The sequence below is a fragment of the Delftia sp. SD018 genome (genome assembly GCF_017355445.1).
In the GTDB taxonomy this organism is placed as follows: Bacteria; Pseudomonadota; Gammaproteobacteria; order Burkholderiales; family Burkholderiaceae_C; genus Comamonas; species Comamonas acidovorans.
The window spans coordinates 1-54,611 of the sequence record NZ_JADDRN010000007.1 but is presented as its reverse complement, the minus strand read 5'-3'; the positions used below and the strand labels follow the sequence as shown (position 1 = coordinate 54,611).

The 54,611-nt window shown below is 62.2% G+C and carries 61 protein-coding genes (1 of these 61 running past the window's edge); 46 read left to right on the top strand and 15 right to left on the bottom strand.

The features are described 5' to 3' along the window. Window positions 1–124, bottom strand: partial view of a hypothetical protein gene (locus INR38_RS09365; protein WP_207475902.1) — the beginning only. The gene continues 227 nt to the left of window position 1, outside the view; 124 of the gene's 351 nt are visible here — the first part of the coding sequence; the start codon lies at window positions 122–124; its stop codon lies beyond the left edge, outside the window. Window positions 125–1,154: 1,030 nt separating this feature from the next. Between INR38_RS09365 and INR38_RS28690 the strand changes: the two genes are divergently transcribed. Then, entirely contained in the window at window positions 1,155–1,400 is a 246-nt protein-coding gene (locus tag INR38_RS28690; protein ID WP_242699018.1) for a hypothetical protein, read from the top strand. Here INR38_RS28690 and INR38_RS09355 read toward each other — a convergent pair. Beyond that, window positions 1,397–1,927 (bottom strand): helix-turn-helix transcriptional regulator, encoded by a 531-nt coding sequence (locus INR38_RS09355; protein WP_207475900.1) that lies wholly within the window; start codon window positions 1,925–1,927, stop codon window positions 1,397–1,399. The two genes, INR38_RS28690 and INR38_RS09355, sit on opposite strands and share 4 nt — an antisense overlap. An 82-nt stretch (window positions 1,928–2,009) precedes the next feature. On the opposite strand from INR38_RS09355, the gene INR38_RS09350 reads away from it, so the two are divergent. Then, on the top strand, window positions 2,010–2,258 hold the full coding sequence (locus INR38_RS09350) for a helix-turn-helix transcriptional regulator (RefSeq protein WP_207475898.1): 249 nt from the start codon (window positions 2,010–2,012) through the stop codon (window positions 2,256–2,258). A gap of 130 nt (window positions 2,259–2,388) precedes the next feature. Here INR38_RS09350 and INR38_RS09345 read toward each other — a convergent pair whose 3' ends face one another. Together INR38_RS09345 and INR38_RS09340 are read right to left on the bottom strand one after the other, a co-directional pair. Further along, window positions 2,389–2,601, bottom strand: a complete 213-nt coding sequence (locus tag INR38_RS09345; protein WP_207475896.1) for a hypothetical protein — start codon at window positions 2,599–2,601, stop codon at window positions 2,389–2,391. Between the two features lie 183 nt (window positions 2,602–2,784). Continuing rightward, window positions 2,785–2,979: a hypothetical protein gene (locus INR38_RS09340; RefSeq protein ID WP_207475894.1), complete on the bottom strand. Its 195-nt coding sequence runs from the start codon at window positions 2,977–2,979 to the stop codon at window positions 2,785–2,787. Between the two features lie 88 nt (window positions 2,980–3,067). On the opposite strand from INR38_RS09340, the gene INR38_RS09335 reads away from it, so the two are divergent. From INR38_RS09335 to INR38_RS09230, 22 genes are all read left to right on the top strand, one after another. Continuing rightward, window positions 3,068–3,496: a hypothetical protein gene (locus tag INR38_RS09335; protein ID WP_207475892.1), complete on the top strand. Its 429-nt coding sequence runs from the start codon at window positions 3,068–3,070 to the stop codon at window positions 3,494–3,496. A 35-nt stretch (window positions 3,497–3,531) separates the two neighbouring features. After that, window positions 3,532–4,197: a phage antirepressor KilAC domain-containing protein gene (locus tag INR38_RS09330; protein ID WP_242699017.1), complete on the top strand. Its 666-nt coding sequence runs from the start codon at window positions 3,532–3,534 to the stop codon at window positions 4,195–4,197. Beyond that, window positions 4,194–5,150, top strand: a complete 957-nt coding sequence (locus INR38_RS09325; protein WP_207475888.1) for a helix-turn-helix domain-containing protein — start codon at window positions 4,194–4,196, stop codon at window positions 5,148–5,150. The genes INR38_RS09330 and INR38_RS09325 overlap by 4 nt, the downstream gene beginning before the upstream one ends. Next, window positions 5,143–5,925, top strand: coding sequence for a hypothetical protein (locus INR38_RS09320; RefSeq protein ID WP_207475885.1), 783 nt, complete (start codon window positions 5,143–5,145; stop codon window positions 5,923–5,925). The genes INR38_RS09325 and INR38_RS09320 overlap by 8 nt, the downstream gene beginning before the upstream one ends. Continuing rightward, a complete protein-coding gene (locus INR38_RS09315; protein ID WP_207475883.1) occupies window positions 5,922–6,428 on the top strand; it encodes a hypothetical protein in 507 nt (168 codons plus the stop codon). The genes INR38_RS09320 and INR38_RS09315 overlap by 4 nt, the downstream gene beginning before the upstream one ends. Window positions 6,429–6,471: 43 nt before the next feature. Next, entirely contained in the window at window positions 6,472–6,636 is a 165-nt protein-coding gene (locus tag INR38_RS09310) for a hypothetical protein (protein ID WP_242699016.1), read from the top strand. Beyond that, window positions 6,612–7,100: a hypothetical protein gene (locus INR38_RS09305; RefSeq protein ID WP_207475879.1), complete on the top strand. Its 489-nt coding sequence runs from the start codon at window positions 6,612–6,614 to the stop codon at window positions 7,098–7,100. Before INR38_RS09310 ends, INR38_RS09305 begins: the two co-directional genes overlap by 25 nt. Next, window positions 7,097–7,417, top strand: a complete 321-nt coding sequence (locus INR38_RS09300; RefSeq protein ID WP_207475876.1) for a DUF4406 domain-containing protein — start codon at window positions 7,097–7,099, stop codon at window positions 7,415–7,417. Before INR38_RS09305 ends, INR38_RS09300 begins: the two co-directional genes overlap by 4 nt. After that, entirely contained in the window at window positions 7,410–7,667 is a 258-nt protein-coding gene (locus INR38_RS09295) for a hypothetical protein (protein ID WP_047472973.1), read from the top strand. Before INR38_RS09300 ends, INR38_RS09295 begins: the two co-directional genes overlap by 8 nt. Window positions 7,668–7,771: 104 nt before the next feature. Continuing rightward, window positions 7,772–8,188: a hypothetical protein gene (locus tag INR38_RS09290; protein WP_242699015.1), complete on the top strand. Its 417-nt coding sequence runs from the start codon at window positions 7,772–7,774 to the stop codon at window positions 8,186–8,188. Next, a complete protein-coding gene (locus INR38_RS09285) occupies window positions 8,185–8,733 on the top strand; it encodes a hypothetical protein (protein ID WP_207475871.1) in 549 nt (182 codons plus the stop codon). Before INR38_RS09290 ends, INR38_RS09285 begins: the two co-directional genes overlap by 4 nt. Before the next feature lie 260 nt (window positions 8,734–8,993). After that, on the top strand, window positions 8,994–9,560 hold the full coding sequence (locus INR38_RS09280; protein WP_347566755.1) for a ComF family protein: 567 nt from the start codon (window positions 8,994–8,996) through the stop codon (window positions 9,558–9,560). 5 nt (window positions 9,561–9,565) lie between these two features. Then, window positions 9,566–10,132, top strand: a complete 567-nt coding sequence (locus tag INR38_RS09275; protein ID WP_207475867.1) for a hypothetical protein — start codon at window positions 9,566–9,568, stop codon at window positions 10,130–10,132. A 161-nt stretch (window positions 10,133–10,293) separates the two neighbouring features. Then, window positions 10,294–11,004 (top strand): hypothetical protein, encoded by a 711-nt coding sequence (locus tag INR38_RS09270; RefSeq protein WP_242699014.1) that lies wholly within the window; start codon window positions 10,294–10,296, stop codon window positions 11,002–11,004. Further along, window positions 11,001–12,548, top strand: a complete 1,548-nt coding sequence (locus tag INR38_RS09265) for a terminase family protein (RefSeq protein WP_207475865.1) — start codon at window positions 11,001–11,003, stop codon at window positions 12,546–12,548. Before INR38_RS09270 ends, INR38_RS09265 begins: the two co-directional genes overlap by 4 nt. After that, window positions 12,533–14,878 (top strand): hypothetical protein, encoded by a 2,346-nt coding sequence (locus INR38_RS09260; protein WP_347566754.1) that lies wholly within the window; start codon window positions 12,533–12,535, stop codon window positions 14,876–14,878. The genes INR38_RS09265 and INR38_RS09260 overlap by 16 nt, the downstream gene beginning before the upstream one ends. A gap of 232 nt (window positions 14,879–15,110) precedes the next feature. Beyond that, window positions 15,111–16,175 carry a hypothetical protein gene (locus tag INR38_RS09255; RefSeq protein ID WP_207475862.1) on the top strand — a complete coding sequence of 355 codons (1,065 nt, stop codon included), beginning with the start codon at window positions 15,111–15,113 and terminating at the stop codon, window positions 16,173–16,175. Between the two features lie 17 nt (window positions 16,176–16,192). Then, entirely contained in the window at window positions 16,193–17,479 is a 1,287-nt protein-coding gene (locus tag INR38_RS09250; RefSeq protein WP_207475860.1) for a DUF4043 family protein, read from the top strand. A 60-nt stretch (window positions 17,480–17,539) separates the two neighbouring features. Next, entirely contained in the window at window positions 17,540–18,019 is a 480-nt protein-coding gene (locus INR38_RS09245; protein WP_207475857.1) for a hypothetical protein, read from the top strand. 67 nt (window positions 18,020–18,086) lie between these two features. Next, a complete protein-coding gene (locus INR38_RS09240) occupies window positions 18,087–18,536 on the top strand; it encodes a hypothetical protein (protein WP_207475855.1) in 450 nt (149 codons plus the stop codon). Next, the gene (locus INR38_RS09235; RefSeq protein WP_207475853.1) at window positions 18,533–19,204 is read left to right on the top strand and encodes a DUF6682 family protein; all 672 of its coding nucleotides are present in this window, start codon (window positions 18,533–18,535) and stop codon (window positions 19,202–19,204) included. The genes INR38_RS09240 and INR38_RS09235 overlap by 4 nt, the downstream gene beginning before the upstream one ends. An 18-nt stretch (window positions 19,205–19,222) precedes the next feature. Next, window positions 19,223–20,923 carry a hypothetical protein gene (locus tag INR38_RS09230; RefSeq protein WP_207475850.1) on the top strand — a complete coding sequence of 567 codons (1,701 nt, stop codon included), beginning with the start codon at window positions 19,223–19,225 and terminating at the stop codon, window positions 20,921–20,923. A 2-nt stretch (window positions 20,924–20,925) separates the two neighbouring features. Here INR38_RS09230 and INR38_RS28685 read toward each other — a convergent pair whose 3' ends face one another. Further along, window positions 20,926–21,414, bottom strand: coding sequence for a DUF805 domain-containing protein (locus INR38_RS28685; protein WP_242699013.1), 489 nt, complete (start codon window positions 21,412–21,414; stop codon window positions 20,926–20,928). A gap of 288 nt (window positions 21,415–21,702) precedes the next feature. Between INR38_RS28685 and INR38_RS09220 the strand changes: the two genes are divergently transcribed. The 7 genes from INR38_RS09220 to INR38_RS09190 all read left to right on the top strand — a co-directional run bounded on the left by INR38_RS09220 (window position 21,703) and on the right by INR38_RS09190 (window position 34,567). After that, window positions 21,703–22,821 (top strand): nucleoid-associated protein, encoded by a 1,119-nt coding sequence (locus INR38_RS09220; protein WP_207475848.1) that lies wholly within the window; start codon window positions 21,703–21,705, stop codon window positions 22,819–22,821. Then, window positions 22,814–24,106, top strand: coding sequence for a hypothetical protein (locus INR38_RS09215; protein ID WP_207475846.1), 1,293 nt, complete (start codon window positions 22,814–22,816; stop codon window positions 24,104–24,106). Before INR38_RS09220 ends, INR38_RS09215 begins: the two co-directional genes overlap by 8 nt. Window positions 24,107–24,347: 241 nt before the next feature. Further along, window positions 24,348–24,764: a hypothetical protein gene (locus tag INR38_RS28680; RefSeq protein ID WP_242699012.1), complete on the top strand. Its 417-nt coding sequence runs from the start codon at window positions 24,348–24,350 to the stop codon at window positions 24,762–24,764. 303 nt (window positions 24,765–25,067) lie between these two features. Further along, on the top strand, window positions 25,068–25,283 hold the full coding sequence (locus INR38_RS09205; RefSeq protein ID WP_207475842.1) for a hypothetical protein: 216 nt from the start codon (window positions 25,068–25,070) through the stop codon (window positions 25,281–25,283). A gap of 603 nt (window positions 25,284–25,886) precedes the next feature. Further along, window positions 25,887–26,183 carry a hypothetical protein gene (locus INR38_RS09200; protein ID WP_063325477.1) on the top strand — a complete coding sequence of 99 codons (297 nt, stop codon included), beginning with the start codon at window positions 25,887–25,889 and terminating at the stop codon, window positions 26,181–26,183. A 42-nt stretch (window positions 26,184–26,225) separates the two neighbouring features. After that, entirely contained in the window at window positions 26,226–26,426 is a 201-nt protein-coding gene (locus INR38_RS09195) for a hypothetical protein (RefSeq protein ID WP_207475840.1), read from the top strand. 101 nt (window positions 26,427–26,527) lie between these two features. Next, window positions 26,528–34,567 carry a phosphoribosyltransferase gene (locus INR38_RS09190; protein WP_207475838.1) on the top strand — a complete coding sequence of 2,680 codons (8,040 nt, stop codon included), beginning with the start codon at window positions 26,528–26,530 and terminating at the stop codon, window positions 34,565–34,567. 136 nt (window positions 34,568–34,703) lie between these two features. On the opposite strand, the gene INR38_RS09185 is transcribed toward INR38_RS09190, so the two are convergent. After that, on the bottom strand, window positions 34,704–35,444 hold the full coding sequence (locus INR38_RS09185; protein ID WP_207475836.1) for a discoidin domain-containing protein: 741 nt from the start codon (window positions 35,442–35,444) through the stop codon (window positions 34,704–34,706). A 278-nt stretch (window positions 35,445–35,722) separates the two neighbouring features. Here INR38_RS09185 and INR38_RS09180 point away from each other — a divergent pair, with 278 nt between their 5' ends. The 7 genes from INR38_RS09180 to INR38_RS09150 are packed head-to-tail and all read left to right on the top strand — an operon-like array spanning window position 35,723 to window position 44,161. Then, window positions 35,723–36,127 (top strand): hypothetical protein, encoded by a 405-nt coding sequence (locus INR38_RS09180; RefSeq protein WP_207475834.1) that lies wholly within the window; start codon window positions 35,723–35,725, stop codon window positions 36,125–36,127. Between the two features lie 7 nt (window positions 36,128–36,134). Continuing rightward, window positions 36,135–37,028, top strand: coding sequence for a LamG domain-containing protein (locus INR38_RS09175; protein WP_207475832.1), 894 nt, complete (start codon window positions 36,135–36,137; stop codon window positions 37,026–37,028). An 8-nt stretch (window positions 37,029–37,036) separates the two neighbouring features. Continuing rightward, complete coding sequence (locus INR38_RS09170; RefSeq protein WP_207475830.1) at window positions 37,037–38,143, top strand: hypothetical protein; 1,107 nt, start codon at window positions 37,037–37,039, stop codon at window positions 38,141–38,143. After that, window positions 38,137–39,312 carry a hypothetical protein gene (locus INR38_RS09165; protein WP_207475828.1) on the top strand — a complete coding sequence of 392 codons (1,176 nt, stop codon included), beginning with the start codon at window positions 38,137–38,139 and terminating at the stop codon, window positions 39,310–39,312. Before INR38_RS09170 ends, INR38_RS09165 begins: the two co-directional genes overlap by 7 nt. 9 nt (window positions 39,313–39,321) lie before the next feature. Then, complete coding sequence (locus tag INR38_RS09160; RefSeq protein ID WP_207475826.1) at window positions 39,322–41,862, top strand: hypothetical protein; 2,541 nt, start codon at window positions 39,322–39,324, stop codon at window positions 41,860–41,862. Next, entirely contained in the window at window positions 41,862–42,320 is a 459-nt protein-coding gene (locus INR38_RS09155) for a hypothetical protein (RefSeq protein ID WP_207475824.1), read from the top strand. Before INR38_RS09160 ends, INR38_RS09155 begins: the two co-directional genes overlap by 1 nt. After that, window positions 42,320–44,161, top strand: a complete 1,842-nt coding sequence (locus tag INR38_RS09150) for a hypothetical protein (RefSeq protein ID WP_207475822.1) — start codon at window positions 42,320–42,322, stop codon at window positions 44,159–44,161. The genes INR38_RS09155 and INR38_RS09150 overlap by 1 nt, the downstream gene beginning before the upstream one ends. A gap of 31 nt (window positions 44,162–44,192) precedes the next feature. On the opposite strand, the gene INR38_RS09145 is transcribed toward INR38_RS09150, so the two are convergent. Beyond that, window positions 44,193–44,906 carry a class I SAM-dependent methyltransferase gene (locus INR38_RS09145; RefSeq protein ID WP_207475820.1) on the bottom strand — a complete coding sequence of 238 codons (714 nt, stop codon included), beginning with the start codon at window positions 44,904–44,906 and terminating at the stop codon, window positions 44,193–44,195. Between the two features lie 107 nt (window positions 44,907–45,013). Between INR38_RS09145 and INR38_RS09140 the strand changes: the two genes are divergently transcribed. Genes INR38_RS09140 through INR38_RS09125 form a run of 4 tightly spaced genes read left to right on the top strand, consistent with a single transcriptional unit; the run spans window position 45,014 to window position 46,654 of the window. After that, complete coding sequence (locus tag INR38_RS09140; protein WP_016453337.1) at window positions 45,014–45,325, top strand: holin; 312 nt, start codon at window positions 45,014–45,016, stop codon at window positions 45,323–45,325. Then, window positions 45,322–45,903 (top strand): lysozyme, encoded by a 582-nt coding sequence (locus INR38_RS09135; RefSeq protein ID WP_207475818.1) that lies wholly within the window; start codon window positions 45,322–45,324, stop codon window positions 45,901–45,903. Before INR38_RS09140 ends, INR38_RS09135 begins: the two co-directional genes overlap by 4 nt. Then, window positions 45,900–46,148, top strand: a complete 249-nt coding sequence (locus INR38_RS09130; protein ID WP_207475816.1) for a hypothetical protein — start codon at window positions 45,900–45,902, stop codon at window positions 46,146–46,148. The genes INR38_RS09135 and INR38_RS09130 overlap by 4 nt, the downstream gene beginning before the upstream one ends. Then, window positions 46,145–46,654 carry a hypothetical protein gene (locus INR38_RS09125; protein WP_207475814.1) on the top strand — a complete coding sequence of 170 codons (510 nt, stop codon included), beginning with the start codon at window positions 46,145–46,147 and terminating at the stop codon, window positions 46,652–46,654. Before INR38_RS09130 ends, INR38_RS09125 begins: the two co-directional genes overlap by 4 nt. An 815-nt stretch (window positions 46,655–47,469) precedes the next feature. On the opposite strand, the gene INR38_RS09120 is transcribed toward INR38_RS09125, so the two are convergent. From INR38_RS09120 to INR38_RS09095, 6 genes are read right to left on the bottom strand one after another with little or no spacing between them, the layout of a single operon-like run. Continuing rightward, a complete protein-coding gene (locus tag INR38_RS09120; protein ID WP_207475812.1) occupies window positions 47,470–47,910 on the bottom strand; it encodes a hypothetical protein in 441 nt (146 codons plus the stop codon). A 53-nt stretch (window positions 47,911–47,963) separates the two neighbouring features. Beyond that, window positions 47,964–48,173 (bottom strand): hypothetical protein, encoded by a 210-nt coding sequence (locus INR38_RS09115; RefSeq protein ID WP_207475810.1) that lies wholly within the window; start codon window positions 48,171–48,173, stop codon window positions 47,964–47,966. 5 nt (window positions 48,174–48,178) lie between these two features. Further along, complete coding sequence (locus tag INR38_RS09110; RefSeq protein WP_207475808.1) at window positions 48,179–48,427, bottom strand: hypothetical protein; 249 nt, start codon at window positions 48,425–48,427, stop codon at window positions 48,179–48,181. 8 nt (window positions 48,428–48,435) lie between these two features. Further along, window positions 48,436–48,642 (bottom strand): hypothetical protein, encoded by a 207-nt coding sequence (locus INR38_RS09105; protein ID WP_225970989.1) that lies wholly within the window; start codon window positions 48,640–48,642, stop codon window positions 48,436–48,438. Between the two features lie 11 nt (window positions 48,643–48,653). After that, window positions 48,654–48,932, bottom strand: coding sequence for a hypothetical protein (locus INR38_RS09100; protein ID WP_063325459.1), 279 nt, complete (start codon window positions 48,930–48,932; stop codon window positions 48,654–48,656). A 47-nt stretch (window positions 48,933–48,979) separates the two neighbouring features. Then, entirely contained in the window at window positions 48,980–49,471 is a 492-nt protein-coding gene (locus tag INR38_RS09095) for an HNH endonuclease signature motif containing protein (RefSeq protein ID WP_207475806.1), read from the bottom strand. 118 nt (window positions 49,472–49,589) lie between these two features. On the opposite strand from INR38_RS09095, the gene INR38_RS09090 reads away from it, so the two are divergent. Beyond that, the gene (locus INR38_RS09090; protein ID WP_242699011.1) at window positions 49,590–50,243 is read left to right on the top strand and encodes an SOS response-associated peptidase family protein; all 654 of its coding nucleotides are present in this window, start codon (window positions 49,590–49,592) and stop codon (window positions 50,241–50,243) included. Window positions 50,244–51,563: 1,320 nt separating this feature from the next. Here INR38_RS09090 and INR38_RS09085 read toward each other — a convergent pair. Continuing rightward, the gene (locus INR38_RS09085) at window positions 51,564–51,806 is read right to left on the bottom strand and encodes a DUF333 domain-containing protein (RefSeq protein ID WP_034394419.1); all 243 of its coding nucleotides are present in this window, start codon (window positions 51,804–51,806) and stop codon (window positions 51,564–51,566) included. A 134-nt stretch (window positions 51,807–51,940) separates the two neighbouring features. Here INR38_RS09085 and INR38_RS09080 point away from each other — a divergent pair, with 134 nt between their 5' ends. The 3 genes from INR38_RS09080 (at window position 51,941) to INR38_RS09070 (ending at window position 54,042) form a co-directional block, all read left to right on the top strand. Continuing rightward, window positions 51,941–52,228, top strand: a complete 288-nt coding sequence (locus INR38_RS09080) for an H-NS histone family protein (protein WP_012205896.1) — start codon at window positions 51,941–51,943, stop codon at window positions 52,226–52,228. Window positions 52,229–52,405: 177 nt separating this feature from the next. Further along, the gene (locus tag INR38_RS09075) at window positions 52,406–52,543 is read left to right on the top strand and encodes a hypothetical protein (RefSeq protein ID WP_172642938.1); all 138 of its coding nucleotides are present in this window, start codon (window positions 52,406–52,408) and stop codon (window positions 52,541–52,543) included. 710 nt (window positions 52,544–53,253) lie between these two features. Next, window positions 53,254–54,042, top strand: coding sequence for a class I SAM-dependent methyltransferase (locus INR38_RS09070; RefSeq protein WP_013802150.1), 789 nt, complete (start codon window positions 53,254–53,256; stop codon window positions 54,040–54,042). Between the two features lie 60 nt (window positions 54,043–54,102). Here the strand turns inward: INR38_RS09070 and INR38_RS09065 are convergent, their stop codons facing one another. Beyond that, window positions 54,103–54,384 (bottom strand): hypothetical protein, encoded by a 282-nt coding sequence (locus INR38_RS09065; protein ID WP_207475804.1) that lies wholly within the window; start codon window positions 54,382–54,384, stop codon window positions 54,103–54,105. Window positions 54,385–54,611: the final 227 nt, after the last annotated feature.

Here is a 54,611-nt window from a genome sequence, read left to right as displayed (position 1 = left end):
TCGCGGAATCGACCTGACTGATGGTTTGGGCCTGGGCGGCATCGTATTGCGCCGAGATGCTGTCCGAGGCCTGAGCTGCTTGGCCGTGGCGAATGCCGCTGTTGAAATGGTCACGTTGATTCACGGTGGTCTCTCCTGTGGTGGTGGCGGAAACAAAAGAGGCCTCCCGGATCGAGAAGCCTCTTTTGTTTCGCCCCGATGCGCTCGGGGAGGGCGTGCTGCATCTGGTAGCAGCTGCGCGGCATCAACATGCCGCACCGTTTATTTGCTCCGTGGTGTCATCTCACTGCGTTCGTCACCGGAATGCCAGGGCGGTGTTCCATCGTCGGCTCCAGATGCGCTGGCGCGCACCCTTCACTGCCTCCCGCCTACTCTCTACAGGGCATCCCGCCCGCAGTTCCTTCCCTATGCCGTGAACCGTGCTTTGACGGACTGGCAACCGCGCGGAGACGCGGCGCGCTGACCTGGCCCATGCCCAGGAGCGCCATTGCGCCGGACGAATGCCCCTCGGGTGGGGCAAGCAACATCGGCGTGCAAATTGTGAAAGACCGGGGCTTGCCCGGTCGATGCCGTGGTGCCCAACTTCCCTGCCTGTCCGCATGTGCGGTGGCTGGGTTGTTGAGTTTTATTATCAGTCGGACTCATAAAATAAGTCAACAGTCCGGCTGATTTTTTGGAGGTTAAATTATTTTGATAGCAGCGTTGTGGCATTGGGACTTGAAGTCGGTCAACGCAACGGAGCGTTGCGCAACCGTTGCTTGCATGCGCGCAACGCTGCATTGCGCAACGCTGCGTTGCATCTTTCAGCCTGCAGTTGCGCGATCAAAGGCCGCGTGCAACACTGTATGAAATAACAGGTATTCTCATGAACAACGATTCAACGAAGCTGTTTGGTGCCCGCCTCCGATCCGCCCGGCGGAGTGCCGCGTTGTCGCAGGAAGACATGGCAGAGATGCTTGGTGTGTCGCGCCAGGTCATATCGAAGTGGGAGCGCGGGGAGAGTTCCCCCACGATGCCGCAGCTCGCTGCGTTAGTTGCGATGTACTGCGTATGCGCTCACACGTTGTTGTTTGGGGAGCCTTACCGCGAGGTGCGGTTTGGTGAATTCATGCAGGCCCGCATTTCGCCAGCCGCAGTAGATGAGGAGCAGGAAGATGGATGCAAAAGAGTTGACCGATATGATCAACAACCACAAGGGCGAGTTGCCTCGGCCACGCTTCGTGGTGAGTGTGTTCGCGGAGGTGGTGGCCAAGCTAGCCCCAAGACTGACGCAAGAAGAGTTGGGTGAGCTGGTGGCGCTGGGCGCGCTTGTCCAAAAGCGATCATCCCAGCTCGTGCCCGTGTACCGGCTGGATGACATGCCGGGCGGCGACATGGGCAGGGGCTGGCCCGTCGTTTAGTGAGCGACCTTTTCCCGGCTCTTGCGCGCCAACGGTGTGCTTGGCTGGAGTTTGACTGGTTGCGACGGAGATTTCTCAGGGGGCGGGGCTGGCTTGTGCATCAGCTTGTGCGCAAACTTCGCCAGTTCTTGACGCTCAGTTTCCTGAAGCTCGCGAAAGGTCAAGACCAACTGGACCTCCTGCCGAGACAGTTCGGTGATGTCCATGCGGGCAGGATCTGGAGCTTGGTCGATAGCGGCGCCCACGCCTTCGCCTATCTCGATAGCCAGGGCCGCGACTGACTCGCTGAAGTCGCTGATCTGGCAGCCCAGGGCCTTGCTGAACTTCGCCGCAGCATGCGGGTTCAGGGGAATCTTGCCGTTCAGGTACTGGCTCACGGCACTCTGCCCGAAGCCCACCATGTCGCTGAAGAAGTCCTGGCTGGACGGCTCGCCGGCTTCCTTTCGCGACGACTTCCACGACAGGAACAGCTTTTTCAGCCGCGCGGCATCTTCTTTTTGTTCAGCGGTCAGGGGCAGGGCTGGCATGAAAACAGGGTATTAGTAGGGCTCATGAATTCAAAACAGTCCGACTGTTGAATAAATTAGTAGTCCGACTTATGATGCGGGCATGAAGAACCTCATGCCCATTCGCAAGCGTCTTGGCCTCACCCAGCAGGCGCTCGGCCAAGTTATCGGCTGCACTCAGGGGAACGTTGGGTACTACGAGCGCGGGCAGATGATGCCCACGCCCCGCGCACGTCGGCTCATTGATTTCGCTGCAGGGCGCGGGCTAATGCTGTCGTTCGACCACCTGTACGGAGACGCCCCGCTGCCCGAGCTTGCGCAGCCTGCCGCCCAGGAGCAGGGCCATGCCTGAGCCGTGCCGCTTGGGCGAGGCCCAGCCGACGAGCAACAGGTTTTCGAGGAAGCGTTGGTGCCGGGGGGCGGCGTTCTTTGTGACCCTGCAGCGCAGCAGGACGCACGTCTGGGAAGGTTGCCGGCGCGCGTCAGCTTCCGGCTTGGACGGGGTGTTGTGCCTGCCCCGCACGCCGGGCTTCCTCTGCAGTGTCCACGCGCTGAATGCCTTCCAGCAGTGCGTAGTAAGCGTCTTCGAACGTCTTGGCAACGATGCCCCGCGTGAAGTCGCTGTACTCCAACTCGATCTTCGAGAGCATTGCTCCAGCAAGAGTTGCTGTGGGCCCGATCAGTTCTTGTTTCATGTCCGCCCCTCTCGGGAATGGTTGTGTAGGAGCTCCCATTCTGCCCCGGGAGGTGGCGGACACCCCTCCCAAGGATCAAGACCATGCATATGCCATACCGCTGGGGCGCCGATGTCCCGCCAGCAGCACAGAGGCTCAAGAACCGCCGGCTGGAGCGCTTGTACGCAGCCGAGTACTTCCGTCTTACCGGTGCTCGTCTGGGCCTTGGAGAGCCTGCTGCTCTGCAATCAGCACGCGAGCGCGCTGGATCGCCGCATATGCCTTCGCAATCTCCTCCGGCAACTGCATCAAGTTCCCCGCTCGCACATCGTGATGAACGCGGGCGGCGATGAGGTTCACGGCAGCTAACACATCGGAATCGTTGATTTTTTCGTTCATGGCCTGGGCCTTGCGGATGGATGGTTGGTGGAACACCCATTCTAGGAACGTGCCCACGGCCGCCATTTATCTCAAGGAGTAGTCCCGCATGCGTGGCACCCCCCAAGTACTGAGCCGCGCGGAGATTGACGCGGCGGATCGAATCATCAAGGCACTGAAGGAGCTGGCCCCCGAGGAAGCAGAGCGCGTGCTGGCCCATGTCCAGGCCCGGTTGGACGAGGCTGAAGGTGGCGACGTGATGTTTGCCCGTGGCATCGCTGGCCCCAATGGGGCCCTGGACACCTGCATGAAGACGTGGGTTGACAGTGGGACTGCGGAGCTTTTCAGGCGTCGTGCGGCCATGCGCAAACAGAACTCGTCGGCCTGCCAGCGGGACTGCATTTACCTGCTGGTCCACGAGAAGACTTACACGTTGATGGTTGCGGAAAAGGCGTTGCATGACGCTGATGCTATGGACCTGCGGGAGCATTTGACAGGCCCATTTCCGGCCCGGAAATTCTGGGGGCCCGGGCAATGAACGCGATCACTGCAATTTCCGCCGCCGTGCTGACCATGAGCAGCGAAGAAATCGCTTCTTTGGTGGAGTCCCGCCACGACAACGTGAGGACCTCCATCGAGCGCCTGGGCGCGCGCGGCGTGATCCAACTCCCTGCGTTGCAGGAAGTTCGGAATCATCTCGGCCAGACCGTGAGCGTCTACCAACTGTGCAAACGCGACAGCTATGTCGTGGTGGCGCAGCTGTCTCCTGAGTTCACCGCGCGCCTGGTGGATCGCTGGCAGGAGCTGGAGGCCCAGGCCGCTCCAGCCGTTCCGCGCACGATGTCTCAGGCGCTGCGCCTGGCCGCTGATCAAGCCGAGCAGATCGAGCAGCAGCAGGCCGCCCTGGCACTGGCCGCGCCCAAGGCCGAATACGTGGACCGCTACGTGGCCGCCAACGGCGCGAAGGGCTTCCGTCAGGTGGCCAAGCTGCTGGGCGCGAACGAGCACGCATTCCGGGCCTGGCTGCAGGAAGAAAAGATCATGTACCGCCTGGGTGGCGAGTGGACTGCGCACCAGTGCCACATTGATGCCGGCCGCTTTGTCGTGAAGACGGGCGTGGCCCAGGTCAACGAGCATGCCTTCAACGCCACGAAGTTCACCCCCAAGGGCGTGAACTGGGTAGCCGGCCTGTGGGGCCAGCACCATGCCCGCCTGGCGCAGGAGGGGGCGCAGCAATGAGCACGATGATCATGGCGGCCTGCTGGCCGCTGGCAATGTCCCCCGCGCAGAAGGCGGTGCTGATTTCCCTTGCTGACCAGGCCAACGATGACGGCGTGTGCTGGCCGGGCGTTGCGACGATTGCGAAGCGCACATGCCTGTCCGAGCGCGCGGTGCAGGACGCAATCGCTTGGCTGCAGACCGTGGGGGTGGTGTTCCGCGAGTACCGGATCAACTCGAGCACCAGCTACACCATCACGCCGGCCAACTTCAACCCGGCTGCAGCGCCCGCGAAGCGCAAGCGTGGCACGGGTGCAGATGCCGCACCGGGTGCAAATGGCGCACCCCCCGCAAATGGCGCACCGGGTGCAGACGGCGCACCACCCCCCGCAGATGGCGCACCAGGGGGTGCAAATGGCGCACCTCAATCCCCGCAGATGGCGCACCCCAGGGGTGCAGATGGCGCACCCAAATCATCATTGAACCGTAATAGGAACCGTAAAGGAACCGCCAACGAACCATCCCCGCCGGCTGCGCCGCCGGGCCGCGATGGGGTTGGCGGCCAACCAGGCGACGGCGAGACAGCCCTGCAGGCTGCCTGCAAGCTCACCTGGGCGTCGTACAGCTTGGCCTACGAGCAGCGGTATGGCGTCAAGCCGGTGCGCAACCAGGTCGTGAACGCCAACGTGAAGACGCTGGTCAAGCGCCTGGGCTTCGAGGAAGCACCGCTGGTGGCGGCTTGGTACGTGGCCAGCGTGAACGAGGCATTCGTGGTGAAGAACTCCCACGGCGTCGGCGTGCTGGTGAACCAGGCTGAGAGCTTCCGCACACAGTGGGCCCGTGGACAGGCGGTGACCGGCACGGCTGCGCAGGCAGCGGACAAGACGAGCGCCAACTTCGACGCCATCGAGGAAGCCAAGCGGCTGCTGCGCCAGCGCGGCGGCCGGGGCAATGGGGAGGGCGCCAATGCGTGACGACCTGGACACCGACTGGCTGCTGGAGGAGCTGGGCGCCACGATGGAACTGAGCGGCCAGCAGGTCCGACCTGCAGCACTGCTGCTGCTGGCTGAAGACCTGGCCCACATCGAAAAGCCTGTGCTGCGCCTGGCCCTGGCCCGCATCCGCGCTGAGCATCGCGGCCCGATCCTCACCGGCACCGTGCTGCAGTACGTGGACCACGCCATGGGCCGCATGCTGCCCGCGGAAGCCTATGGCTTGGCGCTGACCAGCGCAGACCAGCAGGCCACCGTGGTGTGGACCGACGAGATCGCCCAGGCCTGGGCCGTGGCCGCGCCGCTGCTCAGTGCCGGCGACAAGTTCGGCGCGCGGCAGGCCTTCATCGAGGCCTATGGCCGGATCACGGGCGAGGCCCGCGCGCTGCGCCGTCGCCCCGTGGTTCAGGTCAGCTTGGGCCACGACCCCGAAGCCCGGACACGCGCCGTGCAGGAAGCCATCACGGCAGGCCGGCTGCCGGGCGGTCTGGAGGGCCTGACGGACGACCTGCGCGAGCAGCTGCAGCTGCCGGCCCCGCGCGCAGCACTGGCGCTGCCGGCGCCCGAGTCCATGCCCAGCGGCCCGAAGCGCGAGGTGCTGGCCCAGCTGGCCACCCTGCGTGAAGCCTTCGCGCTCAAGGCCTCGCGCTTCACGCCCGTGCAAGTCCAGGCCCGTGCAGACCGGATGCGCCTGGGACAAGCCAAGCGCCGCAGTGCTGCCGCTGTGGCACAGCACCAGCAGGGGAGCCAGGCATGAGCGCCATACACACCTCCGTGGCCCGGGAGTACCTGACGCTGCCCTACACCTACACGCTGGCACAGGAGCTGTCGGCCAGTGAGCGGCAGCCGCTGCACCAGCGCAAGCGCGATCCCCTGGCCGCTGCAGTCCTGGCCGCCGTGCATGCCGTGGGCTACGCCGCGCCGACAGTGCAGCACTGGCGCGACCTGGCCGACGCAGCGAACCTCTCCGAGACCTTGCTGGGCATGGGCGTCTTCACCGAGCCCGAGGCTCAGAGCCTGTTTGCCGATGCCGTTGCAGCCGTCGTGGACCTGGGCCGCAAGCACGGCCACGGCCAGGAGATGCGCCTGAACGCTGTTCAGCTGGGCCACCTGGTCGAGTTCGGCGAGGCCTACGGCCAGGTGCTGGAGGTGATCCCGGCCCGCACCTTCATCCGCGCGCACCGCGCCACCGAACGCCGCCTGCGCGAGCTGCTGGTCAACAGCCACGGCAGCGATTCCCATGAATTCATCGTCGTCTGAACACCAATGGCAGCAACACCAAATCAATCTCAGCGGGCCAGCCGTGGCGCACCTCGTCAAGCTGGCCCAGCAACCCGGGTGGTGGGAGTACGTCAAGGCCAGGGCCAGGGAACTGGACAGGGACGAGTCCCGGCTGTTCGTGGACATCGAGCAGCAGGTGGTGCAGCAGCTGCAGGCGCTCGAATGGCGCCCGCCGCCCCGCGCGTGACGGTGCCGGCTGGCCACCAGGGCCCGATCACGGTGCTGGGCATGGACCCGGGCGAGCACACTGGTCTGGCCTGGATCGTGGATGGCCAGCTGCAGGCACTGCAGGAGGTCGATCCAGCGCAAATTGCCCTGGTGCTGCAGGAGCGTCGGCCCACACTGGTGATCTTCGAGGACAGCCGCGCCGCGCGCCGCACCTGGACGGCCAAGGGCAGCGACGGCGCCCGCAAGAAGATCGCGCGCAACGTCGGCGAGATCGACGCCTGGTGCAAGCTGATCGTTGGCCTGTGCGCGGCGCTGGGCATCCCATGCCACGGCATGCCGCCCAGCGCGAAGGCTGGCGGTGTCCACGGCGCCAAGATCGATGCCGCCACCTTCAGCCGCCTGACCGGCTGGGCCGGCCGCAGCAATCAGCACCAGCGTGACGCCGCAATGATCGCGTGGTCCTTTCGGAGGGCCCGGCCATGAAGCGCATCTACATCGCCGGCCCGATGACAGGCCTGCCCGAGTTCAACTACCCGGCCTTCAACCGCGCGGCCGCCGTGCTGCGTGCCCAGGGCCACCACGTCGAGAACCCGGCCGAGAACCCCGCGCCAGCGTGCGGCAGCTGGGCCGGCTACATGCGTCTGGCGCTGCCGCAGCTGTGCAAGTGCGATGCCGTGCACCGGCTGCCGGGCTGGAAGCAGTCGCGCGGCGCCCGGTTGGAGAGCTTTGTGGCGCGCGTGCTGGGTCTGGAGGTGCAGGACTTCGATGCCAGCGCAGGGGAGGGCGGCGCACATGCTTGATTTCCGCCCCGACCTTCCGCGCCGTGGCCAGCGCGGCCCGGTGCGCGCCGCGCCCCAACACCCGCCCCTGTGGCGTGGCGCCGCAATGCGCGAGCGCATCGAAGGCCCTGATGCCCTGGGGCGCTACCGCTTCTCCGTCTGGTCAGAAAACCGCTGCTGCCGCCTGGAGCAGTACGGCCCCACGCGCGTGTGCGTGATGAACGATCACGGCTTCCTGGTGCAGGTGGATGTGGAGGGCGACATCCGATGATCCAGAACCGTAGCACCTGGCCCAGCCGCGGCTTCGGCCGCCGGCCCGCCGCCGCACCAGCGCAAGACCGAGAGGAGCGCCTGGCGCAGCGCGCGGCCCGCGCCATGGACAGCGCCCGCGCCACGGCCGGCATGGCGTGCACCAGCATCGTTGTGATGGGCGGTGCCAGCACAGGCTTGGCCGTGCCCAAGGCCGAGATCCTCGAATGCGAAGTCTACCGCCGCGCCGTCGCCGCGCTGCCCTGCATTTGGTGCGGCATCTGCGATTTCTCTCAGCACGCACACCTCAACCTCGGCAAGGGCTTCGCGCTCAAGACAGATGACCGCACTGGCTTCCCGCTGTGCTGCACGCGCCCCGACATCGAGGGCTGCCATGTCGCATATGACCAATACCGCCTTGTTGACGGCGGCCGAGAAGCCCATCGGGACTACGGCCTCGAATGGGGCCGCATCACCCGCCACACGATTCTTGAATCCGGCCAATGGCCACAACGTCTGCCCCTCTGGAGTGAAACCGCATGAACCAAGCCACCACCAGCACTATCCACAAGACAGCCGGCGGCAATCCGGACACTGGCGCGGTCGAGGCCGTGCCCACGCTGACGCAGGTCTATGAAGCCATCCGCCAACTCCATGAGGCCGGGGAAGAGCCCACGCGCGACCGCATCCACAAGATGACAGGCCTGAACCTCACCACGGTGGACGACCGCATCAAGGTGCTGCGTGGCGAAGGGATGATTGCGGCGGTGAAGCAGTGCTACCGCCCGGTCCACCAGCATGGGCCGGCACGGGATGTCGTCATCGTGCACCTCAACGATGGCCGGACTCTGGTGGAGATCGGGGAGCATGTGTTGCATCTAGTCCGCCCTGAAGCCGCTCGCCTAGGTCAAGGGCTGGCAGGCGTAGCCCTGGAGCACACGGCTCTCGCGCGCGTTACGGAACTTCAGGATCAGCTACTGGACGAGTTAGCGAAGCGGCGGGAGTTGGAGCGCGAAGTGAAGGCGCTGAAGTCGTTGAGGCGCACGGACAGTCGACAAGCAGACCTCCTTCTTGAGATGGGCTCCTGAGACCTGGCGTAGATCACCGTGAGTTGTTGATGCCGGTTGCTATCGGCAGAGAATTGGCCAGAATCGCATCGATTGATATCAATTTTTGCGCATAGGGTTTTATCGAATTGACTGCTGCTTTTATTTGTCTTGAGATGATTTATTTGTTTGAAGATAATTCCCTAATCTTCGTTCAAGTTCATCTTTTAGTTATTTGGCTGAAGATGTTACGATGTGTATTCATTTAACTCTTTGGCAAAGGTGGTGCTATGCAGGTGAACGTGAAAGAACTTCACGGTGACTGGGACGCTGGCTGGGCACTTGATAAGCACGTCCTCTCTAGTACGTATGTTGGAGATAACGAATGGGGACGCCCTCAATTTGACACCCAACGCTCCGAAGTAGGGGAGGCATCTTTCCAGCTGAAATATCGTTCTGACTGGGCTCAGGTGCAAGTCCTTGCTCAAGCGCTGGCAGCAAACATTCTTCCGAAAATCAGCAGTGTTGGCTTCATTGTTCCGATGCCTGCGTCTAAGGTGCGAGATCGTCAACCTGTTACGGAAGTCGCACGTGCGTTGGGCATGTTGGTTCAAAAACCTGTATTTGAATCACTCGCGAAGGCGCCTGGAGGACCATCACTGAAGGATTTGCAGACGAAACAGGAGAAGCTTGATGCGCTGGCGCAGCGCCTTTCTATTGTAAAACACATCACCAACGAGGGACGTTGGGACGTGCTGCTGGTGGATGATCTGTATGACTCGGGTGCTTCGATGGAGACAGCATGCGCTGCGCTGCGAGGGTATGAAAAAGTCAATAAAATCTACGTTGCTGCCCTAACATGGAAATAGCATCGATGAGTACCAAAGTTTTTATCGCCGGTTCAATGAATATCAAAAATCTCGATCCGGAGGTTAAGAAGCGAATCGATAACATCATAGACCAAGACTTCGAAGTGTTGGTCGGCGATGCGGATGGCGTGGACACCTCTGTGCAGTGGCACCTGTTAAATCACGGGGGGTGTAGGGCTACAATTTTTTGCAGTGGCCCTGTGCCTCGCAACAATGTTGGAGATTGGCCCGTTGAAGCTGTTGTCACATCGCACAGCGTGGGGTCGCGTGCATTTTTTACAGCCAAAGATTTGAGGATGGCTGAAGTTGCCGACTATGGGCTAATGATCTGGGACTCGAAGAGCACCGGGACTCTTTGCAATGTCATTGAATTGTTGCAACGTGACAAGAAATCCGTAGTGTTTGTGAACAAGTCTAAAACGTTCCACAAGGTGGGCACCGTTGAGCAGTTGGAGGAACTGGTTGCCTTCATGTCTGATCATGCCAAGAAGAAGGCTGATGAGAAGATTGGTCTTGTTGACCGAATCGATTCACTGAGAAGCGATAAGTCTCAGGCACGCATGTTTCTATAGCAGACATGATGCCTGGACCCGTCTAGGGTTCGACGTCCTCAGGTCGTGCGGGAACACTCCCAGCCATGGCCCAAGCCCAACGCCCTACCAGCAAGTCCGAATCTTCAAAGAAGCCTGTCCCCAAGAAGCTTGCAGCTGCGAAATCGGCTGCAGACGTAGCCTTGTCCGCCAACAGCGCGGCGCCCAACGCCCCCGCTGACTGGGAGCGCATAGAGCTGGACTACCGGGCCGGCATCAAGACCCTTCGCCAGATAGCCGATGAAAACGGCATCACGCATGGCGCCATCAACAAGCGAGCCAAGCGAGATGGATGGGAGCGGGACCTAGGCGTGAAGATCCAGGCCAAGGCCGATGCCCTGGTATCCAAGGCGGCGGTATCCAGCGAGGTATCCACGGATACCAAGGTTCGGGAACGGGCCGTCATCGATGCCAATGCCCAGGCCGTGGCTGACGTTCGCCTGGCCCATCGCAGGGACATCCAGAGGGCGCGCCGCGTCACCAACACCCTGTTGGACGAACTGGAAAAACAGACCGACCCGGATACCTTGTTTCTGCTCGGCGAGCTGGGCGAGATGCTGCGGCAACCCGACGACAACGGCCAGGACCGCCTCAACGACCTGTACCACAAGGTCATCAGCCTGTCTGAGCGCTCCAAGACCATGAAGACTCTTGCCGAGAGCCTCCAGAAGCTGGTGGACATGGAGCGCACTGCGTTCGGCATGGACAAGCTTTCCGAGAAAGGCGATGAGCCGGGCGCGCTCAAGCAGATGACCGATGCCGAGCGGGCGGTGCGGCTCGCTGCCATGCTCAACGGCGGCCCAGGCGCGGCTATGGTGTTGGCCACGCTCGCGGCGAAGCGAGGTGAGAAATGACCACGCCCGCGCTGACCACGGCCGATATCCTGGACCTGCTCAAGGGTCTGGACGCGGACACCCGCGCGGAGCTGGACTCCCTGCTGCTGTCTGGCGATGCGCCCATCTGGGTGCCGCAGCCTGGCCCCCAGACCGTGGCCTTCGAGTCCGACGCCGATATCGTCTTCTACGGTGGTGCGGCCGGCGGCGGCAAGACCGATCTGCTGCTGGGCCTGCCGCTGACCAAGCAAAAGCACAGCATCATCTTCCGGCGCCAGTCCGTGCAGTTGACCGGCATCGAAGAGCGCATGACCTCGATCCTGGGCACGCGCGACGGGTACAACAGCCAGGACGGCATCTGGCGGCTGCCGCAAGGCAAGGTACTGGAGCTGGGCAGCGTGAAGGAGCCGGGCGACTGGATCAAGTACCAAGGCCGCGCGCATGACTTCAAGGGCTTCGATGAGATCACCCACTTCACCGAACTGCAGTTCCGTTCCCTGATCGGCTGGCTGCGCACCGACGACCCGACCATCCGTCAGCGCGTGGTGTGCGCGGGCAACCCGCCGACCGAGCCCGAAGGCGAGTGGGTCAAACGCTTCTGGGCGCCGTGGCTGGAGCCGTCCCACCCGAACCCGGCCAAACCGGGCGAGCTGCGCTGGTTCGTGACCAACGAGAAGGGTGAGGACCAGGAGGTGCCTGGCCCCGAGCCCGTGATGGTCGGACCCGACCTGATGACGCCCAAGAGCCGGACGTTCATCCCTTCCAGCGTGAACGACAACCTGTTCTTGCTGTCCACTGGCTACAAGGCGACGTTGCAGTCCCTGCCCGAGCCGCTGCGCAGCAAGATGCTGAACGGCGACTTCAATGCCGGCAGCGCGGACCCGGCCTGGCAGGTGATCCCCACCGAATGGATGAAGGCGGCGCAGGCCCGGTGGAAGGCGCGCGAAGCCAAGGGCGGCATGACGGCCCTTGGCCTGGACCCGGCGCGCGGCGGCATCGACAAGACCTCGGCGGCGCGGCGCCACGGCGCTTGGTTCGATGAGCTGATCACCGTGCCGGGCGCGGTCACCAAGGACGGCCCGACCACGGCTGGCTTTGTCACGCCCCTGGTGCGCGACGGTGCATGCATCTGCGTGGACAGCATCGGCATCGGCTCCAGCGCGCTGGATTTCATCGTGGGCCTGAATCTTCTGGTGCTCGCGGTCAACGGTTCGGAAACGTCCAACGCCATGACCAAGGCAGGCAATCTGCGCTTCCGGAACCGGCGCGCGGAAATGTACTGGCTGCTGCGCGAGGCCCTGGACCCGACGAACCCCATTCCCATTGCGCTGCCGCCAGACCCTGAGCTGCTGGCTGACCTGACAGCCGTTCGCTACAAGGTCGTGACCCTGGGCCGGGTCGCGGCGATCCAGATGCTGTCCAAGGACGACATCCGCAAGGCGCTGGGCCGCTCGCCCGACAAAGGCGACGCGGTGGCAATGACCTTTGTCCAGGGCATCCCTGAGCCCGGCAGCAAGCGGCACGAATACGAAGAACCCGAAGAGACCGATTGGAGGCTCAATTGATCAACACCAGCACGATGGACGTGGACTCGCCCGAAGCCGAGGGTTCTCTCGACGCCGGGGATGATGATCTGCGCATGGGTGAGGGCGAGGTGTCGCTCCACGAATACGCGGAATGGCTGCGCGAGATGGACGAGGAGCCGCCATGGCGCATCGCGGCCGACAAGGAGATGGACTATGCCGATGGCAAGCAGCTGGACACCGAGCTGCTGAATGCCATGAAGGAGCAGGGTATTCCTCCGGCAATCGAGGATCGCATCGGCCCCACGCTGCGCGCGCTCACGGGCTACGAGCAGACCACGCGCACCGACTGGCGGGTGACCGCCAACGGCCAGACGGGCAGCAAGGACGTGGCCGACGCGCTCAACGTCGAGCTGAACGAGGCCGAGCGCGAGTCCCATGCCGACGATGCCTGCAGCGATGCCTTCCGGCCCCAGGCTGCCGTGGGCTTCGGTTGCGTGGGCGTGCAGCGCGTGAGCGATCCCACGCAGTACCGCTACAAATGTGCGGTCGTGCGGCGCAGCGAGGTGCGCTGGGATTGGACGGCGGAAGAGTGGGACCTGAGCGACGCGCGGTATTTCAAGCGGGACAAGTGGCTGCACCCCGAGCGCATCGCGCGCTCATTCCCGCAGGCGCGCGAACTGATCCTGTCCTGTGGCCGCAATGGTGCCGCCTGGTGGCAGCAGGGCTACCCGGGGCGACTGGCCAACCAGGGCGGAAGTTCCACGGGCCTGACCAATGCCGGCCAGGATGCGCGCGGCTGGACGGTGGAGGAAGCGCGTTGGTACGACCGCACCAATAAGCAGCTGTGCCTGTCCGAGCTTTGGTACCGGCGCTGGGTGGAAGTGGTGCTGATCGAGTCGCCTGATGGCCGCGTGGTCGAGTACGACGCGGGCAACCAGGCCCACAACTACGGCCTGGCCACGGGCATGACCAAGGCTTTCAAGGCCATCGTGGCGAAGGTTCGCCGCAGCTACTGGCTCGGGCCGCACAAGCTGCACGACAGCCCCACGCCATACCCGCACAGCCATTTCCCCTACGTGATCTTCTGGGGCTTCCGCGAGGATTCCACGCGCGTTCCCTATGGGTACGTGCGCGGGCTGATCTACCAGCAGGACAGTTTGAACAGCGGCACGGCGCTCATGCGCTGGGGGCTGTCCGCCTACCGCGTCGAGAACACCAAGGGCGCGACGGATATGCCGGATGCGGTCCTGCGGCGCACCATCGGCCGCCGCAACGCCCATGTGGTGCTGAACCAGGAGCACATGGCAAAGCCTGGCGCGCGCTTCGAAGTGAAGCGGGACGTGCAACTCACCGAGCAGCAGCACCAGCTCATGAACGACTGCCGCGCGGTCTTCGAGCAGCTGTCTGCGGCGCCGGCGGCATTCACGGGCCAGCGCGGCAACGCGACCAGCGGCCTGCAGGAGCGCACGCAGCTGGAGCAGGCCAACCAGGCGCTGGGCGAGATCATGGGCAATTTCCGCCGCGCGCGCACGCTCATGGGGGAGATGCTGCTGGCCATGATCGTCCAGGACCTGGGCGCCAAGGAAAAGACGGTGATCATCGAGGGCGATGCCGTCACCGAGGATCGTTCGGTGGTGCTCAACAAGATCGAGACCGACCCGGCCGGCTACACCTACCTGAGCAACGACGTGCAGCGGACCCTGCTGAAGGTCCAGCTCGAGGACGTGCCCAGCACGCCCGGCTATCGCTCTCAGCAGCTGTATGCGATGCAGGAGGTCATCAAGACCATGCCGCCACAGTTCCAGCAGGCCGCCATGCCCTACATGGTTGCGCTCATGGACACGCCCTACAAGCGCGAGATCATCGAGGCCCTGCGCGCGGCTGGATCCCAGGAAAGCCCGGAGCAGGTCGAAAAGCGCATTCAGCAGGAGGTGCAGGCGGCCCTGACGAAAGCTGGTCACGACCTCAAGGCGCGCGAGCTGGACATCAAGGAGCGGCTCACCGATGCCCAGATCCAGGACACGGTCGCGGCGGCCGTTCTCAAGGGTGTGCAGTCGGCCTTCAGTTCGATGCAGGGCGGGGCCCAGGTGGCCATGAACCCCCTGATCGCGCCCATTGCCGACGCCATCATGCAGGGCGCCGGATACCGGAAGCCCAATCCCGGTGGCGACGATCCAGACTTCCCAGTACCGGGCGTGGCGGCCGGCGGCCCCGCGCCGCAGTCGGGCGGCCCTGGCGCGGACGGCGACATCGACCAGGTGCGCGAGAACACCAGCCCCGCATTCCCGCCCATCCCGCAAGAGCCGGCGCGCGGCATGCAGGGCATCGAGACCACCGCGCCCGACGACAACCTGCCGCAGGGCGGCTGATCCAATTGGCTTCGGCCAGCGCCGCCTTCGGGCGGCGTTTTCATTCCCGCTCTGTCTAGGGTTGGTCTTTCCTCCCCCGCTTTTTGACACTGCTTCCAAGCCGCGGCGCACGTCGCTGTGGCGATGACTGCGGCGCTTCGGCGCTGTGGATTCAAGAGCAGATGGCGCGGCGCCCAGGCGCTGCTCCGGATTGCTGGCCCATGCGGCCACGGCGATATGTGGCGGGACAGGCATGACGACATCACAACAGGATTCTTTGGATAGCGCGGGCGGCGAACTGTCGGCCGATCACTTGACCCAGATGCTCAACGCTGGGTTGCATGGCGATACCTCGGCTGTGTCCGAGGAACCCGGCGGCGCGCCAGCGACCGCCACTGATCCGGCAAACACTCCTGCCGCACCCGCTGTGGAAGCGGTAGCGAAGCCCGGGGGAGATGCTGCGCCGGCCGAGCCAGAACCGGCAAATGCCGTGGTGCTGGCCAAGGATGGCAAGCACACCATCCCCTACGAGAAGTTGGAACAGGCACGCCAGGGCGAACAGCGCTGGAAGTCTGAGGCCGAGCGCGAGACCGCCCGCGCCGCAGCAGCAGAGGCCGCCCTGGCCGAGCTGCAGGCGCAGGCAGGCCAACGCGCGGCCGACGGCAAGGCCCCGACCGAGACAGACAAGCTGGCGGCGCAGGCAGGCGCGGCCATCGAGGCTGGCGCGGACCCGGAGCTCTTCGGCGACTACTCGGAGGAAGGGCTTCGCGCCGGGATGCTGAAGCTGCACGCGGCCACCCGCGAGCAGCTCAAGGCAGAGCTGAAGGCGGAACTGCAGGCAGAGGTCGAGCGCGAGCTGGCCCCCCTGCGTCAGCACCGCCAGGCCTCGGCGGAAGAAGTGCACTCGAACGCCATCTACACGGCGCACCCCGACGTGGATTCCATCGCCCAGAGCGCGGAGTTTGACGCCTGGCTCAAGGCCATGCCCAGCTATGCGCAAAGCGCCGCTCGCGGCGTGCTGGACGGCGGCAGCACGGAGCAGGTGATCGAGCTCTTCAAGGACTACAAGGCCGCGACTGCCGCTTCCGCTGCGCCCGCTCCAAAGGATCCCCCGAACGACCCGGCCAAGGCCGCCAAGGAAAAGCTGGCGGCCCTCGAAGTGCCCGTGCCCAACAGCCTCTCGGACATTCCGGGCGGCCGTCCAGGCGGCGGGACGCTGTTCGAACGGCTGGATTCGCTCCAAGGCGCGGACCTCTTTAACGCGATGAACGACCTCACGGAGGAGCAGCGCGAAGGGTTCCTCAATCGAAAAACCTGAACTGAGCGAGGACTGACATGAGCAAGACCCAAATGTCGGCGAGCGACCAGAAAAAGCTGGTCGAGCAAGCCGTTGGCGTTTTCACTGCAACGCAGAAGCGCCATTCCAACATCAACCGCCTGACGGGCAAGTTCCCCAAGATCGACGCAGCCGCCAGCTCGATTGCCAACCAGACGAGCAACACGATGCCTATCGTGCAGACGATGGATCTGGGCAAGGGCAAGGGCGACGAGTTGAAGTTCAACTTCGTCAACCCCGTGGGCGGCATTCCCATCATGGGCAGCGAATATGCGGCCGGCCGCGGCGAGGGCGTGAGCCTGTCCGAGGACCGCCTGCGTGTGAACCAGGCCCGCTTCGTGCTGGACCTTGGCGGTGTGATGGACGAGGTGCGCAGCCCCGTTGATATCTACCGTCTGGCAAAGCCCCTGCTGCAGAGCGCCATGGACAACTACGAGGACCAACTGTCCCTCGTGCACATGGCCGGTGCGCGGGGCTTCCAGGATGACATTACCTGGCGCATCCCCCTCGCGGCAGATCCGCGCTTCAACAAGGTGGTGGTCAACCGCGTGAAGGCCCCGACCAAGAACCGCCACTTCATCGTGGACGGGGATTCGGTCCAGCGCTTCAAGACGAACGGGGGCGAAGTGGACCTGACCACGGCCGACATCATGAAGATGGACAACGTGGACGCTGTCCGCAGTTTCCTGGACCAGATGGTGCTGCCTCCGCCGCCTGTCGAGTTCGATGGCGACGAGATGGCCAAGGACAGTCCATTCCGCGTCCTGCTGGTCTCTGCCTCCCAGTACGAGAAGTTCTCCACCGATCCGAACTTCCGCCAATACCAGGCTCAGGCTCTGGCCCGCGCGCGCAACGCCAAGGATCACCCGCTGTTCCGCAACCCCGAAGTGGCTCTTTGGGGTGGCGTGTTGATCGTGAAGATGCCGAAGCCGATTCGCTTCTTCGCAGGCGATGAGATCAAGTACTGCACGCAGTTTGACAGCGAGACCGAGGCCGGCGTGATCGTGCCCCAGTCCTTCGGCGAAAACTACGCAGTGGATCGCTCCATCCTGCTGGGCGGCCAGGCCCTGGCTAAGGGTTACGCCAAGAGCCGCCACAACGGCATGCCGTACTTCTGGAAGGAAGAGGACGACGACTTCGACGACAAGCTCGAAGCGCTGATCGGCGGCATTCTGGGCGCCTCCAAGATCCGCTTTGCCGTGAATACGGGCGATCAGGTCGAGTTCACCGACCACGGCGCCACCGTGATCGACACCGTGGTGCCGATCTTCGGCCGCCGCCTGTAAGGCCTGGGACAGGGAGCGCGGCTCCCTGTCTCACTTCCTGAACCTCCAAAGGAGCCAATCATGGCAAAGATCAAAATCCTCGGCGCCGACCGCAATCAGTTCGGCGGCGCGCGCCCCTATGGCAATGTGACCACTATCCGCAGCGTGTTGGAGACGGGCGCCACGGGCATTCCCGTGCGCTCCACCGCCGTCGCGGCGCTGGCGGTCAACGATGTCGTGCAGATCAACACGCTGCAGCCGGGCTTCCTGGTCGAGACGGTGTCTCTGATCGTGTCCAACGGCTTCGGCGCGGGCGTCACTGCCTCGCTGGGCTTCGAGTACGCGGACGGCGTGGACCGTCCCGAGCTGCCCCAGGCTGCCAACTACTTCGGCGCGGGCATCGACCTGGCCGCCATTGCCAACCTGCGCCTGAACCTGACCAAGAAGCTGGCCAAGTTCCCCGCCGTAGTGACGCTGCTGCTGACCATCACGGGCGCCGCCGTTGCCGAGGCCGGCTACCTGGATCTCATCGTCCACGGCGAAGGCCTGGGCATCGACTGACCCCGCCGCGCGGCCAAAGGGGCGGCGACGCCTCTTTCCGCGCTGGCATGAACCGCAGAGGCTCATGATGACCAATGAACCCAAAGTCGCGGTCCAGTACATCGGGCGCCGCCCCTCGTACACCGACCGCCTGTATGGCACCGGCCTCTCGTTTGATGCGGAGCAGGTGCGCGGCCTTCCGGCCTCCCTCGCCAAGAAGTTCTTGCGCCATGGCGACATGTTCCAGCGCGCAGCGGTGGCGGATGACGTGGGCACGGGGCAGGGCGAGCAGCAGCCCACCATCATGTCGTTGGACGACACGGCTGCCCAGCTTGCCGAGGCACAGCGCCTGCAGGACGAGCAGCGTGCCAAGGACATGCGCCGGCAGGAGCTGCTGGACCAGGTCTCCAACATGGACAAGGACGGGCTGCAGGTGTTCGCCAAGGACACCTACAACCAGGTGGTGCCCAAGACCATGACGCTGGAGAACATGCGCGCCAAGGTGTTCGCCTTCATTGACGAGTACGGCCCGGTATGAACGTTCAGCAGCTGGTGGAGCAGTTCCGGGTGGACTCCCTCGACCGGGAGCAACCCTATCTGTGGGGCGAGCCCGAGGTGCTGGCCTGGCTCAATGAAGCCCAGGCCGAAGCTGCGGTGCGTGGCCGCCTGCTGCTGGACGACTCGACGCCTGCCGTGTGCGAAGTCGCCGTCGCGGCCGGCGCGGCCAGCCACCAGCTGCATCCGAAGGTCTACGAGATATCGCATCTGCGGTTCGTGAGCACGGCGACATCGCGCGCGCGGGGGCTGGACCTCGTGTCGCGCGAGTTTCTGGATTCCAAACATCCGCACTGGCGCGATCACGGGCAGGGCGAACCTCGCTTCGCCATCCAGACCGAGACGCGGCTGCGCCTGGTGCCCGTGCCACGTGAGGCCGGCACGCTGCGGCTTGAAACCTACCGTTTGCCGTTGGAGCTACTCACCCAGGGCAGCGACGAACCGGAGATCCATGAAGCCCACCATGCCTATCTGGTTCATTGGGCTTTGCACCGGGCATTCAGCCAGCCCGATGCCGATGGCTTCGATGCGCAGCGGTCCGCCGAGGCCCTGAGCAAGTTTGAAGCCTACTTCGGCGCCCGGCCCGATTCCGACCTGCGCCGCGCGACACGTCACGATGAACCCCAAGTGACAGTCGTTCACACCCTGTGAGAGCAGGAGGAGAAGAGCATGCGAGGATTCGATCCCGATAAAATGAACCAGGCCAGGGCTGAAGCGCTGGCCAACCAGCCCCGCCTGGGGTTCCGGCCGCGCGGTAGCGGTGGGCAGCAGGAGGGGATTCAGCCAGGGCCCGGCCTCGGATTCGGCCCAACATCGGTGCTGGAGGCGCAGAGGGCCCAGGCCCAGAACCAGGCCCCCGATACCATCCCCGGCATGTTCAAGCCGGGCGAGTTCGTTCTGCCGCCCGACACCGTGCACGCCATGGGCGGGGCCAGCGCGCTGCAGGCCGCTGTCGATGCAACCCACACACCAGCACCCGAACAGGCATTGGTGCCGCGCGGCTTCAAGCCCAAGGTGTTCTTCGCCAATGGCGGCCGGCCCGAAGACCAGATCCCGACGGACGGCTACCCCAAGGCTCCCGCTCCTGACGGCTCCCAGTCCAACCCCATGAACACTGAGCTGGGCCGCAATGTGTCGAACCTGGCCAATGCTGCACCGGCTGGACTGGGTGGCGCTCTGTCCGTTGTGGGTCGCACGGGTGGGGCGATCAGTGGCGCCATCAACTCCGGAACCAACGCCGCGCGCGGGCTTGCAGTCGGCGCCGGGATCGGGGGCGGTGCCGCTGCATCTTCAGCCCCTGCTGCTGCCACTACGATGGCGAGCCCCGCGCCTTCCACCACTCCAGCAAGCTCTGCTGCAACGCCGCAGGCCGCGCCTCCCGCCGGAAGCACCATGGGCTCGCCAAGCTCGGCCGCGCCACAGGAAGTGCAGCCCGGAATCTTCCGCCAGGGCAACAGCTTCGCCGACAGCGCACAGGCCGCGTCCCTGGGCAACGAGCCGCGCGGCTTGCCCTCGCGGCAAAACGACCTGGCAGCCCAGAACCTGGCAGTGCAATCGACAGCGCGCGGCTTCACACCAGGCCAGCGCACCGAGGTCGAGCAGCCCCGCCTGGGCTTCCCCGGCTTCCGCGCACCAACCGTCGCCCACTCCGGCAACGACTGGCAATCCCGCAACGACCTGCGCAATGCTGAAGTGTCGGCTAGCTCCATCAAGAACACCCTGCAATGGGGAGGCGCAGGAGCCGAGAACAGTCCAGATGTTCAAAAGTATCAGTCCATGCTGTCTACGGATCAGACGCTACGAAGGGCTCAGCCTGGCTTGGATGCCGAGACCTTGCGCCAGAACGCTGGCTTGGCGCGCGAAGAGATCCAGCAGGCAGGCGGGCTCCAGCGCGAAGCCATGCAGCAGTCCGGAGAAACCGGGCGCACGGGCATGCGCGTGGGCGTCGAGCAGCAGCGCCTGCAGGGCGAGGCCGAAGCGCGCGGCTTCAAGACCCGGGCCCAGCGCCAGGAAGAGCAGCTGCGCAATACGCTGCTCGACCCCAATGCCACGCCCCAGCAAAAGCAGCAGGCCCAGCAGTCCATGCGAGCTATTCGGGGAGATGCAGATCCTTCGCCCTGGAAGGTCACGGTCACACCTGCGGTCAAGAATGCAGACGGATCCACAAGCCAGGGCAGCATCATCCGGCACAACGCCGTCACGGGTGAGGTGCAGCAGGTGGATGCGGCCGGAGCGAAGAGTCCAGCGGGGGCGAATTACACGCCTACCAGCGAATCGGTAGCCCTGCTTAAAAGCAATCCATCCATGGCCAAGCAGTTTGATGAGTATTACGGTGCGGGGGCTGCTCAGAAAGTACTGGCAGCGCGTTAGATTCAGCGGTGGAACTTTGCGAAGGGATTTTCTTCGTCATTGTTCTGCTGGATGGGTCGTGGCGCCGCGGCATCCTTCCCGTAGTCGGGGTCGGAAAACGGATTGGGCGAAGAGGCTGGATGTCCCTGGTACTTCTGCCCTGGGCCATTCCCCTGAGGGGCCGCCGCAGCTTGCCCTGTTGGCGCGGCCACGCGCATTCCCGCCGAAGACAGCATCACCACCGATCCGATGGACAGCGGCACCAGAACAATGCCCAGGATGATCCCGGGAACGCTGGTGCTGGTCTTCCCATCCTTGTCGTTTGGCCACTTCGAGAAGGCCAGCACCCACAGCACCACGAAGCCCAGCACAGGCACAAGCATGAGCAGTGCCCAGGCACCGCTGTGCCCCGATCGCTGCAGGATGCGCCAAGCAGGGACGACCATCAGAGCCGCAACGGGCGCGATGACAAGCAGTGCGATGAGCCAGTGAATGGCGCTGAAAGATCCCATGGTTCCCTCCTGTTGGCGGGACTGTAGCAGCGTCGCTGGATGTGCCAGCCGTGCACAGCATGACTTGAAGCTGGCAGTCCCATCGACCTATTGTGTGTTTTGTGGGTTTGCTGTATGTTTATACAGTATGCGAGGCAGAGGAAAGGCGTGCTCCGGGGTTCGCTGATTGGTTGTTTGCTGAGGGAGCCGATTGGCGTCGAGTCGCCAATCGCACTGGGGACAACGAAGGGGGCAGCTTGGGCGAGATGGGTTACATTCAGACACGTAACCACTCTTCAGGAAAAACAAATGCCTTTTGAAATTATTAATGCTGTAATTCACGGATTTGATAAAGAGAAATATGCAGAAGCAGTGTCTGGTATTGTGAAAAAAAATGAGGTTCTAGATGTCTCTCAGGCGCCCGTAGTTTCATTGGTAGAGGGTGTTGCTAAGCTCCTTGGGAAAAAAGAGAATAGTTTGGCTTGGGGTCGATTTGGCGATGATGCATTTCGAGGACCATTCCCAGATAGCTTTCAGAAATGCGTGTCGTCTCAGCCAGACCTCGCCGATAAAAGTGTTTTTTTAGCGCTGTCGCATGTTGCGGTTGACGCGATTGTCAGTAAGGCCATAAAAAGTAGACTGGCAACAGGGTCCAAAATACTTTTTGGCTTGTACAGGGGGGATGACAATGAGCAGAATTTGATAATTGCTATGATTAAGCAGAAGGGCGGAATCAGATTGACAGAGGATTATGTGCCTGTCGATATTGAGCAAGTGGATATGACAAAATTAAGCCACGCGTCCGAGTTTAAGGTTTCGGATTACTTGAAATCAATGCAGGATGAAAGTGAGCAACTTAGACAAGGCGTCGATGTTGATGATTTGGAATTGTCATCATACCTTTCCTTTATAGCTAGCCGAGACTCAGATGATGCGGCGTCATATTTCATTGAGGCGTTGGGATGTGTGTTGCACAGGTCATCGAAGAGATCCACTGCGCTTGTTATACAGGCTGCGTATGATTATTGTGTAAAAAACCCAGCGCTCAAAGTACATGCCTCCAGAGTGAAAGAGGCCGTATGCACATATTTGAAGAAACAAATGGGTGCAGGTTTGGCGGCCTCGTTGGAGGATGTGAAGCAAAATGTGGAAAGAATTTTTCCAGTTGACTTGTCAAAGCACTTTGATGATTTTGTGGATATATTAAATGGTCCTGAATACAAAATACCAGTCAGCTTTTCAGTAAATGAAATGTCTCTGAGGAAATATTCTAGAATTGTACTGAAGGATGACGATGTTGAGATAAAGTTTGAAAAATCTGACTTTGGAACTTCTGTAAATTCAAAGGTTCAGTTCAATAGGGAAGAGGGTTACTTGAGAATCAGATTGTCTGATAAGCAAATTGATGAGTTAGACAAACATGTTTAAAAATGTCGTTGATCTATATAGAGCTGTCGGAAGGCCTCCATTTAAGAATGGAGCCCGTCTTCCTATTGACGTTGAAGAGACGAATGTTGTTTCTGACGCGTTGGCAGCTTATCAGCTGGTCGAAGAGGACTTTAGCCCCGTAGATCCGCTGCGCAACGGTGGAAAAATCGAGTTTGAGTTAAAAATTCCGAATTCGGAGCGCGGTGCTTTCTTCGAGACATTTGAAGATTTCATCCAAAATACTCCTACACTTTCCCGCGGTATTCTCAGAGATAATTACTATATCCGAGATCTTGATTATTGGGACGGTGATGAGAATAAGCCAGAGCAAATTGAGAAATTGAGTAGTGTAGTTAACTTCATTTTTAGTCTGCGAGGTTTTGTTTCGATATCAATTGACCGGGTGCAGGCATTTGAAGCTGATAAATTAATTTTCCTCAAACCCTCTGATGGTAAATCTCCGCAGAAGGCGGCTATCCTGAAAGTCAATCTAACCGTCAATGCAATTTCCGTCGAAATTCCAAGTTTTAAAATATTGGATGCGCTTAAAAATCAATTCGAAGGTAAGACTAAGCATCAAATAGAAGAGCGCATTCTTTTGATGAATACTGCAATTGCTGAAACTGTAGGTGAATGTGATGATGATAATGTGGATTTTGAGTATTTGGTGAAAAATTGGGGGAGAGTAACAAAAAAATATCTACATGATCTACACGCCTATGTAAGCTCTTTCTCCTTTGATTCTGCTAGAAAAAAGATTTCCGATGGATTGATTGAAAGTACGACGAAATTAAATAATGCGATTGGTGAGATAGGTACAAAGCTGCTAGCAATACCTGCATCTCTTGGTGTTCTGATTGTGATTAAAGATGCTGAAAACGTATTGAGTTTTATAATCGGTTTGGTTGGGGTTGTGTTTGCTAGTTTAATAATACTTAGAACCATCAGGCATTACGAAAACCAAGTTGATAATTTGCTTAATAGTTTTGAGTTCAATCTTTTAGAGTCGTCTAAGCCGAAAAAAACATTCAGCAAAGTTATACGAGACGAGATTGAGAGAATCACTCAATTCAAATGCAGGCAAGAAATAGAAATAAATAGAACTTTCAAATTCTATAAATTTATTGCTAGGTTGCCTATATTCTTTTCTGTTCTAATTTGTTTTTTGCATATCTATCCTTGGATTAATCTTTTTTTTGGTTTGATTTTTCACTGTGGAAGTGAAAATTTTTTGACGGAAATTGGAAAAAATATTATTTTCATATATCAGCTAATGCTGGCTTAATGAGTTAAAGTTTTTTTGGTTATTTTTAACTGGGTGATGACGGAAGTACCTGGCATTGGCGCCGCACCGAGCCCCCCCGCCAAATGACGTTTAGAGGGGCTGTCTGAGCGCATAGCGCGCTTGGAGGCGGAGGACGCCGCCCGGCGCAAGTGGCCCTTGCCGACACCGGCCCGCACCAGCGGGCTTTTTTACGACCCCGCCCAGGGTTCGCGCGGTCCCGCCCTGGTGCTGACACTGGGGCATGGCACATCTCCCCATCCTCATCCTCTCTGGTGCGCTGTTCCTGGCGCTTGTCTTGGCCTGCGCCCTTTGCGCGGCGCATTGTGCGAGAGCTGCGGCGCGGCCTTCCGATACCGACCTGGCCTATGTGCGCGATGTGCTGCTGCTCGCGCGCCGTGAGTTCGACTTCCACGGCGGCTGCGTGGCCACCGACCGGCCTGACTTGCCGCTGGCACCAGAGACTAGCTGGACCGTCGATTTTTCAAGGGTGAGAGCGGCTATCGATGCAGCCAGTGATTTGCTGGATCGTGCGGCTCGCCAAACTGGTCACGAATGTGGTCGTTGTAGTAGCCGCCTGGCGAACGAGCTGCTTTCAACCCGGTCCAAATATGCTCCGGCACCCTCGGATAGTCATACGCGCGATCCGGGCTGCTCGTGAACCACAGGCGAAGGAGATGGGTTTCGGGGCTGTAGGAGCCCTTCACCAGGGTACGCGACCCAGCGAATGAATGAGTCTCCATCGATTTGCCCCTTTCGGGTTGGCTGTGTAGGAGCACGCATCGTAGTCCTAGAGGGCCATCGTTCTTCCAATTGCCCACAGTGTGCGACCCGCGCGGCGTTGTCGTTTGTGACTTGGCCAAGCCGCGGCGTGACGCACGTCAAAGCAAGTAGGGAAAGCGACCCTCGTGCAACGCGCCGGCCCAGCGATAGCATGGCCCGACCACAACAAGGAGGCCTCTCCATGAAAATCGCATTCCTCGCAATCGCCCTGGCAGCAGCTACGTCGGCGCAGGCCGGCGACCTGTTGCCAAGCCAAGGTTCAGGCGCTACGTTCGCCTCGGGCAAGTCCACTGCATCGTCCCTGTCCTTCGAGGCTGCTGGACGCAAGGGCAGCAAGCGTGTCGGCGGATCGGGCAAGAGCGGGAAGGGTGGGCACTACGTGGGCGGGCGCAAGTAGGCTTGGCCAAGTTCTGTACAGGCCCGCTTCGGCGGGCTTCGTCGTCTCTGAACCCAGCCCTGCGCCAGAAGCTCATCATGTGCGTTCGCCTACAGCCCAGTTCTGATTTGGGCATTGCATTTCGGCAGCTGCGGCTGGTGGCGAAGCTTCTGTCGCCGGTTCGGCAATGGTGGGTGCTCGCAGTTGCCATAGCGGGGTGTGGTGCCGCTTCGCCATGAGCCAAATCGCCGCAGCTATCGCAAGCGCCGCCAAAATAAGCAGGGCCAGTGCACCCGCAGGCGACCACGGGGGTTGTTGGTCGCTGTCCTGGCCCGGCTTGCACTCATCCATGGGGACTCTCTGCCGAATTGGCAACGGCAGGAGTTGTTGATACTCGCATGTCAGTACGCTTTCGATCGTTTGAATGTGAGCGCATGCTACTGTTCTTTTGACTCTTGTACCAATATGTATCTTCTCCCAGGCTGTGAGGCCGTACAGGCGGCAATCTCTGTGCCTGCTCAGACTAGGCCAAGCCCTAACGCGGCACGTCAGAATTCGCCGCTCGACTGGGGTACAACAGGGTTACCGTTTTCTTCGAACTCAGTCATTCCCTGGAGTGCCTCCATGCCAGACTCCATCCAAGCCCCGTGCCCCTTATGCAACCTCCAGTGCACTGCCTACCTCGAAGACTATGGAAAGTGGATGCACTTTTCCTGCCGCTGTTGTCGCGAGTTGAAGGTGAACAAGATGGTGATCAGCAAGCTCCGCGCTGAATCCAATGACGTGCGCGAGCAGCTGTCGCAGCAGGCTCGCGCGCTGGGAGAGGGCGAATATCTCCACATCGCTGCAACGGATCAGGGCTCGTTGCTGCCCCGAGGGCAATCTGCCTGGACAGCTGAGGTGCGGACGCGGCCCGTGTGAGGCTATCGTCCTAGCGCGGGCGTTCCGTGCCACTATCACGCCATGATTCCTGCACCCCTCCTTCAGTTCACCGACGTTCGCACTCGCGTCTTCAACGGTAAGACGCTCATCGGCCTCAAGCACACGGCCAAGACTGCCTCAGGGCTTGATATTGCAACCACCTGGGTCGATATGCCTCCTGAAGATGTGGAGCGGCTGATCAAGACGCTGCAGGACACGCTAGCCGAGTTGGGCCACGAGTAGCCGGGCGCGCCGGCCTCATCCACAAGCCCCGCACGCCGGGGCTTTTTCACGCCCCCGGCTAGGGTTCGACCGCCATCGCACCTCTCCTTGAGAGTGGGGGGATGGCACAGAACCCATTCGCAAAGTTTCATCCCGAGGCAGACGCTGACGGGAGCCCCAACCCGTTTGCCCGCTTCCATGAGAAATCGCCACCGCGAAGCGGCTTCGAAGCAGTAAACGACACCGTCATCGAAGTCGCCAACGCGGCGGCCGGCGGCGTCTCTTCCGCTGCCAACTTCATCAAACCTGGAAACGCGGTCTCCGGCTGGATCGACAAGAACATTATCCAGGCCGGCGAAGCCAAGCAGAGCCCCGTCGTTCAGGCCGAAAAGCAACGCTTTAAGCAAGAGGTGGATGGCGCCGAGGGCGTGACGGATGAGCTTGGTGCGGTGGGCGGGTACATCGTCCGCAATCCTGTGCTCGCAGCAGCCCAGGCAGCTGGCTCGTTCGTGGGCCCGGGCGCGACGGTGAAGGGCGCTGGTGCTCTTGGGCGCGCGGCCGGCCTTGGAGCGAAGGGTGTCGAGCGCGCGGCTCAGGCTGGCGGTGTTGCGGCTGGCGCGGCGATGGCGGGCGGGGATGCAGCGGGCACAGCCTATGACCTCGCCAAGAATGGTGGCGCCACGGAGGATGAGGCTGTCTCTGCGGGGCGCGGCGCCAGTGTCATCCCGGCCATGGTGGGCGGGGTCAGCGGCGCGTTTGGCGCGGAGCGTCTCCTGGCCGGTGGCAGGGGGTTCGCGGGCGGCACTGTTGCACGCGCGGCGAAGACGGGGGCGAGCGAGGCGGCTCAGGAGGCTGTTGAGGAAGGCGTCACGCAGTACGAGGGTCAGCGGGCGGCCGTGCCATTCGATCCGACCATTGATCCATCCAAGGGCGTGGCTGCTGCTGCTGGCATAGGCGCAGCCCTGGGTGGCATTACTGGCGCCGGCACGTCGCTGCTGACTGGTCGGCACGGTGGTGCAGCGGAGGCCGAGGCAGGCCAGGCTGCCGCTGCTGCAGACCAGCTGCCAACGGGCGCCGAGCCTGCAGGCCTGCCAGACGTTGCAACCTACGGCGCCGCCATCGACCAGATGGTGCGGCCAGAGAGCCAGCAGCAATACCGGGATGCTCTGGCGCGGGCCCAGGACGAGTCCCTGACCCCCGAAGACCGGAAGGCCCCGGCGGATTCGCTGCACCAGGCGTTCAGCCCGGATCTGTTCCAGCAGGACAGCGAGAACCCACCCGCTGGCGAAACGCCTTCGGGCCTGTCGAAGGTGCGCGATGAATTTATGCGGCCACTGGCTGCCCAGCAAGAGCCGGTCATCGATGAAGGACGGCTGCGTGAGCAGGGCATCACGCCTGCGCCGCAACTCGATGCCGCGCGCATGGACGCTGCCGTCGGTGAACTGCGCCCGTCCGAGGCCATGGGCCTGGACCCTGCTGCTGGCTCCCTGTCTGCAGCTGCTGCCATTGCCGTGGACTCCGGCGCGGCGGCTCAGGCCCAGCAGGCCAGTGCCATGGCCCAGGCCGCGGAGGAAGCCGCACGCGCGCCAGCCAAGAAGAAGGCCTCCGAGCGCCAGGTCACTGCAGACCCTGCCACAGGCGAGATCCAGGGCGGGGCCCTGGCCACCTGGACGGATGAGGACCTGTCCAACGGATTCCGTTCTGCCCAGGCAAAGAACGTGCGTCTGCAACTGGCGCGCGAGCTGGCCCGGCGCCGCGCCGAGCGCGACCAACAGGCTGCTGCGCAAGCCCCTGCAACCACATCCACCACCCAGCAAGGAAGCATCGATGGCACACAAGCCGATCAAGCCCAGCCGCCGCGCGCGGAATCTTCGCCGGCAGCAGGAGCGCAGGGAGCGCCGGTTGCAGGTCCTGCAGCTGCGCAGGGGCTGAGCAATGGCACCACCTCGTCTCAGCACGATGGCGCGCAAGCAGCTGCAGCGCCAGGCCCGCAGGCTCAAGCGCCAGTCCAAACAGCAGCCCAGCGCATCGATGCCGGCCGCGCGGCGTGGGCCAGCATGCCCGTCTCAGAACGCAAGGCCCTGGCAGGAAAGCTTGAGGGCCTGAAGCCGGTCATCCGCAAGGCCCTGCCTGGCGCCACATGGGAACGGCTGAATGCGGACCTGCAACGCAAGATCGCGGACGCCATTGCGCCGCAAGGAGCAACCGATGATTCACCCGCACCTGCAGTACGGCTGGCAGATGAACACCCAGCAGGCCCTGCGGCTGCTGCGGCGACTGGGGGCGGTCAGCCGACAGGACGCGTGCCAGATGCGCAGCCTGCTGGGCCGCGAGGTGGCAGTGCCGGACAGCCTGCTGCCAGCGTGCAACCTGCTGTACCTGGCAAAAGTGGCGCCAGCGAACAGGCTGCCGCTGTAGCGCCTGCTGCTGCACCAGCGCCCACGGCGGGCCAGCAGCAGGCTGTTGCCATCGCCCAGCAGGGCAACGAGGCGCGGCGCGCGCAGCTGCTGGCCGCCAGCGAGCGCTGGACCAGCATGCCGGCGGCCGAGCGCCAATCCCTTATCAAAGCGGCGAAGCGGCTCCCCGTCACCGTGCGTGCGGGTGCACATGAAAAGGCCTGGGCTGACCTGGCACCCAAGGTGCGCGAGAAGCTGGCGGCCGCCATGCCCGATGCTGCTGCAGCACCTGCAGCACCTGCAGCACCTGCAGCACCTGCTCCGCAGGACCAGGCGGCCTCTGTGTCAGCCGCTGCCACCGACGAATTCCCCCAGCGGGAGGCAGCCGCCAGCTACTCTGGCATTTCGCATCAGGGCACCACCCGAGCGAATAGCGACCGAGCGGCCTTCGAGACCTTCCTGACCGGCCAGCGCGACGATGGCATGTCCGTGGCCAAGACCGAAGCCCAGCGGGCGGCTGTGGAATCCGAAATGCAGCAGCTGCGACAGGAGTATTTGCAGCAGTACCGCATGCTGATGGGCGTGCGCGCCGGAACGTACAGCGGCTTCGTGGCAGGCCGCAGCGGCCTGAACTCCAAACAGGCGGGCAACCGGAACAGCGGACTGGATCGGGCCATGGAACGCTTTGCGGCCTGGGTGTCTGCAGCAGCTGGCCGATCCCGCGAGGCGGCTCTGGCCGCCCGCACGCCCGCTGAAGTACAGGCTGCGCGGGAGGCAGCCACCACGGCCCGCCAGGAAAAGGACGCTGCACGGCTTGCGAAGGACTTGGCGCTGGTGGGCCGGGTTCTGGATTGGAAGAAGGGCGACCGTTCGGAATTTGCCAAAGGTACGACCTTGATAGGCGTGAACAAGGACCGTGCGGGATACCCCAACAGCGTGCTGCTGGAGCCCACAGATGGCGCGCCCCTGGTGGACAACAAGTTCGACTTGGCCGGGTTGCTTCGCCGCAAAGGTGAAAGCGTGCCCGAATCGCGCCAGCGCGTGCGTGACCTGGTGGACCAGGTGCGTGCCGAGCGTGGACTGAACGGCAGCGAGACTGCTGAAGTCACGCCCAAGCGGCCTCGCGGCGTCCTGGCCAAGAAGGCCGCGGCCGAGGAGGTTGCCCGCGCCGACTACTTCACCCCGGGCAACATCGTGAAGGGCTACGGGGACAGCTATGTCCGTGTGGTCTCGTACACGCCGGCCAACGCCGATGGCGTGTGGAGCGTGACGGTGCGCCAGGTGGAGAAGCAGGGATCTGGTTGGGAAGATGTGCCGGGCGTGCGCGAGCGCACCCATGCCACGCCGCCGAGTGCCCGCGAATTGAAGGCCGGCCCGGTGGAGCGCACCGAGGATCTGCCATTCCGGCGCGGCGAAGCCGATGGCCAGGGCCTGACCGATGATCAGATGGCGAATCTGCTGCGCATCATGCGGCCGGAGCCGGCGGCGCTTTCCGATGCTGCGCGCGCCCAGGCTGTGGGTCAGGTGCGCGAGACTGTGGATGCCATCCGCAAGGGTTGGAGCAATGGGCCCGAGGTGGTGGTGGCCTTCGACATGAACGACCCGGCCGTGCCAGAGGCAGCGTGGCGTGCGGATTTGCGCCAGCGCAGTGGCGGCGCCACGGGCGCGCCCGAGGGCTTCTACTGGCGCGGCAAGGCCTACCTGCTGGCCAGCAAGCTCAACACGCCCGCCGACGCAGCCCGCGTGCTGCACCACGAGGTGCTGGGCCACCATGGCCTGCGCGGCATGTTTGGACGCGATCTGGACGACATCCTCAACCAGGTGGCCACCATGCGCCAGGTCGAGGTGGCGGCCAAGATCAAGGAATACGGCCTGCCGGGCGTCACGGACCTGAGCCGGCGCCACGCGGCCGAGGAGGTGCTTGCCGAGATGGCTGAGAAGACGCCGCAGCTGCATTTCGTGCGCCGCGCCGTGGCCGCCATCCGCAATTGGCTGCGGGCCAACGTGCCTGGGTTCAGGGGGCTGAAGCTCTCGGACGCCGACATCATCCAGGGCTACATCCTCCCAGCACGCGATTTTGTGGAGCGCGGGCAGCGTGCCGCTACCGACCGCATCGAGCCTGTGTTCAGCCGTTCGGGCACGGCGGCCGCCACGCCCGACGCCATCATCGGCAGCACACTGGGCAGCGCATCCAAGCATCCCGACTACGCTGCGGCCAAGGCCGGGGATGTTGCGGCGGCCACGCGGCTGGCCGTGGACCTCGTGACGCCTGAGATGGTGGCGAAGGTGGCAGCTGTGTTGGGTGGTGCGCGGCCGCGTGTGCTGCCGGTGGCCGCCGAAGAGTCCAGCGGTCGCAACAAGATCCCGCGCGCCGTGGCCGAAGTCCTGGCGGCACGCCTGGGCCTCGAAACTGCGACGGGCATCGTGCAGGCGAATCGCGCGCGGCGCACCGGCCTGGATGGACTGGACCGCATCTTTGCACCTGTCGATTTCGCGGGCACCGTAGCGCCGGGCGACTACCTGCTGGTGGACGACACTCTTACCCAGGGCGGCACGTTCGCTGCGCTGGCCAGCCACATCCGTGAGGGCGGGGGCAACGTGGTGGGCGTGGTCGCGTTGACCGGCAAGCAGTACAGTGCAAAAATTCAGCCATCTCCCGAAACTCTGACCTCTCTCCGGCAAAAACATGGTGACCTCGAAGACCAATTCCGTGCAGCCACAGGCTACGGCTTCGACGCGCTCACCGAGTCTGAGGCCCGATACCTCTCGCGATTCGAGCCGGCTCAGCGACTCCGAGATCGAATCGCTGAAGAAGGACGACGCGCAGGCGAGCGCGCAGATCAAGGCAATCCTCGCCAAGGCGATGCAGGCGACGAACTGAGCTTCAGCCGCTCGCGGCTTTCGGAGCTCAAGGACAGCGCTCTGGACCAGCTCCAGAAGACGATGTCCCACCCGGGCAAGGTCTCTGTCTGGGACAAGACCATCGGCACCATGCGCCACTTGGCCGAACGCGCGCCAGCCTTCAAGCCGGTCTACGAGACCGCCCAGCGCAACATCGATGACGTGTCCATGCTGGCCAACGATGCGGCCGACCGGGCGCCGCGCCTGCTGCCGCGTGTGGACACCATCAGCGACCTGGTGGGCAAGAACCGCAAGACGCCTGTTTCCGCCGCCGACAACAAGGCCGTAGCCAAGCCGCTTTTCGAGGGCACACTGCTGTGGGGCCGGGACGTGGACGGCAAGGCCGTGCTCGTGGACGAACTGGCCAAGAAATACGGCAACCTGCCCGCCGACGACAAGGCCCAGCTGCTGCTGCGCGCCGGACGCCTGGACGACCGCATGCTGCGCGCTTGGCGCGGTCTGCCGCTGGCCCAGTACGAAGCACTGGTGAATTCGCGCTTCGAGAGCAAGATGCTCAAGGCAGGCGCGGTCTGGACGGATGCCGAGCTGCAGACGATGTTCGGCGCCACGCCCAACCAGATTGCCCTGTACCGCGAAGCGCGCGCGGCCATCGACCGATCCATCGACATGACGGCCCGCGCGGACATGATGCGCGCGCTGGGCGACGAGTACGCCGGGCTGCGTGACCTGGTGCTGGACGCGCCCAAGCTGTCCGACGCCCTGGAGCTGCTGACCACCACGCTGCAGGAGGATGCCAAGGCCAAGCCTGACATGGCCGAACGGCTGCTGCAGCTGAACAACATGGTGGTGGATCGGGCGGCCACGGCCAAGGATCTGCAGGACGGCGGGTATGCGCCGCTGTCGCGCTTCGGCCGTTACACGCTGGACGTGGTTGACCAGGATGGCAACCGCCAGTACTTCGGCATGTACGAGTCAATGAAGGACGCCAACCTGGCCAAGATCCAGATGGCCCAGGCCTTCCCTGGCGCAGTGATCACGCAGGGCACCATGAGCCAGCAGTCCTTCAAGCTGTTCGCGGGCATCACGCCCGAGACACTGGAGATCTTCAAGGACATGGTGGTGGGCAAGGAAGCCGACGCGGCCACGCGCAAGGTGTTCGATGAATACCTGAAGCTGACAAAGAACAACCACAGTGCCTTGAAGCGCCTGATCCAGCGCAAGGGCATCGAGGGCTACAGCCAGGACGTGGGCCGCGTGGTGGCCAACTTCATCTACAGCAATGCGCGCCAGGGCGCGGCGGGCCTGAACGCCGGCACCATGGATCGCGCGATCAACGACATCCCGAAGGAGCAGGGCGAACTGAAGGACCTGGCCATGGGCCTGCGCAGCTACATCCGCGATCCCCAGGAAGAGGGCCAGGCCGTGCGCGGCATGCTGTTCGCCCAGTACCTGGGCGGCTCACTGGCCTCGGCCGCCGTGAACATGACCCAGCCCTTTGCAGTGACGCTACCCTGGCTCAGCCAGTTCGGCGGCATCCGTGCGGCCAGCGGCCAGATGGCCCGGGCCTTGAAGGATATGGGCACGCGCGGCATGAAGTACGAGACCGATCTAGCTCACGCGCTGAAGTCTGCCGAGGACGATGGCGTGGTCTCGCCTCAGGAAGTGCACCAGCTCATGGCCCAGGCCCGGGGCGCGGGCGGCCTGCGCTCGGGCGACGGCACCAAGTCCGGCGATGCGCGCGCGGCGGCCGGCAATGCCTGGGAGCGCGCCAAGGTGGCCTGGGGCCAGCCCTTCGCCCTGGCCGAGCAGTTCAACCGCCGCTCCACCTTCATCGCAGCCTTCCGCATCGCCAAGGCCCAGGGCATGGATGATCCGGGCGCCTTCGCGCGCAAGGCCGTGCTGGAGACGCAGTTCGTCTATTCCAAGGCCAACAAGCCCCAGTGGGCACGCGGCGCCGTGGGCGGAACCCTCTTCACCTTCAAGACCTATTCCGTCAGCTACCTGGAACTGATGCAGCGGATGTGGAAGCAGGGCGGCCCGGAAGGCAAACGCGCCGTGGGCTGGGCCCTGGCCATGCTGCTGCTGATGGGCGGCGCCGGCGGCGTGCCCTTCATGGAGGACGCCGAGGACCTGATCGACGGCGTGGGCCAGATGATGGGCTACAACCTCAGTTCCAAGCAGTGGCGCAAAGAGGCGCTGGCGGGCATCGTTGGCAAGGAGCTGGCCGAGTTCATGGAGCAGGGCGTCTCGGGCCTGCCAGGTGCTCCCATCGACGTTTCCGGGCGCCTGGGCATGGGCAACCTGTTGCCCGGCACCGGCCTGCTGCTGACAAAGCAAAGCCGCGAGCGGGATCTGCTGGAGGTGGTGGGGCCCGCGGGCGATTTGGTGATGCGGGGCTTCAAGGCTGGCGGCAAGGCGCTCACGGGCGATTTTGGCGGCGCTGCGCTGGAGGTGTCGCCCACGGCCGTGCGCAATGCTGCCAAGGGACTGGATATGGCGGCCAGCGGCATGTACAAGGACACCAAGGGCTACAAGGTGATTGACACCACGCTGGCCGAGGCGGTGGCCAAGGCAGTCGGCTTCCAACCCAAGAGCGTTGCTGAGATCCAGGAAGCCAACAGCTTTATGCAGCGGGCCAAGAGCTTCTACAGCCTGACCAGCAGCGAGATCAAGGCGCAGTGGGCGGATGCGCTGTTCCGTAAGGACGAAGGCGCCCTGGCGCGCGTGCGCGAGCGGTTGGCGGCCTGGAATCAGAACAACCCGGAGCAGCCTATCGTCGTGAAGATGCCGGACGTGTGGAAGAAGGTGCGCGAGATGGGTAAGGATCGCATTGACCGAATCGCGGATAACTCTCCTAAGGCGCTGCGGCAGCAAATGCGGGAGATGGCTGCGGAAGCGAGGTGATCCACCGGCAACCTTGCCGCCGGAACTGCCAGATGAAGCCCACGGCGCCGAGCCCGATGATGACCAGCCAGTAGGTCTCGATCATTGAGCGGCGCAGTGTGCATTTGAAATCAGCGGCGAGATAAAGCGCGAATTTTTAATTTTTTCGCATTTTATATACCTGATCAAATTGGTATGCGCCGCATCTACCACTTGCAGGTGGATTGCCAGTTCCATTTCCTGGTATCCACTTCCAGCCATATAGATTTGCAGTAGAGCAGGTCAATATTTCGGTGCCCGTTCTTTGGTTGCGGACATCTCTCATGAAGTATGTGGTGCCAAACTGGTAGTCAGAGCATCGTCCTAATTGTGCCGTTCTGTAAACAGTAATTCCATTCGGTTGATTGGTGTGGCAGCTTTCAAAGAGTGTCCCTCCATCATATACTTGGAATTCTCTCCAAGCTACCCAAGAGGGTGAGCTTGTGGTTTGCAGAATGATCACTCGAACAGGGATTTCCAAAAGATTGTTAAATTCAATCCATTGGTTATCACTTGTTTGTCCAGCTACTTCGCCGAAGTCAAACCATTGACCTGCATCATTCCTGCCCCAAATGTGATGCACGGTGTTGCCTGACGGATTTTGCGCAGGGAGCATTCTCAGAATAGAGAACATTCTCTCGGAGCCGAGGTCAATGTCTATCCATTGAGTAGCCCCCCCACCCGCGTTCCAGATGGTATTTGGATTGCCATCCGCAGCTTTGGCCATGTCGGCAACGTTGCCAGATGCGTTTGTGATCGTGATAGGTAGCAGCACGCCGCCGCTTTGTGCGGATGCTCCTGCCGAGAACATTGCGGCAGCCGCACCAATTGACGCCGCCACCATCTTGAATGATTTCATTTGAAACTACTCCTCCAGTCTGTGAAGCTATGCATGCTACTGGAGTTTTTTAGGTAATTTTTAATAGGCTGGCAATTGATGGTGCCGTCCAATAGTTTTAAATTCGTTATTTGGCTAACTATTACTTTGCTAACGATTGAGATTGCGTTGATGTAATTGGTCGCCCACTTCTGTGGAGCGCGTGCCCCGTCCAGGGTTCGCCATCAAGGCCGGCCACAGGAACACTCCATGGTGTCCAAACCATTGCAGCGCCTCGGGCGCGAGCCGGAGCACACACCATGGCAAACACTCTCTACGTCAAGGGGCGCGAGCGCATCCTGCAGGGCCAGATCAACTTTGTGAGCGACACCATCAAGGCGGTGCTGCTCAAGAACTCCTATGCGCCCATCGTGGCCACCGATGAGTTCCTGGCGGGCATTGCTGCACACCGTCTGGGCGCGGACCAGACGCTGGCCGGCAAGACTGTTGCCGGCGGCGCCTTCGATGCGGACGACATCGTGTTCCCCTCGGTGGCTGCGGGCGACACGACCCTGGGCGTGGCCCTGTACAAGGACACGGGCAGCGCCGCCACGTCGCCGCTGCTCGCCATCATCGACCAGATCACCGGCTTCCCGCTGGCCACCAACGGCGGCAATATCGGCGTGAACTGGGACAACGGCGTCAACAAGATCTTCTCCTTGTGAGCCGCGCATGCCAGGGGATTCCGCATTCGCCTCTGTTTCGTTGCTGCTGCACGCCGATGGCGCCAACGGCAGTACGACCCTGACGGATCAATCCATCAACGCCCTGGTGCCGAGTGCACTGGGCGGCGCTCAGCTGAGCACGGCGCAAAAGCGCTACGGGACTGCATCGCTGTTGAGCGGGCAGAGTGCTGGAGCGTTCGCGCGGTATGCCAGCAATCCAGCGTTCGGCTTTGGCACTGCCGATCTGACCCTGGAGTCATCGGTTTTCATTACCGCAGGAACCGGAACGGACCGGAACCTGTTGGACTTCCGCGACGCCAACGGAAGTGACACCATGGTGCTCTTCATCAATAGCGCAAACCACCTGTGTATCTGGACGGGAGCGCTGAGCGGAGATGTGGGCCCGGCGCTTGCGTTGAATACTTGGTACGACTTGGCCTTGACGCGGGCATCTGGCGTATTTCGCGCATTCGTTGACGGCGTGCAAGTTTGGTCTGCAAGCCCTGCAGTGGACTTCGGCGCCAGTCGTCCGCTGGGGGTTGGCGCCGCTGTTTTTTCAGGAAGTGTAGGCACGGGCCTATTGCCCGCCCACATCGACGAAGTGCGCATCACCAAGGGCCTTGCGCGCTACACCAGCAACTACACACCTGCAGGGCCGTTTCCGAACGGTGCCTACGCCATTTCCGGGACAGTGCGTGATGACGCGGATATGCCTGCCAGCCGCACGGTGCGTGCCTACTACCGTGCCACTGGAGCCTTGGCGGGTAGTGCTGTCAGCGACGCTGCGACAGGCGCCTACGAGCTGGGCACGTTGACTGCCGACGAGTGCAGTGTGCTGTTTCTTGATGATGCAGCGGGCGCTGTCTACAACGACCGCGTGCTGCGCGTGACGCCGGGCTGAGACAGGCCATGGCATACACGCCGCCACCGTACAACGCTGCTGACGCGAGTTGGGCGGGCAGTGCCCCTTACACGCCGCCGGCAGCCAATGCTGCGGATATCTCCTTCGTTGAAGAAGTCGGCCGTGCCTCGGGCTTTGTTGCCACAAAGTTCGGCTCCGTGGTGTCGACTGCATGGAATGCCGTTCAGCCATACAGCGTAACCACGGCCTTTGGCACGGCCGATGCGGTGCGAAGCTACACGCCGCTCGGCTTTGTGGCCACGAAGTTCGGCGAGGCCTCGGGCCGGTTTGACCAACGCGGTGAGGCCGCCGGTGTGCAGGCCACGGTGTTCGGAGCGGCCTGGGGCATGTTCAACCAGGTGGGGCAGGCTGCCGGCTGGCGCGCCAGTCAGCTCGGGCGGCCGGTGCTGTATCCGATGTTTGCCGACAGCCTGGGCCGCGTCACGCAGTTCGGCACGCCGGACGCTGGCCAGTTCTGGCGTGCTGCCTACTACACGCCCACCACGCGTTTCGGCATCCCAAGCACGCCTACCGACCGGACGCTGCAGGCCCATGGCGCGGCCCGGACGGTGTTTGGGCGGCCGGTGGCCATCGCTGGCACGCCGGCGCCATCCCGTACGGGCACGGCGCGGGGCTGGCAGGCGAGCCGGTTCGGCCAGGCGCGGGCGGTACCCGACCAGGTGGGGCAGGCGACGGCCTGGCATGCCCCCATGTTTGGCCTGCCGGTCAGCACGGTGCAGGGCCAGGCCCTGGGCTGGGTGGCCACAGCGTGGGGCAGGCCCTCTACAGCAATGCTCGGCACGGCCACGGGCTGGCGCGCGACTCAGGCCGGCCAGCACGCGGCCACCGGCTGGCATCTGGTGAGGCCCTACCGCCCCCGCACAGCGTTTGGCCGACCCGTCGGCGTCGATCCCTGGGGGCACCGGCAGCTGGCCAGCGCGCCACGTAGCCGCTTCGGCCGCCCGCGGGCTTGGACGGCGTTCGGGCACCAGGCCGCAGGCGGCAGCGTCGTCACCTTCGGCGTGTCACAGCTGGTGCAGGGCCACCTGGTCGTGTCTGCTGGCCGGCGCACGCATTTCGGCATGCCGACCCTTCAGAGAGACAACCAATGCTGACGTTCCAGAAATTCTCCGGCATCAACAACGTGCTGCCGCCCCACCGCCTGGGCGAGTCCGAGCTGGCCCGGGCCGTCAACTGCGACATCGGACTGAGCGGTGAGTTGCGCCGGCGAGCGGGCTTCACGCAGCTGGATGCCACCTGCCACAAGAACCTGCATGAGCGCCCCGACGGCGTGCTGCTGGCCACGCACGAGGGCAATGCCCTGGTGGCGCGGGCGGCCGGTGGCGCTGAGACCACCGTGCACCCGCTGCTGGGCCCCGAGCGGGTCTGGTACTGCGATCTGCCCGACGGGCGCACGCTGTTCAGCAATGGCGCCATCGCCGGAGCCACGCGCGGTGGAGCGGGCCAGGGCTGGGGCGTGCCGCTGCCCGATGCCGTGGGGACGGCCCAGGGCGTGCCCGGCAGCCTGCACCCCGGCCGCTACCGCTGGGCGCTGACGCATGTGCGGTTGGCTGATGGGCTGGAGGGCGGCGCCGTGGTGAGCGAGCCGGTGGATCTTCCCGACGGTGGCTTGGTGCTGATGGACCTGCCGGTCCTGGCCGGGCATGGGCTGCGCGTGTACCTGTCCAGCCGCGACGGCGAGGCCTTCTACCTGGCCGGTGATGCCGTGGGCAGCATGTTCTCATTCACCGGCGCCAATGCGGCTCTGGCCCTGCCATGCGCCACGCTGGACTGCGCGCCGCTGCCTGCCGGCATCCTGCCTGCGTTCTGGCGCGGTCGCGTGCTGGTGGCCCGGGGCGATGTGCTATACGCCTCGCAGCCGCACCGCTGGGAGCTGGGTATTCCTGCGCGCGACTTCAAGCGTTTCTCGGCCCCGATCACGCTGGTGCAGCCGGCAAACAACGGCATCTGGGTGGGCACGCAGCAGGAGCTGGCCTTTCTGGCGGGCACGGCCTTTGACGCGCTGGCCTACCAGCAGGCCGTACCCGCCCGCGTGGTGCTGGGGTCGGGCGTCGCAACACCGGCCGGCATGGTGCGCGCGGGCGAAGACATCCTCGACGCTGCAATGCTGTGCATCGCCGACGGCGTGATCGTGGCCGGCACGCACCAGGGCGGCGCCGTGCGGCTGACCGAGTCGCGCTACGCCACTGCAGCTGTGGAGGTGTCGGCCACACTGCGCATGGTCGACCGCGTGCCGCAGTACCTGGCCGTGCCGCAGGCATAGGGACAAGGCATGCAGGACCCCTTTGCCTTCATCGATGGCCGCCACCGCCACCCCACGGCGCTGACGGTCTACGGCGACGGGCTGCCGCCGGGCACGGCCCGGCTGATGGCAGATGCCTATCGGCTGTTCTGCCTGCGCGCGACGACGACCATCGTGGACCACATTGACGAGGCCCTGGTGCTGGGCGATGGCAGCAAGATGCGCGTGGTGCGCAACGGGCCAGACGATCGGATCTACATCGAGCCCGCCGAGGAAGAGGGTGGGGGCATCCGGATACCGCACGGGTTCATGGTCGAGTCGCCCTGGTCCACGCCCTTGATCTATCGGCGCGAAACGGTCGAGGGTGGCACGCAATGGGTCGTCGATGACGCCGCCGTGCCCCAGGCAGAAAACGGCATCGTGCAGGACAACCAGGCGGTGATTGAGCTTGAAGACGAGGCCGTCGTGTTGCCCATGGTGCCGTCAGGCCGCGAGTTCTGGGACTGGTTCGTGCATGACAGTCCGGTAGTGGGCGACGCCACGCGGGCACTGGCGATCAACCTGTCCTACCCAGACGAGGCGGGAGGCAACGCGGCCCATGTGCCACACCCTTGCCATGTTGCGCTGGGGAGCCAGGTGGTCGATGAGGACGGCCAGGTGCTCTACACCGTGGAGCCTGTGCTCGACAACCAGGGCCAGAGCATCGGAGAGATGCTCCCGCACGCCTCTGATGCGCGGGGGGTGTTGCTGGCGACGAACCTCTATGACAAGCATCTGGTATCGCAGACGTTTGACATCTATGAAGTGACCATGATGGCGGAGCATGTTGAGCGGATTAAAGCCGAGCAATATGCGCGCAAAGCCCGAACTCAAAGGCGCTTCAATCCAGCCATCAACCCTGGTGCAGTGGATGTTGTCAATGAAATAAAAAATACGCTGGACCGCGACGCAGACGCGACAGTTTTTGTGCAGCAGGCCGATTTTGTCAGCGAATCTTCAGGGGTTCCTGGGGTTTATCAAAAACTTGAAGGATCTACTTCGCTGCAGTTGGTGGATCAGTATGGATACGACAACGCTCCAAAGAATGGCTTTGGACGCTGGAATATTTCATGGGTGGATATTGGAGTCGAGCCAGAAAAAGGGGAGGCTGCACGAATGGTGCGAATCCTCCAAGTTAAAGGTTCGCCCATTGTGTACCCGGATCTATTTGCACTTCCAGAGCAGGGAGTAGGCTATGCAAAATTGATTTTGGATAGCTCATATCCTTACCAATATATGTGGGCGGCGGGAGATCTGCTTTGTGTGGCTAAGAATTATCAGAGCAATGCCAATCTCTGGCGATATGGCGTTGTCAGCAATCAGTTGAAAGTGCGTGCGATCGAACGCAAGCAAAACGTGTCGAATTCTGCGGCCTCCATAGACTTGGGTTGGTATGCCGTGCCGATCCTTGCCGGAGCGGTGAGCGCCGAAATGGGTGGGCGTATCGAGTATGTGAGCAAAAATATTGACGCCACCGGATGGTCGGTGCTTTCGGATAACCAAGATTACTACTTTTCATATGCATCATACCCGGGGCGCGGCTATGAACTGCCTTGGTATGAGTTTCCAGATTTCCCCGTCGGTGGGACCGTTGCGCAATATCTGGATGCCTTCAATGCGGCGGCCAGTGCAAACGCGTACCCAGAGTTGGTTCAGATCTACAACAGAATCTTGGCCGAGACCGGAGAGAAGGTTTCCGTCGAGGAGCTCATGCGCAATGACATCAGCTACCAGTACACGACTCGCTATGTGATTGAGCATGACTACCGAGCCCAGTTCATGGCGGCAATCTGCGTGAGCGTTGAGCAGCAGGACAACCGTTGGGTGCAGAACGAGGATGCTGTGCGAGGGCAGATGAGGCCAGTGGGCGAGCCGTCCTATTCAGTGCGTGTCTTTTTTGAGTGGCGCTGGCGTGATGCCGTCGGTGAAAAGCAGTTGGCATCTGCGGCATTCAAGCGCTACCCCTACGAGTGCCCGATGCAGCGCATTACCAATCCTTTCACATGGCCGGCAGCAGACCCCAACAAGGACATCAATTGCCTCTTGCCGCCGCAACTCGGAGTCACGCACGAGCTGCTGGACCAACTCACCAATCTGTCGCGCCATCAGGGCGTTTCACCCTATCTGGCGGCCCAGGATGCCGGATTCCCGGCGCAGATGGACAGCGAGACTGGCATCGAGTGGTCCGAGATGGAAAACGGCCAGGAGTATCCGCACAACCGCATGGCCACCGGCATGCTTTATGCGCGCACGCTGCGGCTGGCGGATTTCGACAGCGCCTTCAAGCTGCTCAAGCAACTGAAGATCGACTGCCGAGAGGGCGATCGCCAGATCGTTGAGCCGGGACAGGAAGAGCTGTATCCGCGCTGGTTTTACTGCCCCGAGCTTGGCGAGGCGGTCGAAAAAGGCGTCTTCCACATTGAGCTGCGGGATGGCCAGCTTGTGACCTGGTCGGACGCGATACCGACCAAAGACGAAGACACGGTGCGGCCCTCGCCTGAGGATCGCGAAATCACGCTCAGGAGGGTCTGATGAACACCATTTGCATGAACACCATGACGGGCGCCGTGACCGAGTACGACGGCTTTGCGTTCCAGAGCATCACGCCGCGCTACGCCGGCAGCGTCAACGGCCTGTTCGGCCTGGGCGGCGACAGCGATGCTGGCCAGCCCATTCAGGCAGAGGTGCTGACTGGCCGGATGCTGTGGGGCGATGCACGCAAGAAGTTCGCGCCCACGGTGTGGTTCTCGATGCTGGGCACGGGTGCTGGTGCTGGTGCCGGTGTGGAGGAGGGCGAGCTGCTGGTCCAGGGCCAGAGCGGCTCCTGGGTCTACCGCTTTGCCGTGCGGCCGGCGGGAGAGTCGCGGGCCCAGCCCGGTCGCGGCATCCGCGAGAACTACCTGGCCTTTGGCTACCGGAACGTCGATGGCGTGGATTTCCAGATTGATTTGATCGAAGTGGGCGATGTGTCGTCCAAGAGGAGAGTGTGATGGCAAGCCCCGCAGAAGTAGTCGCGCAGCAGTTTTCCATGGCCAACGCCTATGCGAGCGAGACCCGCACGCAGGCCGATGCCTTCTTGGCCCAACTGGGCAGTTCGTTGTACACGCCTCCCGCGCTTGCCGTGAGTTGGCAGGCTGTGGAGGCGCCGCCGGCCTTGATCCCGCCGGCGCGGCCGCCCGCGCTGGACGACATCCTGGGCTACGACATCGACGAGACGGTGCTGGGGGACAAGCCGGCCCCGTTCACGGCTGTGCCACCCACGGTTGATATCGACACGGACTTCGAGCCCGCGCCACTCATCGGAGATGCGCCCACGCTGACCTTCGGCGTTGTGCCAACGATTCCGGCTGTCGCTGATGTCGATGTGCCAGATGCTCCAACCGTGAGCATGCCCGCGCTGCCCACCATGCTGGGCCTGAACACGCCGACATTCGCCGGCGTGGATCTGCATGAGGACTTCCTCGAGAAGCTGGAGAACGTGCCTACGCTGGACCTGGTGGCGCCTACACCCTACAGCTACACGCCGGGGCCGAAGTACGCCAGCGCGCTGATGACGGCGCTGCAGGACTCGCTGCGCGCGCGCTTGGCCGGCGGCACGGGCCTGGCGCCGGCGGTGGAGCAGGCAATATGGGACCGGGCCCGCGACCGGGAGACCGGCACGGCCCAGGCCGCGATCGACGATGTGATGCGCCAGTCCGAGGCCCTGGGCTTCGGCTTCCCGGCCGGTGCCACGCACGCGGCGCTGCTACAGGTGCGCCGGGACTACCACAGCACCCTGTCGGGCCTGTCGCGCGACGTGGCCATCAAGCAGGCGGAGCTGGAGCAGGCCAATCTGAAGGACACCGTGGACCAGGCCCTGCGACTGGAAGGCATGCTGATCGACGAGGCGCTGAAGCTGGAGCAGATCAGCTTTGAAGCCTCCAAGGTCTATGCCGAGAACGCCATCGCCATCTACAACGCCCAGGTCGGCCACTTCCAGGCGCTGATGCAGCGCTTCCAGACACTGGCCTCGGTCTACCGCACCATCATCGATGCCGAGCTGTCGAAGGTCGAAGTGTTCAAGGGACTGCTGCAGGCCGAGCAAACGAAGGCAGACCTGAACCGCGCGCTGGTAGAGCAGTACCGTGCTGAGGTGGAAGGGCGCATGGCCGTGGTGCGGCTGTACGAGGCCCAGCTGGGCGGCCTGAACACGCGCATGCAACTGGAGCGCACCCGCATCGAGGCTGCGGCCGAGTCGATCCGCGGCTACGTGGCCAGCGTGAACGCCGAGACGCAAAAGCTCGAAGCCTGGAAGTCGGAGGCCAGCGCCAATGTCGAGATCTACCGGGCCAAGTCCGCCGCCTTCGGCACCGTGGTTTCCGCTCAGGGCGCAAGCGCTCAGGCCAAGCTGGGCATCTTCGAGGCCCTGGTGCGCGCCAAGTCCGAGGAGTGGCGCGGGTACTCTGCGCGTGTTGATGCCGAACGGGCGCGCATGCAGGCGCTGTCGGGCAAGGCCGCCGTCGTGTCCGACGTCTACCGCGCCGATGTGGCGCGCTACGAGGCCGATGCCGGCATTGCAGCCAAACGCTGGGAGACTCAGATCAAGCAGTACGAGGCTCAGCAGAACTACACCATCAGCGCCTGGAAGATCAACACCGACACCGTCAACGCGATGAACCAGGCCCGGCTGGACGCCGCAAAGACCGGCGCGCAGGTCTATGCACAGATGTTCAGCAGTGCGCTGAGCCGCATCAGCACGCAGGCTCAGGTCAGCTCGGATGGCCGCACCAGCGTGTCGTACAACTACAGCAATAAGACAACATCCCCTGCACCGACCATAACTTTGGCTTGATTCAATAGCTGTTTCGATTCACGATATTTTCTCAAAGAATCTTGACAGCTACCTGTTCGTGAAATCTATTGAAGCAGAGATATTTATAACTCAATCCTTGTTCAGAAATGAACTCCTGGAAAGCTTTGTATTCGCCATGCTCCCATTCTGGATAGTTAAAATACTCATCAAATACAATCACGCACCCTGATTTTATTCTGTCTGATAGCTCTGTAAGCACATATTTTGTCGAAGAATAAAGATCGCAGTCTATATGTAGCAATGCGATATCCTGACCATGTGTTTTCAAAAATTCTGGCAGAGCTTCATGGAACCATCCTTTCCACAGTCGCACATTGTGACCAACCTTTGGTAGCCCGTTAACGGCGAAATGCCCTTTTTTGAAGCCATCCCTCCATCTTTCTGGAAGTCCTTCAAACGAGTCAAAACCGTGAATTTGACCATTTACATATTTAGCGATGTGATTTATTGTTCTGCCCGAAAATACACCAAACTCAAGGACTAATTTATCGTTTAAAATTTCTGCAGAATGTATGGCTTTGGTTAGTACGTCAATCTCACTCGTTTCAGAATCCACCCCGCGCAAGTTGGACAAGACATATTCCGCCGTACTTAGAGTTGCCAAGTGCTGCAAGGCGCTCGATATATCTTGATTTCCTGGCATTGGACTTTTGCGTATCTCATGACGAATGAGAAGGCGTAAAGGCGAGCTGATTGCCAAAGCTGCTTGCTTAATGATGTGCATGTGACCTCTCTGCTTAAGGGGGCAATCATGCCTCAAGACATTGTTTTCACGCCAGCGCCCCCGTGTAGGGTTCGCCAGCGCGGCCCGGCCCCGGAATCATCGGGGCTATGAAAACTGAAACCCTCGACACGCTCGCAACGGCAGGCAGTCGCACCACCGGCGGCGGGGCTGTCGTCGGCTTTCTCGGCTGGCTCGCCTCTTCCCAGGCTATCGGCTTGCTGGGCATCTGCATTGCGCTTCTGGGCACCTTGGTGAACTGGTACTACAGGCGGGAGGCCAGCAGGCGTGCCACAGCCAGCCGACAAGAGGAAGCTGCCGAGCATGCGCTTCGCATGGAGCTGATGCGCAAGACCGGCATCCCGCTCCGGCCAGTGCATGACGAGCCCGATACATCTCCAACCGACATGGGGGTGTTGTGAGCAAGGCCCCGCGCACCGCCGTCGCCGCGCTCACCATCTCGGCCGCCGGCCTGCTGGCCACGCTGGGCGTTGAGGGCTTCCGGCCTGACCCGCACATCCCGACGCAGGGCGACCGGCCGACCATAGGCCACGGCTCCACGGTCTACGAGGACGGCACGCCCGTGCAGCTGTCCGACCCGCCGATCAGCCGCGAGCGTGCGCTGCAGCTGGTGCGCAGCCACACATCCAAGGACGAGGCCATGTTCCGAGACAGCCTGCCGGGCGTGGCCCTGTACCAAGCGGAATACGACCTCTATCTGGACTTCACCTACCAGTACGGCATCGGCGCCTGGCGCACCAGCCCCATGCGCACGCGGCTGCTCGCCGGGCAGTTCGCACCCGCCTGCCAGGCCCTGCTGGGCTATCGCTTCATGACCAGCCCCAAGCGCGAGGGGGCGGGCTGGGAACCCTACCAGTGGGACGCGGCCGGCCGTCCGAAGCGCTGGCGCTACGACTGCAGCACCCCAGGCAACCGCATCTGCCGCGGCGTCTGGACCCGTCAACAGGCGCGGCACGCCGCGTGTATGGAGGCCCAATGAAATCTCTCCTGATTGCCGCAGGCTTTGCACTGGCCGGCTGCACCGTGGTCCCGTCTGGCTCTGTGCTGCAGGCCTGTCGCGTGATCGAAATTGCTGCCGCTGAAGCCGAGATGGCGCCGGCCTGGTACATCGGCGCGGGCCAAGTGCTGGAGCGCTGCGGCTTGCCTGAGGCCCGCGACCGCGCAGAGCAATCCGCATGCGCGGCCCAGCGCCGCAACGGCTACCGATGCGAGGCCCAGCCATGATCCCCGCTTTCTACACCCATCTGGCCGCTGCCGGCGCGGCCCTTGCCATCGGTGCCGGTGGCGCCTGGTGGACTCAAGGTCAGCTCTACGGCCTGCAGATCGAGCAGCTGCAGCACCAACAGACCAGCGCCGAACTCAAAACCACGCGCCAGGCAGTGGCCGACATGGCCGGATTGCAGAAAGGGATAAACGATGCACTCGCAACCTTCCAGGCCACGGGCCAGCGCAACGCGGCCGCGCAACAGGATCTTGACCGCAGCCTGCGTGACTGGCGCAGCACTGTTGCAGGCATGCGGGGCGACTTTGCCGGCCTCCCCGAGCGCATCGCTGGAGCTGCCCAGCCCGCCCTCGCTCAGTACGCCTCAACCTGCACAGCCGTACTCCAAGAGCTGGCAGACCGAGGTGGACGCATGGCAGAGCGCGGTGCAGACATCGCGCGATCGGCTGATGGCCACGCCGCTGACGCCGCGCTGATCCGGGATTCTTGGCCGAAGGTGGTGCGCTGACCGAAGTGCATTACTCCTGTGGGGGAAATAATGGATTGTTTACGATTGGCAAGAGCCTATGATCAACAGAGAATGTAACCGCTCAACGCATGAATTAGCCGTATTACTCCTATTTTTGTGCAGAACTGGCTGAGCGAATAGTCAGGCAGTGGTAATGCCTAAAAAGCGAGATTGCAATCAAGAAGAAAATAATTCCGACATAATCGGCAGCTATTTGCTCAAATTGAACTGTTCCATTGCCATTTCCGCCTGGACAGATATGCGGCGTATACGCTTGGCAATGTTCCCATTTCCATGAGTAAAAGATGGGGAAAATTATTGGCAAAACTTGCACTCCTATCCAGTCTCGCCACACGGACGGCTCAATAATACGATTGCGTATGATTTTCCAACATTTAATATTGTGGTCTGTATCTTTGCACGATAAAGGGAAGCCAACATATAGGATGAACCAAACAATACAGGCTAGCCCTAGTGACAAACCGAATCCGAATGAAAAATGTTCGTATTCCGTGGCATATACTCCCCAAAGCGATCTAATGGAATAACCTGCTTTGTTGAGCGGGAATGGAAAGCTTGTTGCGAACCGGCATAGCTGAGCGCAGATTAGTACTGTGGAAAATGTAATGAATAGGACGGCCCATTTGGATCGTTTAACTTCAAGACGGAATCTATCGCACATAGTGGTTGACATTAAGGAGTAGTGGTTTGCATAGCCCTCTGCTGCAGTAATTGGTTGGGGCGAGGCCTACGAGGTGCGGCTGCTGGCCGCGCTGATGGGGTGCACGCAGCCGCTCGAGCGATAGGCCAAGTTTTTAGTCAACAAACCACTGCATCGGGTGGTAGACAAGAGTTTTGCTTACCAGCACGCCATCACTGATCCGCACGTTTGATTGCGAGTACTGGCCCTGGGTGTTGATGGTGAAATCTGCGCTTTGCGGAGGGTTGGCCACAGCCGCGAAGTTGGCGCCCATGGAGTTGTCGATCAGAAGCTGCATTCCGCTAACGCAAATCACGCCTTGAGAAGCATCGAATTTGACGGCAACTTGGTTGCACAACACTGACCAATTGTGAGTTCCAGGCGCAGTGACAACCACTTTGACAGACGCGCCATTGTTTACCGCAGTTCGAAGGGATTGGAGTGAGCCGGCAGTGGTGTTCCCGCTTGCGTCATTCGCGTAGACCAGTGTCCACGCGTGCGATGCAGTTGCACTGAGAGTCACGGCTGCGACGGCGAGAGCTTTTCCAAGGTGCATGATTGTTTCCACATGTAAAGGAAACGGCATTGTAGGCTGGCGTCTTTCGCAAATCAGTCCTCGGGGCACCTCTCCATAGCCCAGTCCAGCGCATCAGCCGCAGTGGGGTGCGGCCCGTCGAACGCGCGGATGCCGCGCTCATCGTCCCAGGCGCCGCCCTCCCAGCGGCGCGCAGTCGGGAAGGGCAGGCGGTCGTAGTCCACGACGCAGGCGTACCAGCCCGGCGCCGTTGGCGACCCGCCCCAGGTCATGCCATCAGCCATGGCACTCAGCCTGCAGACAGTTCCAGTTGCTCGGCGCCGCGCCCTACCCAATGCCAGAATTGATTGCGGCCGTGCGAATAGCGCTGCAGTTCAAAAGTGATGCGCACTCGGCCTGCAAGCAGGGTGTCAATCTCACTGGTTATGTACTGCGGCTGCCCACGCTCGGGAGGGGGCAGCAGGCGCTGAGCTGCCGACATCTCTTCGCCGCGCACTTTTGCGATCACGCCGCGTTCGATCTGGTGTTGGTTTTGCATGGTGAGCTTCAGAAAGGGGCCGGCGACCGGTCCACGGAGACCGGGCCACAGCCGCTGTACACGCGGTCGTCTCCCGGGCCCCAGACGACGAACCAATCGCTGTGGATTTGCTCGATGCGATAGTCCTCAGGCAACCCTGGCAGCACCTGCTGTGTTGGCCAATCCAGCCATTTCGGGTAGGTGAGCAGCGTCGGAAATTCTTCGTACTTGAGCATGACGAACTCCATCAGTAGTCGAACTCGCAGGACCACTCCTGCGCGTGCCATGCGCGGTCACAGTGCTCCAACCCGCTGAACTTCATCTTGCCCGCGCACGCATAGATCAGGCGGGGCTCGAAGAGCTGGTTCTTGCGGTCGTCTCCGAGGATGCGAAGCACGGGGACGGTCCGCTTCTCGCCAGGCACGGGTGCGTGCAGCAGGTCCAGCTCGCCCCTGACCTCTTGCTGTGGTCCGCGGTGATAGCTGCGCGCGCCTGCCTCGCGGAGGATGGTGACTTTGACTTTCATGACTGTATAAATATACAGTAACACTATGCGTAAGTCAGCGTGCACTTCTACAAAGTGTTCCCCTCGTGCATCGATCGCTTCGCTTCGACGTAGGCTGCGTGAGCCTCTTCCGGGGTGTTGTACAGGCCGAGGTGATGCGTCTTGCCATGCACATGGAGAAAAGCCCGCCACCTGTTTTGGTGAGGGGAGACGCCGAGCAGTCCAGACTTGTTGCCCGCCTTGGCTGAGCGAAGGTTTTGAGTGTTGCGAAAGCGATCCGCCAAACGAAGGTTGGCGATCCTGTTGTCATCCCGGGCTCCATTGATGTGGTCGACTTGATCGGGCGGCCAAGCCCCATGAACGTAGAGCCATGCCAAGCGATGGGCGTAGTACAGCTTGAAGTTGATGCGGATTGCGATGTAGCCGCTCCGCATCTTTGCCCCCACCTGTGTCCCGGCCTGGTAGCGCCCCATGCGAACAAGGCGCTCAAATTGGCCAGTATCTGGGTCGTACTTCAGCAAAGATCGCAATTGGATGTCAGTGAGAGCTTCGCTTGTCATGGTCAGATGTCAGAGATGTAGAGAGTGAGGATGGGAAGGGCAGTAGTTTGGGTCATCACCAACGGAGGCCGCTATCTGTAATCGCTACAACACCCCACGAGAGACCGAGATCGAGCGCATGTGGCGGGTCGGCCGGCAGGCGCCACTGCCATGGTGGAAGCCGCACGTCACGCCGCTGGCCCTGGGTCCGTACATCAAGCCTGGCGGAGAGATGGAGGTGGGGCAGTGGGGCATGATCCCGCGCAGCTCGAAGACGCGGCGGCCCATGACGGCCGATGGCAAGCCGATGAGCACGAACAACGCTCGGCGCGAGACGCTGGCCAAGTCTTGGACGTTCGCACCGGCCTGGCGCGCGGGCCAGCGCTGCCTGATTCCGGTGGAGAGCTGGGTGGAGCCATACTGGGGTCTCGGGTCGCGCAATGTGTGGTGGTCGTTCCGGCGGGTTGATGGCGAGCCTGCGGCCCTGGCAGGCCTGTATTCGGAGTGGGTGGACCCAGCGACGGGCGAGGTCGTTCCCAACTACACCATGATCACGCAGCCCGCAGACGGCCACCCGGTGCTGTCGCTGATGCACCGGCCAGGAAAAGAAAAGCGGGGCGTAGTGATGCTGGAGCCTGGCGAGTGGGATGCTTGGCTGCACGGCACACCGGACCAGGCAGATGCGTTGATCGAGCTGCCGCCGCTTGGAGTGTTGTGCTCAGGTGCGGAAAAGCCGGAGGAGGAGGCGCTGCTGCCGCCTGAGCAGCTGCAGGCGCTGCGTGCGGAAACCTGAAGCGACCCGAAGTCTCACCAAAAAGACAGCCCGCAATGCGGGCTTTTTGGTGTCCAGCTTGGCGTAGGTTTTGGCGTAGGTTTCTGCAGGGAATCGCCGTTTTCAGAGGAGGCTTACGTTCTGCCATTGAACGACGCCCGCTTCTACTGGTGGATCAGCATCTTACGCGATGCCGGCATTTGACCCAATGCGGAGCGCTCCGCATCTTCAATGTCCTGTACTTGATGCCGCAACTGCATAAGCCTCTGCTTGGTCGCCTGAACCTTGGCGCCGCTGGCGCTTCGCTGTGCGCACCCGATGTATGCCCGCCTTGCATCTCTACAAAGCTGGCCAAAACCGCAAGCGGACCCCGCAAAAAAGAAGCCCGCCAGCGGTGCTGCGAGCTTGTGAATGCCTGCGACGTGCAGGCACGGGGAAGAAAAAGTCCGGTGCCCTTTTCAGGGCATGCCTATGAATTCCAGGAGGAGAACCATGAGTCAACCATAGGCCCGGCTGTTAACCGCATTTCAGCTCGTGACCGGGAGCATCGGCCCTGCCAGCGTGGAGATGTACAGCGAGATGAGGGTCACGACGGACCAGAAAAATGTGAGGAAAATATGTCGCATCACAATCCCCTTCAAGTCATTGAACAAGTGCGCGAACCGCCCGAATGCAAGCCTTCGCAAAACGTCGCAAGGGGCTGCGAGATCTGGTGCTGCGCAACTGAATGAGCTGGTAGCTGCCCCTTACCGGAAAGGCATCCAGAAGACTCCGGTGGTAGCGGGCATCAGGGTCCGGATTGAAAGACTCACTCGGTACGACTTGACTCATGCTTATCTCCATCAGCAGGGAATTGCGGGTCTCGGGACTGACGCTATTTCAACTGCTTGTGAGGCTTCCCTGTGCGAGCCAAGTAAGGGTGCTCATGTAGGTCGAGCATGCCCCGTATGTATGAGTTCTTTCGACACGGTGTCCGCTTGGAACTGCGGCCGTTGAAGGGGCAACGAAAAGGGCCCGCAAGCGGCGAAGCTGCGGGCCCTGGAAGAAAAATGCCGATGCCGTGGTGGCGTGCCTGGGGAAGGGATTTGAGAGGGAGGGAGGAGAAAGTTCCCAGGCTCGGCGGAATCCGTTGCTGGCCAGTATGCAGACCTTTTCTGAAGGAAAGCTTTACGTCGTGTAAAGAAGTTGCAGGTCTGCTGCGTGATGCAGGTGGAGCGTGGCTTGATTGCAGCCGGGTTCGCACCTGCTCCGAGCGTATAGCTGTGCATTTGCGCTGTGCATCCGCGCAGTGACGGCGGGGCGTTAACGGCTTGCGTCTGTTTCGTGCAGAGCGCTATCCCACTACTTGGCCGGATGGTCCTTGCGGTACAGCGTCCACTCTTCCATTTCCGTGCCGTTCGGCAGCACGCAGATGCCTTCCTGGCCCTGGGGCGTCTTCTCCATCCGAACTTGTCCGCCGATTTCACCGCAATAGACCGATGCGGGATTGGCCATGCCCACGGAGGGGGCGAGCTTCTGTTGGGCGCATGCGCTGAGCGCCAGGGCCACAAGCGCGATTCCTGAGAGTTCCAGTGCTTTGTTCATTGCGCCACTCTATACCTCTGGAGGTTGGGAGTGTTGTTGCGTCCGCAACCTTCAGTTTGCGATGCAAAGGTATGTCAGTGCGGCATTTTGTGCATAGAATGCTGACTCGCTAGCATACAACCCAAGAAAAGTCCATGACACCTGATTACAAGACGCTCCTGCAGCAAAAGGCAGAGATCGAAGCACGCATCGCCGAAGTCCTGAAAGCCGAAAAAGGCGGGGCCATCGCCAAGGTTCGCGAGCTCGTCCAGCAATTCCAATTGACCCAGGAAGATGTGTTCAGCACGGGCAAGCGCAAGTCGCCCGTCGGTGCAGGCGTGCCCAAGTACCGTGATCCGTCCACTGGCGCAACGTGGACTGGCCGGGGCAAGCCTCCTGCGTGGATCAAGGATGCAGTGGACCGCACTGCCTTCGAAATCTGACCAACAGCCCGCACTCGCGGGCTTTGTCTTTTCTGGCCACTTGCGCTCAGTGGGCCCACGGCAGTTCACAAGCGTCACCTTGCGCCAAGGCCGACGCTCTTGTCATGCTCTGCGCTGATTGCCTTAGCTGTGCTTGTCCGACAGGGCCGGTCCCGCGCGGCGACCATGCTTGAGGCCATGAACAAACCTACTCCCAACACCCCGGGCCAAGTGCCCACCTCGTCGTCCCGCAACCGGTTCGCCACCAAGCGAACCATGTACATCGTTGCCGCTATCGTGGCTGTGGCACTGGTGATCATGTTTGTGCCCTGGTAGGCGCGCATCGACGTCCCGCTCCCGCGCCCGCTCATGTCCGCAAGGGCATGAGAAAGCCCGTCATCTGGCGGGCTTTCGTTTTGGGGAATCGCTTGCCTCAGTGCGCGTGGTGCGCCGTGGGTGCTTGCGCCGGGGGGAGTTGGGCCAACTTCTGCGAGCAGTCGCTGCACACATGCCACGCGTGGAATTGGCGGGCTCCTGTGGCGGGTTTTTCCTGTTCGCACTGGATGCAGAAGACGGCGGGGGCCAGGTCCATGAGCCGGATCGGCTCTCGGCCTTTCTTGGGACTACGCATAGCTCTCCTTCAAAGTGTTGCTCCTCGGTATCCATTGGGCGCCGGGTTGGGAAAGGCCGGTCGTCAGCGGGCGCGCCATGGCGCAGCAGAAGCCAGCGCCATCGAGGGTGCGTGTTCAACTTACAGCCAAGCCGTCTCACGGTTGTGACTTCCGCATGACCGTGTGGGGAACGCGCCGCAGCGGTTTGACAGTGCAATTTGCGCAGTCTTAGAATTTGCCTCTTCCATTCCTGCGACCGCTGCGAGCCTGACATGAACCTGTGACGCCTTCGGACCCTAGTCCGACCGATCCCCCCGAAGCCCATTCCCGGCCCACGGCGGACGCCCGCGTCACCACCTGCATGCCCGTTGACTGCTCCGCGTTTTCTGAACGCAATCTCGCGTCGCCGTGCGGCCTCTTTATGAAAGAGTGCCCATGACAGAACCCATCGACATCCTTGCCCACAACACCGCCGCCTGGAACCTGCAGGCAGCGAAAGACTGCGACTGGTCGCGCCCGGTCGACAGCGCTGAAATAGCCCGGGCCCGTGCCGGAAGCTGGCAGGCGCGGCTCACGCCCGGCCCCTTGCCAGCGGGCTGGCTGGATGATGTGCGCGGCCTGCGCATCCTCTGCCTTGCCGGCGGCGGCGGCCAGCAGGGGCCCATTCTTGCTGCGGCGGGCGCGCAGGTCACCGTGTTCGATGCCTCTGCCGGGCAGCTTGCACAGGACCGTCATGTGGCGCAGCGCGAAGGCCTTGCGCTGACCTGCGTGCAGGGCGATATGCGCGATCTGGGCGTTTTTGCAGATGCCGGCTTCGATGTGATCTTTCACCCCATCTCCAACCTCTACGTGCCTGATGTGCGGCCCGTATGGCGTGAATGCGCGCGGGTGCTCGCGAAGGGTGGGCGCCTTCTGTCCAGCTTCTGGAATCCGGTGGTCTTCGTGGAGGACCGCGATCCCGCGTTGCGCGAGCAAGGGCTCATGCGGCCTGCGCGGCGCCTTCCGTATTCCGATGTGGTGGATTTGCCGCCCGCAGCGCTTGATGCCAAGCGGGAGCGCAATGAGGCGCTGGTGTTCGGCCATACGCTGGCCGATCAGATCGGCGGCCAGCTGGATGCGGGGTTGGTGCTGACGGGCTTTCATGAAGACTGGCAGCCCCATGCCCGTTTTGTGATCGAGAAGTTCGTGCCGACCTTCATTGCGACACGTTCGGTGAAACTCTGAAGGTACTGCTGCCTGGCCTTGACGCCCTCAGGTCGGCCTTAGGTCTCCCTCAGGTCGCCCTCAGGTGCGCAAGGCCGGTGTCCAGGGCTGTTGCTGGGCGGGTTCGGTCACGGGCTGCGCCGGCTTCGGTCGGGGTGCTGGGCCCTTGGCCTGGGACGATGGCTGGGCCTGCCGTGCTTGCTCGGCGCCGGATTTGGCCAGCAGCATCATCACGGCCATGCAGATCAGCGTCAGCATGAGCACCACGCAGATGGGGCCCAGATCCACGGAGGCGATGTCCAGCCCCTTCAGCGACTGCCAGCGTTCTGAGCGTACTTCCAGTGGTTCTTCGGGATCGGCCATGGCACCTCCACTGCGTTGAGTGTGGACACATGCTAGGCGTAAGTGAGCATGCAAACAATATGGGGACTTCGCCAGGATGTGAGGGTATACAGCAGCACCGGCTCGGTTGGCTTCACGCTGGAAGGCTCTTTCCGCTGCTGCCGTGTGACAGCTACTTGACCCACATCAACTGCACCGCCACAGCCAGGGCGATGGCCAGCAGCCCAAGCAGCACGGCCATTGCCACG

Bases quoted from the DNA above. Each gene is read 5' to 3' on its own strand.
- INR38_RS28690 (WP_242699018.1), top strand. From the start codon at position 1,155: ATGGATGCAAAAGAGTTGACCGATATGATCAACAACCACAAGGGCGAG.
- INR38_RS09355 (WP_207475900.1), bottom strand. From the start codon at position 1,927: ATGCCAGCCCTGCCCCTGACCGCTGAACAAAAAGAAGATGCCGCGCGG.
- INR38_RS09350 (WP_207475898.1), top strand. From the start codon at position 2,010: ATGAAGAACCTCATGCCCATTCGCAAGCGTCTTGGCCTCACCCAGCAG.
- INR38_RS09345 (WP_207475896.1), bottom strand. From the start codon at position 2,601: ATGAAACAAGAACTGATCGGGCCCACAGCAACTCTTGCTGGAGCAATG.
- INR38_RS09340 (WP_207475894.1), bottom strand. From the start codon at position 2,979: ATGAACGAAAAAATCAACGATTCCGATGTGTTAGCTGCCGTGAACCTC.
- INR38_RS09335 (WP_207475892.1), top strand. From the start codon at position 3,068: ATGCGTGGCACCCCCCAAGTACTGAGCCGCGCGGAGATTGACGCGGCG.
- INR38_RS09330 (WP_242699017.1), top strand. From the start codon at position 3,532: ATGAGCAGCGAAGAAATCGCTTCTTTGGTGGAGTCCCGCCACGACAAC.
- INR38_RS09325 (WP_207475888.1), top strand. From the start codon at position 4,194: ATGAGCACGATGATCATGGCGGCCTGCTGGCCGCTGGCAATGTCCCCC.
- INR38_RS09320 (WP_207475885.1), top strand. From the start codon at position 5,143: ATGCGTGACGACCTGGACACCGACTGGCTGCTGGAGGAGCTGGGCGCC.
- INR38_RS09315 (WP_207475883.1), top strand. From the start codon at position 5,922: ATGAGCGCCATACACACCTCCGTGGCCCGGGAGTACCTGACGCTGCCC.
- INR38_RS09305 (WP_207475879.1), top strand. From the start codon at position 6,612: ATGGCGCCCGCCGCCCCGCGCGTGACGGTGCCGGCTGGCCACCAGGGC.
- INR38_RS09300 (WP_207475876.1), top strand. From the start codon at position 7,097: ATGAAGCGCATCTACATCGCCGGCCCGATGACAGGCCTGCCCGAGTTC.
- INR38_RS09295 (WP_047472973.1), top strand. From the start codon at position 7,410: ATGCTTGATTTCCGCCCCGACCTTCCGCGCCGTGGCCAGCGCGGCCCG.
- INR38_RS09290 (WP_242699015.1), top strand. From the start codon at position 7,772: ATGGACAGCGCCCGCGCCACGGCCGGCATGGCGTGCACCAGCATCGTT.
- INR38_RS09285 (WP_207475871.1), top strand. From the start codon at position 8,185: ATGAACCAAGCCACCACCAGCACTATCCACAAGACAGCCGGCGGCAAT.
- INR38_RS09275 (WP_207475867.1), top strand. From the start codon at position 9,566: ATGAGTACCAAAGTTTTTATCGCCGGTTCAATGAATATCAAAAATCTC.
- INR38_RS09265 (WP_207475865.1), top strand. From the start codon at position 11,001: ATGACCACGCCCGCGCTGACCACGGCCGATATCCTGGACCTGCTCAAG.
- INR38_RS09255 (WP_207475862.1), top strand. From the start codon at position 15,111: ATGACGACATCACAACAGGATTCTTTGGATAGCGCGGGCGGCGAACTG.
- INR38_RS09250 (WP_207475860.1), top strand. From the start codon at position 16,193: ATGAGCAAGACCCAAATGTCGGCGAGCGACCAGAAAAAGCTGGTCGAG.
- INR38_RS09245 (WP_207475857.1), top strand. From the start codon at position 17,540: ATGGCAAAGATCAAAATCCTCGGCGCCGACCGCAATCAGTTCGGCGGC.
- INR38_RS09240 (WP_207475855.1), top strand. From the start codon at position 18,087: ATGACCAATGAACCCAAAGTCGCGGTCCAGTACATCGGGCGCCGCCCC.
- INR38_RS09235 (WP_207475853.1), top strand. From the start codon at position 18,533: ATGAACGTTCAGCAGCTGGTGGAGCAGTTCCGGGTGGACTCCCTCGAC.
- INR38_RS09230 (WP_207475850.1), top strand. From the start codon at position 19,223: ATGCGAGGATTCGATCCCGATAAAATGAACCAGGCCAGGGCTGAAGCG.
- INR38_RS28685 (WP_242699013.1), bottom strand. From the start codon at position 21,414: ATGGGATCTTTCAGCGCCATTCACTGGCTCATCGCACTGCTTGTCATC.
- INR38_RS09220 (WP_207475848.1), top strand. From the start codon at position 21,703: ATGCCTTTTGAAATTATTAATGCTGTAATTCACGGATTTGATAAAGAG.
- INR38_RS09215 (WP_207475846.1), top strand. From the start codon at position 22,814: ATGTTTAAAAATGTCGTTGATCTATATAGAGCTGTCGGAAGGCCTCCA.
- INR38_RS28680 (WP_242699012.1), top strand. From the start codon at position 24,348: ATGGCACATCTCCCCATCCTCATCCTCTCTGGTGCGCTGTTCCTGGCG.
- INR38_RS09205 (WP_207475842.1), top strand. From the start codon at position 25,068: ATGAAAATCGCATTCCTCGCAATCGCCCTGGCAGCAGCTACGTCGGCG.
- INR38_RS09200 (WP_063325477.1), top strand. From the start codon at position 25,887: ATGCCAGACTCCATCCAAGCCCCGTGCCCCTTATGCAACCTCCAGTGC.
- INR38_RS09195 (WP_207475840.1), top strand. From the start codon at position 26,226: ATGATTCCTGCACCCCTCCTTCAGTTCACCGACGTTCGCACTCGCGTC.
- INR38_RS09190 (WP_207475838.1), top strand. From the start codon at position 26,528: ATGGCACAGAACCCATTCGCAAAGTTTCATCCCGAGGCAGACGCTGAC.
- INR38_RS09185 (WP_207475836.1), bottom strand. From the start codon at position 35,444: ATGAAATCATTCAAGATGGTGGCGGCGTCAATTGGTGCGGCTGCCGCA.
- INR38_RS09180 (WP_207475834.1), top strand. From the start codon at position 35,723: ATGGCAAACACTCTCTACGTCAAGGGGCGCGAGCGCATCCTGCAGGGC.
- INR38_RS09175 (WP_207475832.1), top strand. From the start codon at position 36,135: ATGCCAGGGGATTCCGCATTCGCCTCTGTTTCGTTGCTGCTGCACGCC.
- INR38_RS09170 (WP_207475830.1), top strand. From the start codon at position 37,037: ATGGCATACACGCCGCCACCGTACAACGCTGCTGACGCGAGTTGGGCG.
- INR38_RS09165 (WP_207475828.1), top strand. From the start codon at position 38,137: ATGCTGACGTTCCAGAAATTCTCCGGCATCAACAACGTGCTGCCGCCC.
- INR38_RS09160 (WP_207475826.1), top strand. From the start codon at position 39,322: ATGCAGGACCCCTTTGCCTTCATCGATGGCCGCCACCGCCACCCCACG.
- INR38_RS09155 (WP_207475824.1), top strand. From the start codon at position 41,862: ATGAACACCATTTGCATGAACACCATGACGGGCGCCGTGACCGAGTAC.
- INR38_RS09150 (WP_207475822.1), top strand. From the start codon at position 42,320: ATGGCAAGCCCCGCAGAAGTAGTCGCGCAGCAGTTTTCCATGGCCAAC.
- INR38_RS09145 (WP_207475820.1), bottom strand. From the start codon at position 44,906: ATGCACATCATTAAGCAAGCAGCTTTGGCAATCAGCTCGCCTTTACGC.
- INR38_RS09140 (WP_016453337.1), top strand. From the start codon at position 45,014: ATGAAAACTGAAACCCTCGACACGCTCGCAACGGCAGGCAGTCGCACC.
- INR38_RS09130 (WP_207475816.1), top strand. From the start codon at position 45,900: ATGAAATCTCTCCTGATTGCCGCAGGCTTTGCACTGGCCGGCTGCACC.
- INR38_RS09125 (WP_207475814.1), top strand. From the start codon at position 46,145: ATGATCCCCGCTTTCTACACCCATCTGGCCGCTGCCGGCGCGGCCCTT.
- INR38_RS09120 (WP_207475812.1), bottom strand. From the start codon at position 47,910: ATGCACCTTGGAAAAGCTCTCGCCGTCGCAGCCGTGACTCTCAGTGCA.
- INR38_RS09115 (WP_207475810.1), bottom strand. From the start codon at position 48,173: ATGGCTGATGGCATGACCTGGGGCGGGTCGCCAACGGCGCCGGGCTGG.
- INR38_RS09110 (WP_207475808.1), bottom strand. From the start codon at position 48,427: ATGCAAAACCAACACCAGATCGAACGCGGCGTGATCGCAAAAGTGCGC.
- INR38_RS09105 (WP_225970989.1), bottom strand. From the start codon at position 48,642: ATGCTCAAGTACGAAGAATTTCCGACGCTGCTCACCTACCCGAAATGG.
- INR38_RS09100 (WP_063325459.1), bottom strand. From the start codon at position 48,932: ATGAAAGTCAAAGTCACCATCCTCCGCGAGGCAGGCGCGCGCAGCTAT.
- INR38_RS09095 (WP_207475806.1), bottom strand. From the start codon at position 49,471: ATGACAAGCGAAGCTCTCACTGACATCCAATTGCGATCTTTGCTGAAG.
- INR38_RS09090 (WP_242699011.1), top strand. From the start codon at position 49,590: ATGTGGCGGGTCGGCCGGCAGGCGCCACTGCCATGGTGGAAGCCGCAC.
- INR38_RS09085 (WP_034394419.1), bottom strand. From the start codon at position 51,806: ATGAACAAAGCACTGGAACTCTCAGGAATCGCGCTTGTGGCCCTGGCG.
- INR38_RS09080 (WP_012205896.1), top strand. From the start codon at position 51,941: ATGACACCTGATTACAAGACGCTCCTGCAGCAAAAGGCAGAGATCGAA.
- INR38_RS09075 (WP_172642938.1), top strand. From the start codon at position 52,406: ATGAACAAACCTACTCCCAACACCCCGGGCCAAGTGCCCACCTCGTCG.
- INR38_RS09070 (WP_013802150.1), top strand. From the start codon at position 53,254: ATGACAGAACCCATCGACATCCTTGCCCACAACACCGCCGCCTGGAAC.
- INR38_RS09065 (WP_207475804.1), bottom strand. From the start codon at position 54,384: ATGGCCGATCCCGAAGAACCACTGGAAGTACGCTCAGAACGCTGGCAG.